The organism is Thermogemmatispora carboxidivorans (genome assembly GCF_000702505.1).
GTDB classification, from domain to species: Bacteria; Chloroflexota; Ktedonobacteria; order Ktedonobacterales; family Ktedonobacteraceae; genus Thermogemmatispora; species Thermogemmatispora carboxidivorans.
Genome location: NZ_JNIM01000001.1, coordinates 4,955,798 through 5,013,468 on the forward strand (window position 1 = coordinate 4,955,798; position 57,671 = coordinate 5,013,468).

At 61.2% G+C, this 57,671-nt stretch carries 39 protein-coding genes, 2 rRNA genes and 1 riboswitch (2 of these 42 running past the window's edge); of the genes, 20 read left to right on the top strand and 21 right to left on the bottom strand.

What is annotated here, in order from left to right:
• The 3 genes in view from N688_RS19575 to N688_RS19585 are tightly spaced (at most 2 nt apart) and all read right to left on the bottom strand, a layout consistent with a single transcriptional unit that may run on beyond the window.
• Positions 1–52: the beginning of an MFS transporter gene (locus N688_RS19575; RefSeq protein WP_052890853.1), read on the bottom strand. The gene continues 1,364 nt to the left of window position 1, outside the view; the window shows 52 of its 1,416 coding nt (coding positions 1–52); its start codon is at positions 50–52; its stop codon lies beyond the left edge, outside the window.
• Entirely contained in the window at positions 36–701 is a 666-nt protein-coding gene (locus N688_RS19580; protein ID WP_052890854.1) for a hypothetical protein, read from the bottom strand. The genes N688_RS19575 and N688_RS19580 overlap by 17 nt, the downstream gene beginning before the upstream one ends.
• Before the next feature lie 2 nt (positions 702–703).
• Positions 704–1,186 (bottom strand): hypothetical protein, encoded by a 483-nt coding sequence (locus N688_RS19585; protein ID WP_052890855.1) that lies wholly within the window; start codon positions 1,184–1,186, stop codon positions 704–706.
• A 354-nt stretch (positions 1,187–1,540) separates the two neighbouring features.
• Between N688_RS19585 and N688_RS19590 the strand changes: the two genes are divergently transcribed.
• From N688_RS19590 to N688_RS19600, 3 genes are all read left to right on the top strand, one after another.
• Entirely contained in the window at positions 1,541–1,924 is a 384-nt protein-coding gene (locus tag N688_RS19590; protein ID WP_202901974.1) for a GlsB/YeaQ/YmgE family stress response membrane protein, read from the top strand.
• 209 nt (positions 1,925–2,133) lie between these two features.
• Complete coding sequence (locus N688_RS19595) at positions 2,134–2,769, top strand: MarC family protein (RefSeq protein WP_052890856.1); 636 nt, start codon at positions 2,134–2,136, stop codon at positions 2,767–2,769.
• A 557-nt stretch (positions 2,770–3,326) separates the two neighbouring features.
• Positions 3,327–4,517: a rhomboid family protein gene (locus tag N688_RS19600; RefSeq protein WP_052890857.1), complete on the top strand. Its 1,191-nt coding sequence runs from the start codon at positions 3,327–3,329 to the stop codon at positions 4,515–4,517.
• Positions 4,518–5,042: 525 nt separating this feature from the next.
• Here the strand turns inward: N688_RS19600 and N688_RS19605 are convergent.
• A complete protein-coding gene (locus N688_RS19605) occupies positions 5,043–6,482 on the bottom strand; it encodes a hypothetical protein (RefSeq protein WP_156025536.1) in 1,440 nt (479 codons plus the stop codon).
• 88 nt (positions 6,483–6,570) lie between these two features.
• Complete coding sequence (locus tag N688_RS19610; RefSeq protein ID WP_162179592.1) at positions 6,571–7,584, bottom strand: alpha/beta hydrolase; 1,014 nt, start codon at positions 7,582–7,584, stop codon at positions 6,571–6,573.
• Between the two features lie 326 nt (positions 7,585–7,910).
• On the opposite strand from N688_RS19610, the gene N688_RS19615 reads away from it, so the two are divergent.
• The 7 genes from N688_RS19615 to N688_RS19645 all read left to right on the top strand — a co-directional run bounded on the left by N688_RS19615 (position 7,911) and on the right by N688_RS19645 (position 17,506).
• Entirely contained in the window at positions 7,911–9,050 is a 1,140-nt protein-coding gene (locus N688_RS19615; RefSeq protein ID WP_052890860.1) for a cystathionine gamma-synthase, read from the top strand.
• 440 nt (positions 9,051–9,490) lie between these two features.
• Positions 9,491–10,987, top strand: coding sequence for a L,D-transpeptidase (locus N688_RS19620; protein ID WP_162179593.1), 1,497 nt, complete (start codon positions 9,491–9,493; stop codon positions 10,985–10,987).
• A 668-nt stretch (positions 10,988–11,655) separates the two neighbouring features.
• Positions 11,656–11,931, top strand: a complete 276-nt coding sequence (gene rpsT / locus N688_RS19625) for a 30S ribosomal protein S20 (protein ID WP_052890862.1) — start codon at positions 11,656–11,658, stop codon at positions 11,929–11,931.
• A 419-nt stretch (positions 11,932–12,350) separates the two neighbouring features.
• Positions 12,351–12,803, top strand: a complete 453-nt coding sequence (gene rplS, locus N688_RS19630; RefSeq protein ID WP_052890863.1) for a 50S ribosomal protein L19 — start codon at positions 12,351–12,353, stop codon at positions 12,801–12,803.
• A gap of 137 nt (positions 12,804–12,940) precedes the next feature.
• Complete coding sequence (locus tag N688_RS19635; protein WP_081839039.1) at positions 12,941–13,765, top strand: ribonuclease HII; 825 nt, start codon at positions 12,941–12,943, stop codon at positions 13,763–13,765.
• A 169-nt stretch (positions 13,766–13,934) separates the two neighbouring features.
• Positions 13,935–14,690 carry a 23S rRNA (guanosine(2251)-2'-O)-methyltransferase RlmB gene (gene rlmB / locus N688_RS19640; RefSeq protein ID WP_052890864.1) on the top strand — a complete coding sequence of 252 codons (756 nt, stop codon included), beginning with the start codon at positions 13,935–13,937 and terminating at the stop codon, positions 14,688–14,690.
• A gap of 227 nt (positions 14,691–14,917) precedes the next feature.
• Complete coding sequence (locus tag N688_RS19645) at positions 14,918–17,506, top strand: ArnT family glycosyltransferase (protein ID WP_052890865.1); 2,589 nt, start codon at positions 14,918–14,920, stop codon at positions 17,504–17,506.
• 12 nt (positions 17,507–17,518) lie between these two features.
• On the opposite strand, the gene N688_RS19650 is transcribed toward N688_RS19645, so the two are convergent.
• Together N688_RS19650 and N688_RS19655 are read right to left on the bottom strand one after the other, a co-directional pair.
• The gene (locus N688_RS19650) at positions 17,519–18,256 is read right to left on the bottom strand and encodes an SDR family oxidoreductase (RefSeq protein WP_052891566.1); all 738 of its coding nucleotides are present in this window, start codon (positions 18,254–18,256) and stop codon (positions 17,519–17,521) included.
• Between the two features lie 8 nt (positions 18,257–18,264).
• The gene (locus N688_RS19655; RefSeq protein WP_052890866.1) at positions 18,265–19,626 is read right to left on the bottom strand and encodes an FAD-binding oxidoreductase; all 1,362 of its coding nucleotides are present in this window, start codon (positions 19,624–19,626) and stop codon (positions 18,265–18,267) included.
• Positions 19,627–19,983: 357 nt separating this feature from the next.
• Between N688_RS19655 and N688_RS19660 the strand changes: the two genes are divergently transcribed.
• Entirely contained in the window at positions 19,984–20,631 is a 648-nt protein-coding gene (locus N688_RS19660) for a thiamine diphosphokinase (RefSeq protein WP_052890867.1), read from the top strand.
• A 94-nt stretch (positions 20,632–20,725) separates the two neighbouring features.
• Here N688_RS19660 and N688_RS19665 read toward each other — a convergent pair whose 3' ends face one another.
• The 4 genes from N688_RS19665 to N688_RS19680 form a co-directional block, all read right to left on the bottom strand.
• Positions 20,726–22,966: a WD40 repeat domain-containing serine/threonine protein kinase gene (locus N688_RS19665; protein ID WP_052890868.1), complete on the bottom strand. Its 2,241-nt coding sequence runs from the start codon at positions 22,964–22,966 to the stop codon at positions 20,726–20,728.
• A 278-nt stretch (positions 22,967–23,244) separates the two neighbouring features.
• Entirely contained in the window at positions 23,245–24,318 is a 1,074-nt protein-coding gene (locus tag N688_RS19670) for an ABC transporter substrate-binding protein (RefSeq protein ID WP_052890869.1), read from the bottom strand.
• Between the two features lie 46 nt (positions 24,319–24,364).
• Complete coding sequence (locus tag N688_RS19675; protein ID WP_052890870.1) at positions 24,365–25,162, bottom strand: ABC transporter permease; 798 nt, start codon at positions 25,160–25,162, stop codon at positions 24,365–24,367.
• Positions 25,159–25,929: an ABC transporter ATP-binding protein gene (locus N688_RS19680; protein ID WP_052890871.1), complete on the bottom strand. Its 771-nt coding sequence runs from the start codon at positions 25,927–25,929 to the stop codon at positions 25,159–25,161. Before N688_RS19680 ends, N688_RS19675 begins: the two co-directional genes overlap by 4 nt.
• A 427-nt stretch (positions 25,930–26,356) precedes the next feature.
• Positions 26,357–26,471, bottom strand: a riboswitch (TPP riboswitch).
• A 509-nt stretch (positions 26,472–26,980) separates the two neighbouring features.
• Between N688_RS19680 and N688_RS19690 the strand changes: the two genes are divergently transcribed.
• Entirely contained in the window at positions 26,981–28,327 is a 1,347-nt protein-coding gene (locus N688_RS19690; protein ID WP_052890873.1) for a hemolysin family protein, read from the top strand.
• Positions 28,328–28,476: 149 nt separating this feature from the next.
• Here the strand turns inward: N688_RS19690 and N688_RS19695 are convergent, their stop codons facing one another.
• The gene (locus N688_RS19695; protein ID WP_052890874.1) at positions 28,477–29,454 is read right to left on the bottom strand and encodes an NAD(P)H-quinone oxidoreductase; all 978 of its coding nucleotides are present in this window, start codon (positions 29,452–29,454) and stop codon (positions 28,477–28,479) included.
• A 293-nt stretch (positions 29,455–29,747) separates the two neighbouring features.
• Between N688_RS19695 and N688_RS19700 the strand changes: the two genes are divergently transcribed.
• The 3 genes from N688_RS19700 to N688_RS19710 all read left to right on the top strand — a co-directional run bounded on the left by N688_RS19700 (position 29,748) and on the right by N688_RS19710 (position 33,603).
• On the top strand, positions 29,748–31,217 hold the full coding sequence (locus N688_RS19700; protein ID WP_052890875.1) for a UDP-N-acetylmuramoyl-tripeptide--D-alanyl-D-alanine ligase: 1,470 nt from the start codon (positions 29,748–29,750) through the stop codon (positions 31,215–31,217).
• A 31-nt stretch (positions 31,218–31,248) separates the two neighbouring features.
• The gene (locus N688_RS19705) at positions 31,249–32,406 is read left to right on the top strand and encodes a D-alanine--D-alanine ligase (protein ID WP_052890876.1); all 1,158 of its coding nucleotides are present in this window, start codon (positions 31,249–31,251) and stop codon (positions 32,404–32,406) included.
• Between the two features lie 81 nt (positions 32,407–32,487).
• Positions 32,488–33,603, top strand: a complete 1,116-nt coding sequence (locus tag N688_RS19710; protein ID WP_052890877.1) for a dipeptide epimerase — start codon at positions 32,488–32,490, stop codon at positions 33,601–33,603.
• Here N688_RS19710 and N688_RS19715 read toward each other — a convergent pair.
• The 3 genes from N688_RS19715 to N688_RS19725 all read right to left on the bottom strand — a co-directional run bounded on the left by N688_RS19715 (position 33,600) and on the right by N688_RS19725 (position 38,594).
• Entirely contained in the window at positions 33,600–35,402 is a 1,803-nt protein-coding gene (locus tag N688_RS19715) for an ABC transporter ATP-binding protein (protein WP_052890878.1), read from the bottom strand. The two genes, N688_RS19710 and N688_RS19715, sit on opposite strands and share 4 nt — an antisense overlap.
• 105 nt (positions 35,403–35,507) lie before the next feature.
• Positions 35,508–37,568 (bottom strand): GMC family oxidoreductase, encoded by a 2,061-nt coding sequence (locus tag N688_RS19720; protein WP_052890879.1) that lies wholly within the window; start codon positions 37,566–37,568, stop codon positions 35,508–35,510.
• A 453-nt stretch (positions 37,569–38,021) separates the two neighbouring features.
• Positions 38,022–38,594, bottom strand: coding sequence for a ribonuclease FAU-1 family protein (locus N688_RS19725; RefSeq protein ID WP_052890880.1), 573 nt, complete (start codon positions 38,592–38,594; stop codon positions 38,022–38,024).
• A gap of 297 nt (positions 38,595–38,891) precedes the next feature.
• On the opposite strand from N688_RS19725, the gene N688_RS19730 reads away from it, so the two are divergent.
• Positions 38,892–42,905: an adenylate/guanylate cyclase domain-containing protein gene (locus N688_RS19730; protein ID WP_052890881.1), complete on the top strand. Its 4,014-nt coding sequence runs from the start codon at positions 38,892–38,894 to the stop codon at positions 42,903–42,905.
• 28 nt (positions 42,906–42,933) lie between these two features.
• Here the strand turns inward: N688_RS19730 and N688_RS19735 are convergent, their stop codons facing one another.
• From N688_RS19735 to N688_RS19760, 6 genes are all read right to left on the bottom strand, one after another.
• Positions 42,934–43,914, bottom strand: coding sequence for an MBL fold metallo-hydrolase (locus N688_RS19735; protein ID WP_052890882.1), 981 nt, complete (start codon positions 43,912–43,914; stop codon positions 42,934–42,936).
• A 96-nt stretch (positions 43,915–44,010) separates the two neighbouring features.
• Positions 44,011–44,868 (bottom strand): amidohydrolase family protein, encoded by an 858-nt coding sequence (locus N688_RS19740; protein WP_052890883.1) that lies wholly within the window; start codon positions 44,866–44,868, stop codon positions 44,011–44,013.
• A 278-nt stretch (positions 44,869–45,146) separates the two neighbouring features.
• Positions 45,147–48,258, bottom strand: a 23S ribosomal RNA gene (locus N688_RS19745).
• Positions 48,259–48,758: 500 nt separating this feature from the next.
• Positions 48,759–50,277: ribosomal RNA gene (locus N688_RS19750) — 16S ribosomal RNA — on the bottom strand.
• Together the 16S and 23S rRNA genes form the textbook arrangement of a ribosomal RNA operon.
• A gap of 699 nt (positions 50,278–50,976) precedes the next feature.
• Complete coding sequence (locus N688_RS19755; RefSeq protein WP_052890884.1) at positions 50,977–52,476, bottom strand: hypothetical protein; 1,500 nt, start codon at positions 52,474–52,476, stop codon at positions 50,977–50,979.
• 276 nt (positions 52,477–52,752) lie between these two features.
• A complete protein-coding gene (locus N688_RS19760) occupies positions 52,753–53,934 on the bottom strand; it encodes a M24 family metallopeptidase (protein ID WP_052890885.1) in 1,182 nt (393 codons plus the stop codon).
• A 337-nt stretch (positions 53,935–54,271) separates the two neighbouring features.
• Between N688_RS19760 and N688_RS19765 the strand changes: the two genes are divergently transcribed.
• The 4 genes from N688_RS19765 to N688_RS19780 form a co-directional block, all read left to right on the top strand.
• Complete coding sequence (locus N688_RS19765) at positions 54,272–55,519, top strand: LCP family protein (protein WP_052890886.1); 1,248 nt, start codon at positions 54,272–54,274, stop codon at positions 55,517–55,519.
• Between the two features lie 153 nt (positions 55,520–55,672).
• Complete coding sequence (gene pgeF, locus N688_RS19770; protein ID WP_052890887.1) at positions 55,673–56,632, top strand: peptidoglycan editing factor PgeF; 960 nt, start codon at positions 55,673–55,675, stop codon at positions 56,630–56,632.
• A 134-nt stretch (positions 56,633–56,766) separates the two neighbouring features.
• The gene (locus N688_RS19775; protein ID WP_052890888.1) at positions 56,767–57,501 is read left to right on the top strand and encodes a YggS family pyridoxal phosphate-dependent enzyme; all 735 of its coding nucleotides are present in this window, start codon (positions 56,767–56,769) and stop codon (positions 57,499–57,501) included.
• An 11-nt stretch (positions 57,502–57,512) separates the two neighbouring features.
• On the top strand, positions 57,513–57,671 hold the beginning of the coding sequence (locus N688_RS19780; protein ID WP_052890889.1) for a DUF6391 domain-containing protein. Its footprint extends 339 nt past the window's final position; the window shows 159 of its 498 coding nt (coding positions 1–159); it begins with the start codon at positions 57,513–57,515; the stop codon falls past the right edge of the window.

Consider the following 57,671-nt stretch of genomic DNA (forward strand, 5'->3'; position numbering starts at 1 on the left):
CATTCCGCTGCAAGCGGGTAAACTGACGTAGGTAGTCAACGAGGAGAGACATGGCGCATGGATTGCACCGCCTGTTGAGCAGGCGCCTCCTCTCTGGTAGAAGCACGCTCTCCCCCCTTGCCGGCCCGGCCAGCACCCTGTTGGGCTTCGGTCGCAACAGGCAGGTCAGCAGAGAGGTCGCGGCCCGCTCTCGAGGGCCAGGCTTCGCGCGACGCTTCTCGCTGCTCCTCGCCGGCCACCGCAGCACGACGCAGCTCTCGTTCACGCGCCTCGCGTCGCACCAACCCCGGCAAGAAGAAGGCCCTGGCCACTTCCTTGACCATCACCGTCCGCGCTCGGAACTCGATCACCGCTTCCGCCACCCGGTCGCTTCCCTGCTCGACACGCCGGTCAACTGCCCGCACCCGCTCCGGCAGGCTGACCACACCCTGGACCAGCGGATGCTCTAAGGCACCTCCTTCAGCAGGTCGCTCGGCAGCGCTGACCTCCAGAGCCTGATTGAGCTGATCGACCGCCGGGCGTAAACGCTTAATCAGCTCGCTCTTCTCCTGGACCCAGGCAAAGGCGAAGAATAAGCCGATGGAGAGTCCCAGCGCCAGGACAATAAAGACAAACAACTCGATGGCCAGCACAATCGCCGCAATCTGGCCCCAGGTCTCCAGTGGATCAGCAGCGAGAGTAGCCAGAAGAGGGATGGACATCGTTACTTTCCTCCAACCTCTTGAGCACGGATGGCACGCATCTGCTGACGTCGGCGCTCTTCGCCGCGGCGCGCACGGCCCTTGCCCAGGAAGATGCGCAGCACCTGCTGCCCCGCCAGAACAGTGGCCACGGCGCGAATCCCCGGCGCCAGGGCGAAATCACGCGCCAACTGGGCCGCACTGCCCACCGTCGTCACCGTGTGACCGGCGGTGCGGGCCGTCTCTTTGACCACGCCAACCGTCTCCTGCATCGAGGCCAGGAGCGGACGCATCTCGTTGCGCACGGTCGTAATTGCTCGCAACAGGGCGAGAATAGTATAGATGAGAAGAGCAATAGCGATCAGCGTCGTTGCAGCCAGGATGATCAAAGCAATATAGAGCACTGCCAGCAAAACATGGAAGAGAGCAGCCAGGATAAAGCCTACAATAAGCAACACCAATACCCCAACCCCAATCACCAGCAAATAGCGCTTTGCGCTTTGCATAAGAAAGAGACCTCCCGGCAAAGATTTAGAGAAGCCTGTACTACCTGATTATAACGCATGGCCTTAAACAGCGACCACCAGCGCGGCAGTCGACTAGCTTCGGCCTCGCCAGTGACAAGGCTCTCATTACGTGTATACGCCGCTGAGGCCGCTCAGGCGACAGACCGCTCACGGCAGGCTATTTTCCCTTAGAAAGCTGAGCGTTAGCTGAGAAATTGCTGAATCTTTTATTGTTGACTTGCTCTCAGCTGCGTCCTGCGTGTATTGTCAAAGCAAGAGATCATGGATGAGGTGGCACAAGAGGGAACCGGCTCGGGCCATAAGGCCCGGTTCGAAGAGAAGGAGGGAACTTCTATGTTTGCTTCTGTGACGTCTGCAGCGATCGCTGCTCTTACCTCCGATTCACCGCTCTTTACAATCAATATCGGAGATTTTCATTGGACAGTGACCGTGGGAACCGTCATCTATGTGGTGATTGCCGCTATCGCCGGCCTCTTGGCCGAGTTTATTGTCGGCTGGCGGCTGCCAGGAGGCATCATCGGAGCGGTTATCGCAGGATTGATCGGCATTTGGCTTTTCACACACCTGTTTCCTTTCACCATTACCGGTGACCCCACGGTCTACGGCGTTCCCATTTTCCGGGCGCTCATCGGCGCGATCCTGCTGGTGTTTATCTGGCACCTGATCACTTTCGGCGCCTGGCGCCATCGCCGTCCATACTATCGTCGGGGTGACTAGCTCGCTCCTTTGTACGCTGACTCATTTGCCGCCGGGCCTGCTTTCTTCGCGGAGCCGACCGCTATCCGCAGCAGATCAGGCCCCGGCAACCCGCTCTCCCCCTCCCCCCCTCCCTCACTTGACCCAGGCAAACTACCACCCGACACATTGCCAGTGAGCGCTTTCTCCCGTATACTACAGCAAGCTAGTCGAGTGAGGGAGGCGTTGCAGTGGTCTTTACGACTCGTGCCTTTGTGACTTTTTTTACGATTATCGACCCCGTCGGGTTAGCACCCGTCTTCATCGCACTGACGGCCCATCTCAATGAGACCCAGCGCCGCACAGTGATCACCCGCGCCATCTTGATCAGCGCGGCCATCATTGCTGTCTTTGCCCTTATCGGTCGCTTTCTACTTGATAGATTAGGGATTACCCTCTACGCCTTCAATATGGCAGGAGGGGCTTTGCTCTTTCTCGTGGCAGTGGAGATGCTTTTTGGGCGATCGCCGGGGACGCGCCGCACCGCCGCTGAAGAGGAAGAGGCCATGACGCGCGAGGACATTAGTGTCTTTCCTCTCGCCATTCCGATGATTGCCGGCCCGGGGACGATCGCCACCACCATTCTCTACGTTGATCAGGCCCTGCCCGACCCTTTCAAGCTCTGCTCTGTGGCAGCCGCCATTGCCACCTCTCTGCTGGCAGCCTGGATTGTTATGCGCCACAGCTCCTGGATTATGGAGCACATTGGACGAACCGGGATTCTGGTCCTTTCGCGCATCCTTGGCATCCTGCTGGCAGCGCTCGCCATCCAGTTCATCCTGAATGGAACGTTGACCTTCATCCACACCAGCGGTCTGCTGCGCTGAGGCCAGTGGCAAGAGGAGAGCCTCCGCCCTAGAGTGGCACTGCAGGAGCTACCACAAAAAAAGAGGAGAGAGACGTCACCTTTTGCCAGGCCATTCGTAGTATCTTTTGAGTAGGGAGTGTGTCAATCGCCTCTGTAACCTCGGGGTTCAGGGCTATCTGGCGACAGCCTCCTGCTTCGCGAGGCAGGGCAGCCATCAGGTGCCCTCTGCTCCATCAGGAGCAACGGCTGCCATAGGCTTCTCTCTCCTGGCCAGACCATGAGCCTGGTCAGCAAAGAGAAAAGGACCGCTTTCTCCGGCTTCACCCGACAGCCCCTGGCAGCATGTCCCTATGATATCATGTAGGATGTGGTACCCAGGACACCAGCGAAGCAGTCAGACGCTCAGGACCTGGTAGCCCTTGCTTGCTGTCGTACGCCTTCCTGAAAGGAGTGGCTGAACGACCAGGAGTCCTTATTTTGTTACGACAGATGACACAGTCAGCTAGCCAGCCAGTCCAGCCAAGAGCAGGAGCTTTGACGGTATAGTGTGGCACTACGCCTGAGTGGAGGAGACATTTGGAAGCACAGACCGATATTCAATCTTACCTGGAACGTGGCAAACAGGCCCTCGCCGAGGGACAACCGCGAGAGGCAGCCATTGCTTTTGCCCACGCCGCCCAGATTGATCCAGAGAACCCCAAGGTACACCTGGGCCTGGCAGAGGCTAACCTGGGCCTGGGGGACTACCGGGTGGTGACCCTGGCTTGCAAGAAAGTCCAGGAGCTACAGCCAGAGGGCGGCCCGGAAAGCTTGTTAGCCCAAGCCTTGTTGGCACTGCTGGAGAAGCGCTACGATCAGGCACTGGCCCAGGTCGACCAGTATATCGCTCAGGAGCCGGCCAATGCCTACGCCCATGCTCTGCGCTCCTACCTGCTGCAGGCCCTGGGCCAGTACTACGATGCCGGCCTGGCACGGTCACGCGCTGCGCGCCTTTCCTACGGCGGGCGCTTCGAGCGGGCTTTCCCTCCCCTGGAGGATAGCTTCGGCTATCGGGGTGTTTCTTCTTCACCCTCACCCAGCGCACCCACCAGCCCAAGTCAGCCGCTGCCACAGGAGCAGGCTCCCTGGTCCCAGCGCAGCCAACTCCAACGCCAGATCACACGCGGACGCTTTATCTTGAGCCGCTACCCACGCCTGGTAACGAACGCCCTGATCGCTATCAACGTCGGCGTTTTTCTGGCCGAGGCTTTCTTGAGTCAGAGCCTCTTTATCGACGAGAATGTGCTCTACCAGCTGGGAGGAGAGGTCAGCCAGGTTGGGGACTACTGGCGTATCTTCACGGCGATGTTCTTGCACGCCAACATCCTCCATATCTTCTTAAACATGTTCTCACTGTTCTTGATCGGCAGTGCCACTGAGCTATTCTATGGCAAGATACGCTACCTGATCATCTACCTTGCCTCGGGGATCGTCGGCGGCCTGGCTACCTACTTTCTGATGCCCACAACGGTGCTGAGCGTGGGCGCCTCGGGAGCGATCTTCGGCGTTTTCGGTGCACTTGGCGCCTTCTATATCATGAACCGGCGAGCACTGGGACCTTTCGGCCAGGGGGCGATTATCAACTGGCTCTTCTGGCTGGGCCTCAACCTGGCCCTGGGTTTCGCTCCCGGCAGCAATATCGCCGTTTCTGACCACATCGGTGGCCTGATCACGGGCCTGGTGTTGGGCTTCCTGCTGGGTCGTCCGCTGGAGCGGCGCTTTCTCTAGCTCCTCCCGCCCCCAGCCCGAGCGAGCCTGCTCGAGCCGAACCAGGTTGCGGGGAGGAGAGAGACGACGATCAGATAAGCGTGACGGGTTGCCCGCTGGGAGTGCATCGCAGCCGATCGGAAGGAAGCGCCCCAGCAGTCCAGGCAGCCCGACTGTCTGGGCGCTCGGTCCGCGCCGGGGGAGATTGTTTCTCACTCAGGCGCTGGCTTTGAGGCGGGCCTTCTCGCTCGTCTGGCAGGCTGACCCCTTGCCTGTTTTGCCTGTTGCCGTGCTCTCCTTCCGCCCGCCTTACTTCTGCTCTTCCTCAGCCCGCACAGCGCGCCAGCAGAGGCTCACCCGCCGCCTGTTGGTAGACAGAGTAAACTAAATATAAGGAGCTGAGCCTGCAATCTCGCTGTGACCCGGCTGAGTCACATGATCCTATCCATGCCCTTTACCCCCCGCTCAGCTCCCTTTTTCTTGGTACATTGAGTAATAGAGAGGAGTCGTCGGCCCAGCAGGCGCCTGGACCAGTGGTCCAGGCGCTCAGACGCGGCCCGTGCCAACCACAGCAATGGCACGTACATAGGTTCCCGCCTGGACCAGCGTTGCAATGGCTCCGCTGGTGAGATCGAGGGCAAAGACGTTCCCATCGGCATAGAAAGTCAGCGTGTGCCCATTGAGCCAGGTTCCCAATTCAACCAAAGCCGCAGTGGAGGTTGCCAGGAGCACAGGCTTGGTCACGCGCAGATGGCCATTGCCATCGCTCACCTGCACCGTGTAGAGAGCACTGTGGCGGCCATAGGGCGGCTGGTCGTCGCTGGAAAACTCCACATAGACCAGGGAGCGCTCATCAGGAGTAAAAAGCGGCGTGGTCACCCAGTGATAATCAGCAATGCTACGCAGCGCCCGCTGCGCAGGAAGCACAACCTGGGCCTTTCCCAGCGCCGGCGGCGAGCCTCCCAGCGAAGCCAGACTCAAACTGTTCGCATAGGAGAGAGCCGCAATGTCCGCCGGAACACTATTATCGGTCGGATAGGGGACCTGCCCCTCGTTGGGCGAATAGAGGAGGAAGCGATCAGAGGGCGAGAGCAACAGCGGCCCCTGCTGCGGATCTTCGTCGAGAACCTCCTGCGGCTGCTGTTGCTCTTGTCCAACTGTGCTGGTAATCGGCAGCACCCACAGGCCATTTTGAATCGCTTCATGGCTGCCACGACTGTCCGTCAGTAGGAGATAGGCGAGCACCTGCTTGCTACTAGCCGGAAGAACAGCAAAAACCCGGAAACAGGGACAGTCTGCAGTCGATTGCTGATAGACGAGGTGGGTGCTGGCCAGCGGCCCGGCGTAAATCTTGATAGTGCCTCGCCCGTTGGAGGGTTCGCTACTCCAGGCGAGCCAATGCCCGTCACTGCTAAGGGCCATCGAGGTCACCACCTCGCCAGCATCGATAGTGGCGATCTGCGTGGCCTGCCCGCTAAAGATGTCGAGCAGCCAGAGGCCATCGCCGCTGTAAAGCAGCTGCCCGGAGGCCGTGAGCAAAGGCCGCACCGCCTGATTGTAGATGTAGCCAGGCGCGTTGAGAACCTCCGGCTGACCACCTAAAGGAGCCAGGAAGAGATTACCTTGCTGGCTGTTGGGGTTTTGACTGTTTTTGGGATTGCTGGGCAGATTCGGATTGTAGGGCTGCTCATAGAGCAGATAGCGACCTTCTGGTAACTGAAGTACAGCATTGGATGCACCGTTATTGGGCCAGAAAATCGGCGGATTGGGCGTCGGCGTCGCTGAGGGGTTCGGGGTCGGAGTTGGCGTTATGACAATCGGAGAAGCAACGCGGGTTTCAAGAGCGCTCACGGTCGCCGTTGCCGAGCGTGCAGCTGCCTGTTGAGCCTGGGGAGTCAGACCATAGATGAGCAGGCCATTGAAGCAGGCCAGGAGCAGCCCGACCAGGCTCAGCATAGCCAGCAGGCCGATTCTTGATAGGTGCATGTAGCGACTCTGCGGCCCGGAAGCAGAGTCAGCTGAGGCACGCGGTGGATCACTCACCTGATGAGCCAATGCTAGTTGTCGCCTCACATCATGGCTTCAATTTCTTCGCCGTCTGAGTATACACGAGAGCGGCCCAGGATGTGAAGCACTGGGCGAACTGGGCCGCGCGCATACTCGTGAGCTGCCACTGCTGTTGACACCAGCGCCAGCAGCGCGTCTGTAGTCCCAGCACTGGTGGCGGCGCAAAAGGTTTGCCGGCCTGCTGCCAGGCTTGTTGATGGTTCTCGCCCTGGACGATCACCCCACGCTTGTGCGCCTGTTCATCGATAAAGGCCGCCGTCTTCTCAAAGACCTCCTCGCGGTCGTAGTCTTTAGTAATCAGGTGATAGGAGCGATGAAAGGTAACCAGATATTTTTCGGACGAGCTGACCTGACGATAGATGGCCAGGCCATCGCGTGGGGGAACAACGTGATCGTGGCGCGCTACCATAATGAGAGCTGGGGCGGTCACCGCTGGTAGGGCCTGCCGCAGGTGGGGAAGAAACTCCAGCAGGTTCTCGATGGCCACCAGCACCCGCCACTGTTGGCTCTGCTCGAAGCGCTCACGACTGTAGGCATAGCGCGCCGCCGGATCGCGAATGTCTTCCCAGGCCCAGCGGATGCGCGGCACCAGCCGGCGCGCCAGCCGAATGAAGGGCAGAGTCCAGGAATAAAGGTGCAGCGGCGCACACATAGCCACGACTCCATCGACCGCCTCCTGTGCAGCCACGTAGAGCACCAGGGCCCCACCCAGCGAGTGGCCTACCAGAAATACCGCTGCACAGCGACGTTTGAGCGCCTGCAGCTCCGAACGCACCGCCTCTACCCAGTCTCTCCAGCTCACCTCAACCAGCCGAGCGATGTCTTCCTCTCCATGCCCGGGCAGGAGCAAATTCACAACCTGCAAACCCCGCGCTCTCAAATAGCTTTCCAGCTCCTGCATATCATATCGGCTGCCGTTGAGGCCATGCACTAGCACGACTCCCGCCTCTTCTTTGCGCCGCGTCACCTCCATTGCTCTTCCTTCGGACAAGCCAGCGCTGGTTGAGAACAGGGACGCCATCAGAGAGACCTCCTTACTATTACCTGAGCGTGTCGTGCAACATTCGCGGGAGCGGACCGTAGCGAATCGTGCCGAGCGCAGCATCAGGCCAGCTCTACTGGCGGAGAGCACCCGGCATGACAGGCAGGAACGCACACCACAGGCTGGCCGGCGCCCGCTGCCTTTCTCTCTTTCCTGTTGTATGGTAACGCGCCAGGGTCACACAGGTCAATGGCTGCGCTGCCCACGGCGAGAAGGGCTGGCCAAGCCCTTGGCGGAAAGAGTACTATGATGAGCAATCCTCGAACTCTCTGAGAAGGGGAATTCTCCAAACAAGGAGCGCTGCGATGAAGTTTGCAACACGGGCCATCCACGCTGGCCAGGAACCTGACCCCACCACTGGGGCGATCATGCCACCAATTTTTCAGACCTCTACCTACGCCCAGCAGGGATTGGGCGGCCACAAAGGCTTTGAGTATTCGCGTACCGGTAACCCAACACGGCAGGCCCTGGAGACCTGCCTGGCAGCCCTCGAAGAGGGAAGCTACGGCCTGGCTTTCGCCTCGGGCATGGCCGCCGAGAGCGCTGTGCTGAGCTTGCTGAGCGCAGGCGACCACCTGATCGCCTGCGATGACCTCTACGGCGGCACCTATCGCCTCTTCGAGCGAATCTTGCGCCGCTATCAGATGAGCTGCGATTATGTGCCGCTGGGAAGCACACCTGAGAGCTATGCCCACCTCATCCGCCCGACAACGCGGCTGATCTGGCTAGAGAGTCCTACCAATCCCTTGCTGCGCCTGGTCGACATCGCTGCTGTTGCCGAGGTGGCCCACGCCCACGGCTTGCTCCTGGTCGTTGACAATACTTTTGCCACACCCTACTTGCAGCAGCCGCTGAAGCTCGGAGCCGATATCGTGGTCCATAGCACCACCAAATACCTCAATGGACATAGCGATGTCATCGGCGGCGCTGTGATCACCAGCCACGAAGAGATCTATCAGCAGATCAAATTTTATCAGAATGCCGCCGGCGGCGTTCCTTCGCCGTTCGACTGCTGGCTGACCCTGCGCGGACTCAAAACCCTGGCCGTGCGCATGCAGCAGCACCAGGAGAATGCCCGACGCCTGGCCCGCTTCCTGGCAGAGCACCCGCGCGTCGAGCGCGTCTACTACCCCGGACTGAGTGAGCACCCCGATCACGCGCTGGCACAGCGCCAAATGCGCGGCCCCGGCGGCATGGTCTCCTTCCAGCTCCGGGGGACACGTGAGGACGTCGATCATCTGGTGCGCCGCTTCCAGGTCTTCACGCTGGCCGAAAGCCTGGGAGGCATCGAGTCCCTGGTCTGCCATCCCGCCAGCATGACTCATGGCTCCATTCCTCGCGAGGTGCGCGAGGCCCGCGGCATCACCGAGACACTGCTTCGCCTCTCGGTGGGAATCGAAGACAGCGACGACCTGCTCGCCGATTTGGAGCAGGCTCTAGCTTGAACAGGCCGCCCCTACCAGCACAGGCTATCTGTCAGGGGAAAAGAAGTACGAAGAGGAAATCTACGGGAGAAAGCGGCTACCCCAGGTAGGCGCCCGGTCCGGCCCCAGCCTGGCCTCGCCCTTTCTCCCCTGTTACTTTTTGGGATATTGAGGAGTCCGCTGGCCAAAAAGCGTTATCCTTAGTAAGGAAAATGATCTATTCCTATCGATCAATCTTCTTCTTTGCCTAAAAAGCAGGAGGCTGCTCTGAAATGAAGCCCTCAGAGAGGAAAGCGCGGCAGCGCTTCTGGAAAAGCTCGATAGTGCTTAGTCTCTTTCTTTTATTTTTTGCATTAAATGCATGTGTCGGAAATTCTGCGCAGCAGCAAACAGCGAACCAGGCCAAGGCCAGGCTTGACAGCCTTATCGCCCAGGCGCGCAGCGCGGGTGTTCCCCAAGCGTTGCTTAGCCCCATTGAGGATCAGGAGGCTCAGCTTGCCTCTAGCCACGCGCCCCTGAGCTTTTTCAACGATCAGCCCCTGGTCCAATACTATCAGAATCTGACTCAGCGTTATCAGCAACTGTGCACTCAAGTGGAAGGGCTGACTTCCCAGGTCACCGACGAGTTTGATTATCAGGCCTGGCAGGATCTGCAAGGCTATGCCAGTCTGCTTTCCGAGCGCCAGGCGCAAGGTTTTGCCGAGGCTCAACCTTTCCAGAATCGCCTGGCCAAGCTGCAGGCATCCTTTAGTCAGGCGAAATTGCCCCGCGACTACCAGCAGATCAGCAACCAGGCTCGCCAGGACACGCAGGCGTTGCGCCTGATGGCAACCGCCGCCAACCAAATGCGAACCTTTGATCAGGTCATTAGCCAGCTTCAGGCTTCGCACCTGGATACTACGCCTCTCAAGCAGCTGCTTCAGGCCGATCAGGAGCGCTTTCACACGGCCCGGAGCCCCGAGGACTTCCAGGGGCTGATCAGTACGATCAACGCCCAGTTCACGCAAGCCGTGGTTGTCTCCACGCAGGCCATTCCTTACGTGGGCGCGGCCAAGCTGAGACAGTTCAGCGACTATATCTCTCAGGCTCAGCAGTACGGCCAGGACGTGAGCACCTTCCAGCAGCGGCTGACGGCTGACCAGCACGCGCTTGACCAGGCCCAGACCATCGGCGACTATCTGCAGGTCTCTTCGCAGATCGATAACGATATCGGCGCCATCCAGCTCACGGTCTACCGCGGCAAGGCCAGTTACCTGCTCCAGCAGTTCCACACGGAGGTCAAAAACTGGGGCGCTGCTCACAAGTACCACGGCTACGAGCTGGATTTCGAATATATGGACCAGGGCATTGGCTCGGATGCCGATTACCTGGTGGAAACGGCTCAGACCATCGACGATTACCAGGCGGCTATCGACTTCATCGATCGCGGCATGACGCTGCTCCAGGCTATGGAGGCCGACTACAGCGATCAGACGCCCTATAACCAGGCGCACAACACCGACCTGCAGCTGATGGCACGCTACGGCTTCATGCAGGGCGAGGTCATGGTGGTTTCGCTAGTAGAACAGGTGCTGCGCCTCTACAATAATGGACAGCTCGTGCGCGCCTTCTATGTGACCACCGGGCAGTATATGCGGCCTTCGCCCCCGGGCATCTACCATATCTTCGATCGGGAGTCGCCGACAGTCTTTAAATCCAGCGAGCCAAAAGGCTCAGCCTTCTGGTATCCCGACACGAAGATCAATTACGCGATGGCCTACCGCCAGGATGGTTACTTTATTCACGATAGCTGGTGGCGCGCCGACTATGGACCAGGTACAGAGTTCCCGCATTACGATAGCGGCGGCGATGAGGACTTCGCTGGCAATGGGAGCCACGGGTGCATCAATATGCCGACAGATGCGGCTGGCTGGCTCTATAATCATACCGCCTATGGGACGCCGTTGATTATCTACTAGCAGCTCCGACGCGATCAGCTTAATCAGTGCGATCTCTCTTCCGGCAAGAGCGAGGGAGGTCTGGCCAGACCTCCCTCGCTCTGTTTCTCTTTCGCTCAGCTCTTCCTCCTCTTCGTTAGCTTCCCCTCACCCCCCTCGTGCTTCACCAGACAGAAGGAGACCAGGAGCAGAATGACAAGGGACAAAGAGCGTTTGACAACCAGCGCCGGCTATGTTACAATCCTTGAGCACTCACCCTATCCGGCGCCTACTGCGCCGGTCTTATCTTGCTTGCTTGCACGAATCAGACAATCAAGTTAGTAGCCAGCCAGTTGATCCATAGACAGCAAGCAGACACCAGAGAGGCGCCGCCTGGCAAGGAACGCAACACGGTAGAAGACCGCCGACCAGGCCGGGCGGGCAAGGCTCGACCTCTAGTGAGCCAGTTGACCAGGTCGCCGGCGCCTCCACAGGGCGGCTGCGCTGTAAGGTGACCGAACATGATGGGAGGCGCCGCCCGCGCTGGACCCCACCGCCGAGGAGCACGCCGCAAGGAGAGCAGAGCGTCAGGCTATCAGGGGCGAGCTGCTACGGCCAGCAGCCAGGCCCTCGTCGTGTGAGTGAAAGGCGCCAACGAGTAGCTGTCGTGTGATTATCGCTAAGGAAGCGGGGAGGTTCGATAAGCTTCTATGCCCAACACGAAGTCAGCGGAGAAACGCCTGCGCCAGGAGCGCAAGCGGCGTTTATATAACCGCAGCGTGAAGTCGTCGGTCAAGACGGCGATTAAGAAAGCTCGCCTGGCGATTGCAAGTGGCCTTGATGCTGAGGCGGCGGTGCGCCAAGCCATTAGCACGCTGGATCGCGCCGTGAAGAAAGGTGTGCTGCATCCCAACAATGCCGCGCGCCGCAAGTCGCGTTTGATGAAACTCTTCAATAGCGCGAAAGCCGCGAGTTCCCCTCAGTAGGCCCTGGTCGGTAGCTCGTCAGCCAGGTGGGAGTCGGGCCGGGGCCTTATCAGCAACCAGCAAGAGACAGGGTGCGAGCGTCGGCCCGCAGCAGGTGAAGAGAGCCTTTGGCCTCTCTTCAGTACAAGTGATCTTCTCTACGAGAAAGAGCAGCGCAAGAGGCCGCTTTATTGAGAAGCCGGCTTATTGCCGCCTGCGTTTATGTTGTCTCAATCCGTCTATCCAGGCGCTACCAGGATCAGAGCCAGCCGGACCGCACGGCCTGGCCGCTGCTTGCCCGGCTCCGGCACGACGGCAGTGAGCCAGTTGGTCAGTTAGAGAGCATACCCTTTGCTTTGACATTGACATTCAGAGAGCAGGCCCTTTCATGGTCGTCTGCCCTGGTGGCGTAACGGAGCGGAGTGGAGGTTTCTGGGAATATGGCCGAGAAACAGGAGATTCCAAAGCCCGCCGGGCGCGCCCTGCTGGAGGCAGTGGAGCGCTCGCAGATGCGCAAGGATGTGCCGGAGATTAAATCCGGCGATACGGTCCGCCTGCTTGTGCGCGTCGGTGAGGGCAAAGATGAGCGCGTTCAGCCCTTCGAGGGTGTGGTGATTCGCTTGCACGGCGGCGGCGTTAATCGGACCTTTACAGTGCGCCGCATCGCCGCGCATGGGATCGGTGTCGAGCGTACTTTTCTGCTCCATTCGCCCCGCCTTGAAAAGATTGAGGTGCTCCGTCATGCGCGGGTGCGCCGTAAGCAGCTGTATTATCTGCGTGAGCGTTCCGGCAAGTCGGCCCGCCTGAAGGAGGTCCGTCCGATGCGCAAGGCCGAGATCGCCGCCCGAGAGGCTGCCGCCGCAGCTCGCGAGGAGCGCAGGGGCGAGGCGTAGCTCCCCCGCGGGCAGCCTTCTCTATACTCTGGTGAGGCGCTCCGCTGTTTCTCCTTTGCTCGCTCTCTCTTCATCGCCCGTTCGTCTGCTCGTTCGTTCGCCTGTTCGCCCGCTTCGCGGCTGGGCCCTGACGGCTGGTGCGAGAAAGGAGGAGCACGGACGCGAAACCGAGGCAGCAGAGAGAGGACATGGAGCCGACCTTAGAGGAAGAGCTGGCACTGCTTGCCCAGGGGTATCGTTTCGTTGCCGGACTGGACGAAGCTGGCCGTGGTTGCCTGGCCGGCCCAGTGGTGGCCGCTGCCGTCATCCTTCCTGTCGAGCGCCTGGCCCGGCTGACGCCGGTGTCCGATACGCTCGCCAGCGGATCTGATCAGGATTCGGCGGCTCTGTCTCTACGTACGAAGCTGCGCGATTCAAAACAGATGACTCCCGCGCAGCGCGAGCGAATGTATGCGGTGATTCAACAGCTGGCGCTCGCCGTGGGCGTGGGCATAGCCTCGGTGGAGTTGATCGATCAACGCAATATTTTGCAGGCCACCCGCTGGGCGATGCGCGAGGCTCTGGCCCAGCTACAGATTCGGCCCGAGGCCCTGTTGCTGGACGCGCTGACGCTACCCGGGATTCCTCTGCCTCAGCGCCCCCTGATCAAGGGTGATGCACGCTGCCTCTCCATTGCTGCCGCCTCTGTGGTTGCAAAGGTGACACGCGATCGCCTGATGGAGCGCCTTCACGAGGAGTTTCCCGTCTATGGCTTCGATCGCCATAAGGGCTATGGGACGGAGGCCCATCTTGCCGCCCTGCGCCGCTATGGCGTGAGTCCGCATCACCGTCGAAGCTTTGCCCCAGTACGCGAGCTGGTCGCTGGCCTCTTCAGTGCCCTGCCCGAGTCTGAGGGTGCAGCCACCCCTCTTCCGGCCATGCCATTGGAGTCCCTGGAAGAGGTGGACGATGGCCGGTTCTAGCCAGAGGACAGCCTGGTTTTCCTTCTCTTCGACAGGCTGTCCTTTCTTTTCCGGCTCGATAGCCAGTCAGGCCAGATATCATCGGTCTGGCAGGTTGGAGGGGTCCTTTGCTTGCTCTGCTTTATCGACTAGGTCTGTTCCGTTGACTTTCGTCTGCTGAGGAAGTGCTATGCCCGATTATGTCTGGGGCCGCAATCCAGTGCTGGAGACTCTGCGCTCGCCGCGCCGGGTCAAGCGCTTGCTTCTGGCCGAGGGATTGCGCGAGGCGCCAGCTCTCCGGGCCATCGTCGAGGAGGCGCAACGACGCTCGATCCCCATCGAGAGTGTGCCTCGTCCCCGCCTCGATCAGTTAAGTAGCGGCTCTGTCCACCAGGGCTGTATTGCGGTGGTGGAGTCGCGACGTTATGTCAGCCTCGATGAGATCCTGGCTTACGCCGCCGAACGCCAGGAAGATCCTTTTGTGCTGATTCTGGATTCCTTACAGGACGTGACGAACCTGGGTTCTTTGCTGCGCACCGCTGAGGCCGCCGGCGTGCACGGGGTTGTTATTCCAGAGCACCGCGCCGCCGATATCACGCCCGCTGTGGTCAAGACTTCCGCCGGCGCGACCGAGCATCTGTTGATCGCTCGCGAGACAAACTTGACGCGCTGTATTGAGTTTTTGAAGCAACAGAATATATGGGTCATCGGCCTGGACGCCAGCGCTCGTCAGCGCTATACTGAGGCCGATCTGACAGGACCGCTGGCGCTGGTGGTGGGCAGCGAGGCTAAGGGACTGCACCGCCTCGTCCGCGAACATTGCGATCTGTTGGTAAGCATCCCTATGCGCGGGCGTATCCAGTCGCTGAATGCGGCGGTCGCCGGAAGTATCGTTCTCTATGAGGCTCTGCGCCAGCAGGAGCAGGGCAAGCGCCTCAAGTCGTGAGTGCTCCCCAGGTTCCCACACTCATGGAGGACTGGCCGGCTTCCTTCTTGTGGACCCCACAGCAGGCAGGAGCGCTATTTCGCCTTCCTGCACACGGGGCAGCATCTAGCAGAGAGAGGGCGATTGCTGGTGGTGGCTGGAACGAGTAAGGCTGCGAAGAGCAGGAATAGTCGATGTCGCTGCGGGATGCGCTCCTGGCGGGGCGCAGGTCAGGTGGAAGGATGAGCATGAGAGGCAGGGCACAGGCCCTACCTTCGACCAGGCTGACGCGAGAGCAAGGCCGAGAGGTTCCCTGGCTCCGGCGCTGCTTGCTGCTGGTTGGCTTGCTGCTGCTCTTGCTGGGGGCCGATGCTTGCTGCTATCGGGTCGCTTTGCCAGTAGAGGTGGTGAGCCAAGCGGGAACGACGACGCTGCTCGTGGGGAGCCAGCGTCTTTCTCTAGGCCACCTGGCGCCTCTGATAGGGCTGCGTTTGCCATCCCAGGACCCTGCGCTGCATGAGTACCAGATCGACGGTAGCGATAGTACCAATAACTTCACGCTCGACTCCTCGTATATTCATAGTATTTCCTCTTCATGGTACTATCGCTTTCAAAGCTGGATGCGCGACTTAGAGGGGAGTAGTCGCTGGCGCAATTTGGAGGTCTGGAGCGGTCAACATCTGATACGGGCCGTGGCCTGGCCTGCCTCCTCGACGACGGTGAGTCTGCCGGGGAGCACGACGCTGCGCCTGCATCTTGAGCTGCAACGACCGGAGACTCCACGCTCGCTGATTTTGATGACCGCCAGTGGCGGCATGCTGCAGATTACGCTAGATCGTAATAACCGCAGCCTCAGCCTGATCTGGCTGACCTCTGAACTGTCCTCTCAAGAGGAAACAGGGTCAGCGCAGCCTATGAGGGCCGTCTTTTTTCCGCTCGATGCCGCGCCCTTCGGGGCCGAGGTCATTGATACCCTGGTGCGCTCGCTGCTCTGGGCCACGGCTCTGCTGCTCCTGCTGACACTGGTCAGCGGCGCCTTGACGAGTATCAGCTTCTTCGGGTGCCAGTGGCTGGTTATCGCTCGGCGCCCACTTATCTCGCCACCCATGAGCCAGGAGCGCTCTGGCGGTGCTCACAGTCGGAAGCGGCCCTGGTTTACCTTCCGCGGAGCCAGCCGTAGCCACGTTCTGCCTGACGTTCTCACGGGCTGGTGGCGGCGCCTGACAACGGCGCTGCATCCATTGGCTCTGCTCGCCCTGATCGGCTCTTTGGGCTACACGCTCTGGATTGCGCGCGTCGAATACAATGGTCAGCCCCATATCTATGACGCCGCCGCCTACGTCTTCGCCGCCAAGATGTATGCTCAGGGACGGCTAGCGGTACCCCAGCCACCCACACCAGACCTTTTCCCTGGTCCCTTCATGGTCCAGTTCGCAGGTCGCTGGTTTGCCCAGTATCCTCCCGGCACCGCCCTCACGCTGGTGCCCGGCTTCTGGCTGGGCCTGCCTTACGCCGTCGAGCCGGTCCTGGGGACGTTCGCCCTGCTGGGGATCGGCCTCATCGCCGCGCGCCTCTACAACCGCACAGTCGCTACGCTAACCGTGGTGCTCGGGGTCTCTTCGCCGTTTTACAGTTATCTGGCGGCTTCCTATCTCAGTCACACCATCACGCTCTTCTATCTTGTCTGGGGTTTCTGGTCGCTGTTGCGCTTCCAGCAGGAGCACAAGCTCTGGGGGTTGCCTCTGGCGGCGCTCTGCTTCGGGCTGGCTTATCTGACGCGCGAGCAGGTGGCGCTGCTCTATATCGCTATGCTGGGTGGCGCCACCCTTTTTGTCGCCTGGCGGCGCTGGCGTCCCTGGCCGAGCTCCTGGCTGCGGGCCTTGCTCGCTTCCAGCCTGATCCTGTTGCTCTTCTTCACCCTTGATCTGCTGTTTAACCTGGCCCTGACGGGTGATCCGCTGATCACACCGCGCGAGTTGTTTTTCGCCGGTGACCGCTGGGGCTTTGGCCAGGGGATCGGCTTCTACGGCGTCCACACCCTGGCCACCGGCCTGGTCAATCTCGACGAGCAGCTGACCATTCTGGCTATCGACCTCTTCGGCTGGCCCTTCTATCTCACGCTGGCCTTGCCTCTGCTGCCTTTCGTCAGTGGCCGGAGTCATGCCACAGATTGGCTGCTGCTAGCCGGGACGGCGGCCATCGCCCTGGCCTTCGTGGGCTACTTTTACCACGGCATCTATCTGGGGCCACGCTATCTGTACGAGACGCTTCCTTTTCTGCTCATGCTGAGCGCCCGCGGCCTGGTAGCGCTGGCCCAGAGCGAGCAGGCCGTCGCCCGGCGTGTGAGGCAGGTTTTGCGGGGCCATTCAGCCAGCCGGGCCGCTCAGCCTCAGCATGAGACAGCTGTCTCCGCACCAACGACGATGGAGCAAAAGCCAACCGCCGGGTCATCCCTGGTCGGTCTGTCTGGCCAGGGCAGCCGGCTGACAGCCCTGCTCTTCGTCGCGCTGCTGGCCTGCAACGTGCTGTATTACACTCCGCGACAGATCAGCCTCTATCAGAACTACAGCGGGCTGCCAGCTGGAACGCAGATCGATCTGCAGGCCATTTACCAGCCCCCGGTGCATCACGCCATTGTCGTCACCAGCGACCTGGCACTCTACGACTTCGTCCTCTTCGCCCTCAACGATCCCCTTTTACAGCAGGGAGACATCATTTACGCCCGGGCCAGCGAGCCAGAGGAGTTCGCGCGTCTGCGGCGGGCCTTTCCGGGGCGTCCTCTCTACTTTCTGGAGATCGGCCCGCATGGCCAGGTCAACTACCTGCCTCTGTCTTGAGCCGCAAGCAGGCTAGAGCGAGAGACGCTGAAAGACCCGTTCCGGAATCAGGCGAATGATCAGCATCACCAGGCGCCAGTAGCCGGGCAAATAGGCCACCGGACGGCCCTGCTGCATGGCGCGGTAGACGCCGCGCCCAACGCGACGCGCGCTAGAGAAGAGGAGTCCTTTGCGCAAGTGAGCCGTCATCGGCGTATCGACCAGTCCTGGCTTAATGGTCACGACGGCCACGCCGTGCTTGGCCAGGCGAGCGCGCAGGCCCTGCAAGAAGATCGAGACCGCCCCTTTGGTAGCGCCATAGACATAGTTGCTGGGGCGCCCACGATCTCCTGCCACCGAAGAGAGCACCGCAATGCAGCCGCGCCCGCGCTGCTCAAAATAATTCGCGACCAGCGTCAGCAGAGCGATCACACTGAGGGCATTGGTTTGGAACTCGCGCAGCGTCTCCTCAACGCTCAGCTCGCACTTGCGCTGATCGCCAAGGGTGCCATGAGCGATGAGCAGGCCATCCAACCAGCCGAAGGCCGCCACGGCGGCGTCGAACATCTCCTGATGACGCGCCACATCGTTGACATCCAGAACGAAGGTTTCGACCCGCTGAGCCCCACGTACCTGCAGATCGGCGGCCACCGTCTCCAGTTTTGCCGGGTTGCGCCCGACCAGAAACAACTCGGCGCCCCGGGCCGCCATGCACTTCGCTGCCTCGTAGGCGATGGCCGAGGTCGCTCCAACAATCACAACTTTCTGCAACACCATAGTCAAACCTCTACCGTGGCAGACTGCTCCCGCGAAGGAACAAGGGCCATCCGTCGCCAGAAGCTGGATGAGAACTTTGGATCAATAGAGCGCATAAACTCCTCCCAGCGAGGGAAGAAGCGCTTGAAATCCTCACCGTGCATACGCGCATCTTTGGCCGGATAGAGTGCCCCGCCGCTCTCGCGTACCAGCGCATCCAGTTCATCAAAGAGGCGCAGCGTCTTCGGCCCCTGGTTGGCAAAATCCAGAGCCAGGGTCAGGCCCGGACGCGGGAAAGAGAGCAGGCCAGGCGAGCGCACGTCTCCAAACTTCTTCAGGACCGCCAGGAAGGAACCCTGACCGGAGCGGCTGATGCGCTGCAGGATCTCCTTCATGACATCGTAGCCCTGATCGTAAGGCACCACACACTGATATTGGAAGAAGCCGCGCGGTCCATACATGCGATTCCAGTCATGGATAGAATCCAGAGGATAAAAGAAGGGTTCATAGGGGACAACTTTAAAGACGCGCTTCTGCAGCTGCGAGTGATCATAGAGCGTATTGAAGGCTTTCAGCGTCAGCGTATTCAAGGTAAAAGAGGGCAGATCAACGGGCACAGCCAGTGGTAGCTTGCGCGGTAATGACTTGCGGGCATATTCGGGCGACTGATTATGATTGCCGCGCATAAAGATCCCCCGTCCGAGCTTGCTACCGCTCGCCAGGCAATCGACCCAGGCCACCGTATACTCATACTGCTCGTCGGATTCGGCACACAGCTCCATAAACTCTTCGAGCGAATCGTAGCGGATTCGCTCCATATCAATATAAGGATTGTGAATGCGCTTCAGGCGAAACTCGGCCCAGAGGATCAGGCCCGTCAGGCCGAGGCCGCCAATGGTCGCCTCAAACAGCTCACGATTCTCGGTCGGCGAGCAGATCAGACGCTCGCCATTCGAGCGCAGCAACTCGAAGCGCGTAATGTGGCAGCCGAAGGTTCCAGCCTTGTGATGGTTCTTACCGTGAATATCATTAGCGATGGCGCCACCCACTGATACAAATTTCGTGCCCGGAGAGACCGGCAGAAACCAGCCCCGAGGCACAATCAGGTCCAGAATCTCGGCCAGCGAGACCCCGGCCTCGCAGCGCAACAGGCCCTGTTCCTCATCAAAGGCCAGAAAACGCCGCAGGTGACTGACCGCCAGCACTGTTCCATTTTCGTTGAGGCAGCTATCGCCATAGCTACGGCCATAGCCGTAGGCCAGCAGCGGCCCGGGCAGGGTCCGCAGATCGGGTAGTTGATCACGCCAGTAGATCGGTATGACGCGCGCAGGCTTGACGCGCGGATAGCGCCCCCATGATTGCGGTATCGCTTGCGTGGAAAGCATCGCTTGTTTCCCCCACGTGGCGAAGTGAAGACTTCCACCTGTAGAACGGACAACGCTCCAAGAGAGCTACACGTTGGCTCGTTGGCAGGCTGACAGGCCGACAGCAAGAGGGAGCACACTCACTCACTGCACCGATGGGTAGCGAGGGAGAATGCAGCGGACAGCCAGAAGCCTTCCAGCCAATCAGGGCCATTGTACGTCATTATTCGCCGCTTTGCACGTCTCTGCCCCTTTCTGGCCCTCGTTTGCTATGCCGACGAGATGGTACAATGCTCTCCAGTCAAGAGCAGTCCGCCGTCCTGACCGGACCAGGCCGGGCGGCGACAAGAATTGGCCGAAAGGAGTCCACATGCAGAGATGCAGGCGGTAATCTTCGCCGGTGGAACGCTGCGCCCGAGCGTCCTGGTTGAGGAGGTCCTGCGCCAGGCGGATCTGGTTCTGGCGGCAGACGGCGGCGCTGAGAGCGCTCTTCGCCTGGGCCGGCAGCCAGCAGTTGTGCTGGGCGACCTGGATTCGCTCGCGCCTGCCCTGGCAGCTCAACTTGAGGCCGCCGGCTGCCGTTTTGTGCAAACGCCCACTGAGAAGAATGAGACCGATAGCGAGCTGGCGCTCCAGTACGCCCTTGAGCAAGGGGCGACGGCTGTGACCATTCTGGGCGCCTTGGGCGGGACACGCTGCGATCACGCCCTGGCAAACGTGCTGCTGCTGGCAGCCTATGATCAGGTGACAGTGCGTCTCGTCGATGGACCCTCCATCTGCTGGCTCCTGCGCGGCCCTGGGACCACGCAGGTCCGTGGTCAGACCGGCGACCTGGTCTCGCTGCTGCCGCTGGCAGGTGATGCGCAGGGCGTCTCTACCCAGGGACTGTACTATCCGCTGCACGGCGAGACGCTCGTCTTTGGCCGGCCCCGCGGCGTCAGCAACCAGCTAATCCAGCCGGAGGCCAGCATCGCCCTGGTCAGCGGCCAGCTATTGATCATCCACACGAGCAGCAGCCTCCTCTGATCCGGTCCAGGCCGCCGTCGGCAGCCAGCGGCCTGGAGACGCCCGCGCTCGCTCGCCTTACCGCCTGCTCAGCCATCTCCAGCTCCCGCGAGTATTAGCCGCTGCTGCTTACACTCCAGACACGCACGCTCTTCCCGCCCGCGGAAGCGAGCAGCCCGCCATCCAGTGACCAATCCACTGCCGCCACGCTCCCGTCCTGCTCTTGATGGGTGTAGAGTGGACTGTAAGCGGTTGCACTGGCCAGCCAGATGGTGGCCTGATTGCCGCTGCCAATCAGCAGCAGGCGACTATCCGGCGACCAGGCCAGGGCAGTGCAGGGGGACGCTGAGACGACCTGACCGCCCAGAAAGGCGCTGCCCTGGAGGCTGATCAAGACAACCTGGCCGTCGGCGCCGGCTCCCGCTAGCTGCGAGCCATCGGGCGACCAGGCCAGCGCCAGGAGAGCCACAGGCTGCCCGCTCACAACATCGAGTATGGTCTGACGCCCGTTCAGCGCCGCACTGCTCGTGTCCCACAGCAGTACATTGCCTTGCTCATCGGCAGAGGCCAGGGTGGTAGTCGCCGGCGACCAGCTCAGAGCGTTGATCGGCACACGGCTCCTGTCCAGGAGCAGCAAGCTGCGCGCGCCAGTGCTGGCATCCCACACCTGCACGCTGCCATCGACTCCCCCCGAGGCGAATACACCTATTGCGCTCCCCTTGACTGCCCGCACGGCGCCCCGATGGCCCCGATACACGAGCAGACGCCGCTGTCGTGCTACATCCCAGACCTGCACTGTGCCATCCTCGCTGCTCGAGGCCAGCACGCCGGTGCCAGGGAGCCAGGCGAGGGAGGTAATGGCCGCGCGATGATCATCATAGCGCAGCAGCAGCTCACCAGAGAGCGGTTCCCAGACGTGAACGGCATGTGCCAGATCACCGGAAGCCAGATACTGCCCGTCGCTGGAGAAGGCCAGGGCGCGAACGGGGGCCTGATGGCCGCTATAGCTCAGGGCCAGGTGCACGCTCACACGTGGGGATGCGAGCATACTGGCCGCTGGCAGGCGCGCAAAGACAGTCGGCGTCTGGAGGTTGGCTGAGGCCGGTATCAGGGGCAGGTCCAGCTCGCGCGCCCCAAAGATGCCTACCACAGCCCCCAGGACGAAAGGTCCGGCCATGAGCAACAGACGGCGTGGCAGCGTCGGAGCCGAAGGAGCGGCGGCGGCTGACGGCGCTGCAGATGAGAGCTGTGTTCGTGGCCGCCGGCGTTTCCCCTGGGCTGGAGATGGTTGCTGGCCTTGTCCGCGGCTGCGGGCTCGCTGGGTACGAGGAAGACGGCGGTGGATCAACTCAAGCTGGCGGCGTACTTCTGCCGCGCTGGCTGGCCGTTTTTGGGGGGAGATCTCTACCATCTGTGCCACCAGCTCATCGAGTTCAGGAGGGAGGGCCAGATCAAAGGAGCGCAGAGAGGCAAAGTGCAAAGGGGCCTCTGAGGGATCAACGCCCGTCAGCATCTGGTGAAGCGTGGCTCCCAGCCCATAGATATCGGCCTGGGGCGTGCTCTGGGCCCTGCCATACTGCTCGGGGGCCGCATAGCCAGGTGAACCCAGGGCGAGCGTATCGCGGCTCCGGCCCGGCTTGAAGCGGCGCGCAATGCCAAAGTCAATCAGACAGACTCGTCCGGAGACGCTATCCAGCATGATATTGGCCGGCTTCAGGTCGCGGAAGATAATAGGTACAGGGCGCGAATGCAAATATTCAAGAACCGTGCAGAGCTGAATGGCAATCTCCAGGGCCTCATCGAGAGGGAGGCGACCACCCCGACTGCGCTGCAGACGCTCCTCCAGCGTCTCGCCCTGGATGAATTCCATGACTAGATAGCAGCAATCCTGCTCGGTAAAATACTCGTAGACTTCCGGCAGGCTGGGATGGCGCAAGGTTGCCAGCAGCGAGGCCTCGCTGTAGAAGGCCGTGATCGTCTCAGCTGCCACCCGCGGCTCTAGATGGAAGGCGACGATCTCTTTGATGGCTACACGGCGCTCACCTTCATGCAGATCGCTGGCCTCATAGACCGCCCCCGAGCCGCCACGCCCCAAGATACGCAAAATGTGATAACGCTCCCGCAAGACCATCCCGGGCCAGAGCGGCACGAGCGAATGGCTGTCTACCGGCTGCGCTTCGGCATCAGACTCGATCTTGATGATAGCCGGCGCTTCCTGGGCCGACGAAGCGTCGACAGTGGCTGCTGGATCGGCAGCAGACGCGAGAGAGGCTTGACAGTGCCGGCAGACCTGGGTTCCCGAACTGTTGGCGGCCCCACAGGTCGGGCAAAAGGTGTAGTGGTCGGATGTTTGCATAACGGTGGTTCTTGACACCAAGGCTAGAGCAGCTTATCGAGCAGATAGATCCAGCATGGCAGGATATCCATCTATTTGATGAAACGAAGAGAGTGCGCTGAAGTATCGGCCTACGCCTGCCTTGCCTGCTCAGCCGCTCTGGCCGGTTGAGGAGAGCAGCACTGCAGTCCAGCCTCCACCCAAAAGCTCAACGGCCAACGGAGGAGCCGACCGGGCACGCTCTTCCGTTGGCCGCCACCTATCCCACTCGGGCCGGACTGGTAGCGCCAGGCGCTCAATCACTGAGACTGAGGCAGGTAGGCATTCGTATAGAGTGAGTCGAAGTTAAGCGAGCGTACGACCTGGCCGGCGCTATTCTTGATCTGGCCCGTATTCAAGATAAACTGAGGATACCCATGCCAGGGAGCGGAGTCCTGCCAGCCCCAGCGACGGCCTGAGTCAGCATAACGCGGACTCAAGAACTCCTGGCTGGCGTAGACGAGGCCGGGATCAGGAAAGGTGCCTTTGGGGGCCATAGTGAGCAACATCTGCGCCGCCTCGCGCGGGTGCTGACGAGCATACTCGTAGCCGCGCGCGGTCGCCGCCATGAAGCGGCGCAGCAGATCTGGCTCCGCCTTGATCTGGCTTGGCCCCGTAATCAACGTGGGGGTATAGTAATCGGGAATGCCATAGCTGGTCACCGGGAAGACATTCAGCTGCACCCCCTGGCGCTGAGCCTGAATGACCTCCCAGCCTTCAAAGACCCAGACAAAGTCGACGCGCCCCGTCTCCAGCGCCTGCATACTATCGACATCCAGTGTCACACTGCGAAACACCCCTTTGCCGCCGTCATGCTTGATAATGGCGCTCACCACCGCCGTCTCGTAAGGTGCCCCGAAGGCAGCGTAGACCTTGCCATCGAGATCGCGCGGACGCTTCAAACCAGATTTGGCCAGCGTCACCAGCGCCGAAGTATTGTGCTGGATAATAGCGGCAATTGAGACGACCGGCTGGCCGAGGGCTGCATCTGTGACCACACCCTCAGTCGAGCTAATGCCAACATCAGCCTTGCCGGTACTGACGAGCACATCGGGCGAGACGTTCGAAGAATACGGCAGGACCTCCAATCTGATCCCTTCCTGGGCATACCAGCCCTGGGCCAGGGCCACATAGATCCCCGTGTGATTGGTATTAGGCGTCCAGTCGAGGGCCAGCTTAACCGTCGTCAGGGGCCGGGCCGTGCCGGTGCCAGCGGGGCCAGTGCTGGTGCCAGAACCGGCGCCATGCTGCTGCCAGAGAAAGGCCCCTACGACCACCACAATGACCAGCAGCGGGATTACGATGCTTGCTGTCAAGCGCGTTCGGTTGCTCATGGGCGAGGCTTCCTTTCACGTCAAGTAAAGGCGACAACACAGCGTCTCAGCGCCGCGTGCGCGCCTGCGTAAAATACCAGGGAAGGGCCAGGCGCTCGCAGAGGGCCACCAGGCCAAAGAGGAGAATAGTCAGGACGACGGTAATCAGGACCGCCGCCAGGACATTGGCCATAGCAAAGGAGTTGGCCGAGGTCTCCATATAGAGACCCAGGCCCTTCTCGGCCCCAACGTACTCGCCGACAATGGCTCCTGTGACGCTGTAGGTGACGGCGATGCGCAGGCCCGAAAAGAAGGCTGGCAAGGCTCCCGGCAGGCGCACTAACCAGAGGATCTGCCAGCGCGAGGCGTGCATGCTCCGCAACACTTTGATCAGCTCCGGCTCGGCGCTCAGCAGCCCATCGGCGCAGGCCACGGCGATAGGGAAAAAGCAGTAGAGAATCACCAGCAAGACCTTGGGCAGCAGGCCGTAGCCGAACCAGACCAGCAGCAGCGGCGCCAGCGCCACCATTGGAATGGTCTGCGAGGTCAGCAGCAGCGGGTAGAGCGCGCGCCGTACCCAGGGAGAGAGGTCGAGCAGTACAGCAATGAGCAGGCCCAGGACCACTGAGATCGCCAGGCCGATCAGGGTCTCGACCAGCGTCTGTAAGGTATGCTCGTAGAGGAGGTCCCAATTGGTGACCAGCGCCTGCAGCATAGCCGTGGGCGCTGGCAGAATGAACGGACTCACCCGAGCAAGGCGTACATAGCTTTCCCAGAGCACGAGGAGCAGCGTGGCGAGAATAATGGCCGGTCCATAGCTGGCCAGCTTGCGCAGCGTATTCGTATTGAAGGCACCGCCGTTCATACTGTCTGCTCCTTCAGCAGCAAGCTGATCAATTCCTGTTCGAGGCTGGCCGCCGCGGGTGTGGCCAGCTGCTCTGGACGCCGCGGGCGCGGCAGCACCACCTCGACGACGCGCAGCACACGGGCCGGGCGAGCGCTGAAAACGTAGATACGGTCGGAGAGCAGGATGGCCTCCCGGACATCGTGGGTAATAAAGAGAATGCTGGCCTGGAGACTCTGCCACAGCTCCTGCAGCCACATCTGTAAAGAGAGGCGTGTCAGGGCATCAAGAGCGCCAAAAGGCTCGTCCAACAGAAGAAACGAGGGATGAAAAAGGACGGTACGCAGCAAAGCCACGCGCTGGCTCATCCCGCCGGAGAGCGAGGCCGGGTAGTGGTCGGCGAACTCGCTCAGGCCAAAGCGCTTGAGCAGCTCGCGGGCCTGTTCTCGCGCCAGCTTGCGCGGGACCCGGCGAATGTCCAGGCCCAGCATGACATTCTCTTCGACGGTTCGCCAGGGCAGGAGCAGCGGCTGCTGCGGCATATAGCCCGTCTTGCCGGCGCGCTCGCCATTGACCTCGCCATCCAGAAGAATGGTGCCGCCGGTCGGTTCCTCGACTCCGGCAATGATATTAAACAGGGTACTTTTGCCACAGCCGCTGGGGCCAATGATGGTCACAAACTCGCCCACGTCTACCGTCAGATCGATGCCAGCCAGTGCCTCCACGCTCTGTCTCCCGGCCCGGTAGCCGTGCGTGACCCCCTTAAGCTGCAATTTGGGCGAAGGCATCGCTGTTGCTCCACGATCGGTCACTAACAAGATCAGATCTGCGCGTCTGGGTAGATAGCCGCGCAGAGCAGAATGGTATGCTGAAAGGGGCCGATACAGCCACTCTCGGGAGAGGAACCCAAAGCAGAGGGAGGAAGCGCAAAGTAGAGCAGAGCGGGTCTGGCAGGAATGGCTCGCCCCTTTGCCCTCGGCTCAGCTCAGAGCTGGCAGCGAGCAATCTCTTCAGCGGGGAAAGAGGCCGCCACGCGCTACCAACTCATCTCGTAGTGACGCTCAGCAGATGCCGTGGTAGCTTTTGCTTGCGTATCGACAATCGGCGATCATGGGCCTCTGGTGCGTGGCGATGAGGCAGAGCTGCTGCTCATACGCATCCCCCTCGCTGGGCTGGCTCGCTCAGGACTGCTGCACTTCTTGCGAGCGCCGAGGGCGGATGCGCTCGCCGCTTCCCTCCGCTGGTATTACCCAGATCAGGTTTTCAGGGTCGGCAAACCATCCATCGATGGCCGCCCTCTCAGCCTGGAACGGCTCCCCTAGCAGCGCCATTAGATAGAGTGACAGTACAGGACAGACAACGCTGTACTTGACGATTCCTGAGATCAAAACTGTGCAGGCGCCGCGCCGCGCTCCCGATTTGACCGCTTGCTCGCCAGCCCCTGCACCGCTATTATAGCCCATAAGCGCGACCGCTGTGAAGTGAGTGCGCTCCAGGCCAGCGAGGTAGAGTGCAGTCGGAAGCAGAGCAGGCCGGCCCGACCTGGCCCTGACCGGGTCAATGCTCTCTCCCCCTTGCCACCAGGCAGCTTCTGCCAGATACTCACTCCAGCGGCGATGGACGTGTTAGAATAAGACTACCTACCCCTGCCGGGCACTAGCCGAGCGTGCGAGCCTGACACAGCAGCGTGGTGCCACGCGAGCAGATACCCTGGCCGAGACAAGGAAGGAAGGCGTCGGCCATGATCACGCTCCACTCACCACCCAGTCAGGCTGCTGGTACAGTGCCCGAGAGAGATCAGAGTGCAGAGAAGAGGACAGAAGAGAGGAGAGCGGAGGCATGTCCGGCAGACTCGGCCTTGAATTGCTTATTATTTTCCTGTTAATGGTCGCCAACGGCTTCTTTGCGGCTTCAGAGATTGCCACCGTTTCGGCGCGGCGTGGCAGGCTTCAGCAGCAGGCGCAGGCTGGGAAGCAACGGGCCCGACAGGCGCTGGAGCTGGCCGAGGAACCGGATCGCTTTCTCGCGACCGTCCAGGTAGGCATTACACTCATCAGCACCCTGGCAGCAGCCTTCAGCGGCGCCAGCCTGAGCGGTCCCCTGGCAGACTGGCTGCGCACGCTGCCGGTTGTCGGCGCCTACGCTGACAGCCTGGCGCTGGCCATCGATGTCCTGCTGATCACCTACTTCACACTGGTCATCGGCGAGCTGGCCCCCAAGCGCCTGGCTTTGCAGCACGCCGAAAGCGTGGCCAGCGCCGCCGCTCCCATCATGACCCTGCTGTCACGTCTCGCCCGCCCCATTGTCGGTCTGCTCACCCTCTCCACCAACCTCCTGCTGCGCCTGCTCGGCCAACGCACCGAGGCCCAGCCAGAGGTCACAGAAGAAGATATTGTCTACCTGACCCATGAAGGCTTCACCAGTGGAGCAGTCGAGCGCGAAGAGGAGGAGTTTATTCGCCGTGTCCTCCACTTTGCGGATCGCACCGTGCGCGAGGTGATGCGCCCGCGCAGCGAAGTTGTGGCCATTGAAGCCAGCGCTTCTCTCGAAGAGGTAGCACGTGTCTTCCGCGAGAGCGGCTACAGCCGCCTACCGGTCTACCGCGACACGATCGATAACGTTCTCGGTATCCTGCACGCCAAAGATCTGCTCTACATGCTGACTGGCAGCACCAGCCGCGACTATCTACGCCTGTTGCGCACACCGATCTTTGCTCTGGAGCAGCAGCACCTGGATGATTTGCTGCGCCGCTTCAAGCGCGAGCGGGCCCAGATTGCCATAGTCATCGACGAATACAGCCAGATGAGCGGCCTGGTCACGATGGAGGACCTGCTAGAGGAGTTGGTGGGCGAGATTCAGGACGAGTACGATGTGGACGAGGAGCGCAGCGTTGTGCAGCGAGAAGATGGCTCATGGCTGGTCGATGGCCTGGAGAGCTACGAGACCGTTCGCGAACAGATCGGACTGCCGCCCATCCCCGAGGAAGAGCGGGGCCTGTACAGCAGCATCGCCGGTCTGGTGCAGGCTCACCTCGATCGCATTCCCCACGAAGGAGACCGGCTGACGCTGGGCAATTTTGAGCTGGAAGTGATTGATATGGATGGCCGGCGCGTCGATAAGGTGCTGATCCACCAGCGACAGCCAGACGAGCAGGCCCACCCAGACGAGCAAGAGACCTCCGCCTGAAGCAGGCTCCTGATCCCACCCACCAGCGCCCTCCGCGCCGGCGAGTAGCTGCTCTCGAACTGGCGAGCACAGCCAGCCAGAGAGCGCCAGTCGTCACTGGCTCGCCGGCGCTTGCGAGAGCTGGTCAGCGTCCAAAAATACGAGAGCAACTAGCTGAGGGAGAGCACCAGTTTCCCAAAGTTACGATTCTCTCCCATCTGGCGATGGGCCTCGGCAATCTCCTCCAGCGGATAGACACGCTCAATGACTGGTCTGACCTTACCGTTTGCCAACAAAGGCAGGACCGAGGTGGCAAAGCGGCGCGTGACCGTCAGCTTCTCCTCCAGGCTGCGCGCGCGCAAGGTTGAGCCGCGAATCTGCAAGCGTTTGGCCATCAGCAGCCCGAGATTGATCTCGGCCTGAGCCCCGCCCATCGTGGCCAGAATGACCATGCGGCCCCAGGGAGCGAGGGCCTCCATATTCTGGGCCAGGTAAGCGGAGCCAACGAAGTCCAGCACCACCTGCACGCCCTGCCCTCCCGTCAAACGCTGCACCTCAGCAGCGAAATTCTGAGCAGAGAGGGCGTGGTCCAGCCCCAGCTCACGAGCCTGCTCCAGCTTGGCCGCCGTGCGCGCAGTGCCGAAAGTCACAGCTCCAGCAGCATGGGCCAACTGAATGGCCGCTGTGCCCACACCGCTGCCGGCGGCATGGATCAGGACGCGCTCGCCCATTTGCAGGCCCGCCTGCGTAAAGAGGGCATCGTGAGCGGTCATGAAGACCTCGGGAACACCCGCCGCCTGTACAAAGTCGAGATTGTCGGGGATTTCTACCAGCAATCCTTCATGGACAACGATGTACTCGGCCTGGGCCCCTCCTCCGGCCAGACCCATCACGCGCTGCCCCAGGCGCCAACGGCGGGCCAGCGGCCCCAGGGCATCCACGGTTCCCGCAAACTCCAGCCCGGGAATATCGGGAGGCACATCAGGAGGCGCCGGATAGCCACCCGCCCGCTGTAGCAAATCGGCCCGATTGAGGCCAGCGGCATGAACACGCACACGCACCTGATCGCCCTGGGGCTCCGGCGTCGGCACCTCGCGAACGGCCAGGACCTCGGGTCCTCCTGGACGAGTGATCACAACTGCTCGCATCGAAACTGTTCCTCCATTCCATCAGCAGATTCCATTTCAGACTCGGGCCGCAGGCTGCTTGCTTGCAGCCCGTGCTCTCTTCCTTCCTTTAACCTTATCACATTTCTCCCCAGGCCGCGGCAGTGGGGTAGGTCCCGATCCAGGAGCCGGGAGCGTAGGCGCGCTGTAGAGGCTATGATATAATGGCCCCAAGAATCGGTAGTCCGCCCAGTCCACCAATCGGTCGAGACGAGAGAGCAAGAGATCACCCACTAGCGGTAGGAGATATAGGCAGAGGAGAGGACGCAGCTTCTATGTTCACCCTTAGCGACATTCGTCAGGCTTGTGGCGACAGCGCTCGCTTCTACGGTCTGGCCTCCGAGGAAACGGAGCGCCACTTCCCAGCAGCCCATCACGATAGCCGTCAGATCGCTCCCGGGGACCTGTTCATTGCCCTCAAGGGCCAGCATGTCGACGGCCATCGCTTCATTCCCGATGTCGCGAGTCAAGGGGCCGGCGGTGCCCTCTGCAGCCAACCCGCCGAGGACGTCCCCTCGTCCTTCTTGCAGATCGTCGTCCCCGACGTCCTTCAGGCCCTGCACGCCATCGCCCGCCAGCGTGCCCACCGCCAGCCAGGCACAACCTTCATCGGTATCACCGGTAGTAACGGCAAAACCAGCACAAAGGAAGCTATCGCCGCCGTTCTTAGCAGGCAGGCGCCGACCCACAAAACCTTCGCCTCCTATAATAACGAGATCGGCTATCCTCTGACGCTACTGCGGCTGGAGCCGCAGCACCGCTACGCCGTACTCGAAATGGGGGCCCAGTGGGTAGGAGAGCTGGCCTGGCTCTGCAGGACCATCGCCCGCCCACAGTGGTCGGTCATTACCAACGTTGGCAGCGCGCACCTCGAATTCTTCAAATCGGTCGAGGGTATTGTCCAGGCCAAAGGGGAACTTGTCGAGGCCCTGCCTCCCGATGGCATCGCCTTCCTCAACTACGACGATCCCCGCGTACGCGGCATGGCTGCCCGCACCCAGGCGCGCGTCGTCTACTACGGCACCGCCGAGCAGGCCGAGGTACGAGCCATTCCTGATGGCGGTGACCCACTGCGCGGGCGGCACTTTCTCCTGAGCTATCACGGCGAACAGTGTCCGGTTCAGCTACACATTCCTGGGGACCACGGCATCTACATCGCCCTCGCAGCGGCGGCGGTTGGCTGCGCCGCGGGCTTGCCCCTGACCGAAATTCGCGCCGCTCTGGAGTCGCTGGCGCCGGTTAAAGGACGCGGCGAAATCAAGCCAGGGCCAAACGGCAGCACCCTCATTGACGACAGCTACAATGCCAGCGCAGAATCGATCATCGCCATCGCGCGCGCCATGCAGGCCACGCCAGTCGAGGAAGGAGGCCGGCGCTGGGCCGTGCTGGGCGATATCTTCGAGCTAGGCCCCTATGCCGAGCGCGAGCATCGGCGGGCCGGCGAGGCCCTTGGCAGCCTTGTGGACTACGTCGTGGCCATTGGTGATCAGGCCCGCCACTACGCTGAGGGAGCCAGAGCCGCCGGTCTACCGCCGGAGCGCACCCACTATTTCCCGGCTGACCCGTACGACCGTGGCGCCCTGGAAGAGGCCAAGCGCGCCGCAGCAGCTCTGCTGGTGGCGGAGGTCCAACCTGCCGACCTGGTTCTGCTCAAAGGCTCTCGCGGCATGGCGATGGAAACCATGCTCAACCTGTGGCCAGCTGAGCCAGAGGCCTCTGCCGGGCAGGCAGGCGGCCCACAATAAGAGGGAAGAGAGGAAGGAGAGATCAACAAAAATGCAGAGCGAGCAGCATCCCCAACAAGAGGCACGCAAACTGCGCGTCGGGGTCATCTTCGGTGGTCGCTCGGGCGAACACGAAGTCTCCATCGCCTCCGCCACCTCCATCATCGGGCACCTCGATCCCAACAAATATGAGGTCGTACCCATTGCCATCACCCAGGAAGGGCGCTGGCTGCTCGGAGCCGATCCGCAGCGTCTGCTTGCTGCCGAAAGAGGGCAAGGGGAGCAGGTCCTCAGCGAGAGCCTGGCAGTGACCTTGCCTGGTGATCCGACTGTGGGACACCTGGTGCCGCTGAACCAGCCCGAGAACGTCGGGCAGTCCCTGGAAGCAGGCCGGGTAGACGTCATCTTTCCGGTGTTGCACGGCACCTATGGCGAAGACGGCACCCTGCAGGGCCTGCTCGACATGGCCGGTGTGCCCTACGTTGGGTGCGGCGTTCTTGGCTCCGCCCTGGGCATGGACAAAGAAAAAATGAAGATGATCTTCCAGGCCCGCGGCCTCCCCAGCGCCGACTACCTGGTCTACCGTCGCCACGACTGGGAGCGTGACCCCGCTCCTATCCTCGCAGCCGTGGAGGCCCAGCTTGGCTATCCCTGCTTCGTCAAGCCGGTTAACCTCGGCTCCAGCGTTGGCATCAGCAAAGCCCACAACCGCGAGGAGCTGGAGCAGGCCATTGCCTTCGCCGCTGAATACGATCGCAAGATCATCGTCGAGCGCGGCATTGACTGCCGCGAGTTGGAATGCGCCGTTCTGGGGAATGACGAGCCGCTGGCCTCAGTTGTAGGCGAAATCATCCCCAGCAACGAATTCTACGACTATCGCGCCAAGTACATCGACAACCGCTCGCAGATTGTCATACCCGCAGACCTACCACAGGAGACCGCCGAGCAGGTACGGCGCCAGGCCGTTCAGGCTTTTCTGGCCCTTGACCTGAGCGGTCTGGCGCGCGTCGACTTCTTTCTGGAGAAGGCCAGCGGGCAGCTTTACATTAACGAAGTCAACACCATGCCCGGCTTCACCACCATCAGCATGTACCCGAAGCTCTGGCAGGCCAGCGGCCTTCCCTACGAGCAGCTCCTCGACCGCCTGATCGAGCTAGCCCTGGAGCGCCACACCGATCGGCAGCGCAACCGTACCCGGCTCCAGCTCTAGCCAGGAAGGCAGACGGCCCAGAGGTCAGCATCATCACATCAGCAAGCAGAGCAGAGAAAAGCAGGAGACAGAGAAAGCATCATGGCCCACATCCATCACCGACGCACCACTCGCACCACCATCGCCGCCGTCAGCGTTGAGCCGCTCAACATTCCCTTGCTGGAGCCATTCACCATTGCCACTGGTAGCACCAGCGAGGCGCGCAACGTTCTGATTACTGTCACGCTGGAAGACGGCAGTGTCGGCTACGGCGAGGCCGCGCCCTTCCTGCCGAGTCTGGGCGAAGACCAGAATACGGCGCTGGCCGCCGCTCAGAGCTGCGCCGCCCTGCTGCAGGGCAAAGACGCCGCTCACTGGCGCAGCCTGGCCCGCCTCTTACGCAGCCTCTATTTCAGCCAGTCTTCCGTCTGCGCCGGCTTCGAAATGGCCCTCCTTGACGCCCTGACACACTCCTACGGCCTACCGCTCTACGCCTTCTTTGGCGGAGCCAGCAATGCCGTCGAGACCGACCTCAGCATTCCCCTGGTCGAGCCTGAGCACGCCTACGAGCTGGCGCGGTCCGCTGTCGAACGCGGCATTCGCATCATCAAGATCAAGGTCGGCAGCGACGTCCGCGAAGATGTTGCGCGAGTCGAGGCGGTGCGCGAGGCCGCACCCAACGTAGGTCTGACCCTGGACGCCAACCAGGGCTACACACCAGCCGAAGCCCTGCTCTGTCTGGAAGCCCTCGACGAGCGCGACATCCGCCCGCTGCTGCTCGAACAGCCGGTCCCCAAAGACGACTACGAGGGCCTGCGCTACGTCACCCAGCATAGCCGCGTCCCGGTCGCCGCGGACGAGAGCGCCTATAGCGCCGCCAACGTCGCCCACCTCATTGCAATGGGGGCAGTCAACGTTGTCAACATCAAGCTCATGAAAAGCGGCATCGTCGAAGCCCTCGACATCGCCGCCGTCTGTCGGGCCACCCACACGCAGCTCATGATTGGCGCCATGATGGAGTCGCGCCTGGCCATCAGCGCTGCCGCCCATTTCGTTGCTGGCCTGGGCGGTTTCCGCTTCATCGACCTCGACACCCCCATGTTACTGGCAGCCGACCCCTTCAGCGGTGGCTATGAGCAGCGGGGAGGCCTTTACGATCTCTCGGGTGTCGAGAGCGGCCTGGGCATCAGCCGGCAGCAGAGCGACGGGCACAGCTAGCGATAGGCAGCCGCCTGCAGATTGAACAGCTCCGCATAGCGCCCCTCACGCGCCATCAGCTCCTCGTGGCTGCCCTGTTCAATGACCTCGCCCTGTTCCAGGACCAGAATATGGTCGGCGACACGTACCGTCGAGAAGCGGTGCGAGATAAAGATGGCCATGCGCCCGCGGGTCAATTCGCGCATGCGCGCAAACAGATCATGCTCGGCCTGGGCATCCAGCGCCGAGGTCGGCTCATCGAGAATGAGAATCTGGGCCTCGCGCATGAAGCCGCGGGCCAGGGCCATTTTCTGCCACTCGCCGCCCGAGAGATGGTGGCCCTCCTCGAACCAGCGTCCCAGCATCGTCTCGTAGCCCTGCGGCAGACGGGCGATCACCTCGTCGGCCCCACTCTTCTGGGCCGCCGTCGTGATCCGTGCTCGATCCTCAATGAGGTCAACCTGGCTGATGCCGATATTCTCGCGAGCCAGCAGCTGGTACTGTACAAAATCCTGGAAAATGATGCCGATCTCGCGGCGCAGCTCGTCGGGATCGTATTCGCGAATATCGTGACCATTGACCAGGATCTGGCCCTCCTGGGGATCGTAGAGACGCGCCAGCAACTTGACCAGGGTGGTCTTGCCAGCCCCATTGCGCCCGACGATGGCCAGGGTCTGGCCAGCCTCCAGCTTAAAGTTCACGTTGTGCAGCGCCGGCTCCTGCCGTCCCTCATAGCAGAACGTCACGTTGCGGAACTCGATGCCGTGCGTAAATGGGCGCTCCAGTGGTATAGGATTGGCCGGGCGCGGCATCTCGGGGCGCAGGGCCAGCACCTCAAAGAGCGTGCCCAGATACAAATTATGCTCATACATCGATGAGAAGCCACCCAGAATACTTTGAAAGTTATTCTGCACTGAGTTAGCGGCCTGGGTATAGAGCGTCAAGTCGCCGATCGAGACACGTCCATAGATGGCCTGGATGGCCACATAGAGAAAGGTGCCGCTGCTCACCAGGGTCGTCAGTGTTCCCCAGCCGAAACCGGCAAGATAGCGTCGTACCACCAGGCGGCGCTCTTCGCTGAGGAAGCGCTCGGCGAACTGCTTAAAGCGTTCGATAAAGAAAGGTCCCAGGTTGAAGATCTTAATCTCCTTCTGATAGGAGTCGGTGGTCAGCAGGTTGACCAGATAGACTTGCATGCGTCGCTCCTGGGACTGGCGCCGTCTGAGCCGAAAGCCGCGCCAGCCGTAGCGCGCGTCGGCGATAAAGGCAGGTATCGGAGCCACGAGGGCGATGACGGCCAGCCACCACTCCAGCCGCACCAGCAAGACGATCATCGAGCCAAAGGTGAGAGCGTTGCGCAGCAGGGAAAAGGTGCCAGAGATCATCATCACCGGGCGCAGCATGGCCTCTTGCTGCACCTGCTGCAGCTTATCGTAGAATTCGGAGCGCTCGAAAAAGGCCATATCGAGCGTATGAGCATGCGCGATCAGCAGGTACTGGACGCGGCTGGCCGTTTCATCCTGGAGAATCTGCTGAAACGTATTGCTCAGCGTACTTAGCAGGCTCATCAGGAGGTTGAGCAGCAGCTGCAGCCCGGCCAGGATAGCGATCAGGCGCAGATAGTAGTTAGCGCGCGCGCTCTCCCTGATGGCCATGACGACAGCATCCAGCAGGAGCTTGTTGAGATAGATAGTCGAAGCTGGCACGAAGGCCAGCAGCAGCGTGGTTAGGCCCAGGCCCAGAGTCAGCCAGGGGTTGGTCTCCCAGACCAGGCGCAGAGAGCGTGCCAGGCCGGTCAAGGCCCCTGGCACGCTCCGCACAAAGCGGACGAGACGTTCTTTCCATGAGAGATTTTCTTCGCTCTCGTTCTGCCGCCTGAAAGGTGATGGTCTACTCCGTGTATTCGACTGATAGAGCATATTCCCCTACAGCGTTGATTTAATGTATTGCGCTGCCCTATGGGCCAGCGCCATGATCGAGAGCATCGGATTGACGCCGGAGGGCGAGGGGAAGACGCTACCATCGCAGACAAAGAGGCCGCGCACACCATGCACCTCATGATTGCCATCGACCACAGCCTGTCGTGGGTCGCTGCCCAGACGACAGGTGCCCATCTGGTGGGCCGTGAAGACCATGAGGCGATTGGGGGCCAGACCGTGGCGCTCAAGCTGGCGCTCGAACTCATGGAACTGTCGTTCATCGAGCGTGCCATCGGCGGCGCGATCGATGCGCGTGCGCCGCGTATGCAGCGAGAGCACAGAGCGAGCGCCGGCGGCGAAATGCACGCGCGCGGCCTGGGCTATGCCGTGCAGCAAGTGGCGGCGATCGTAGACCGAGACCACATAATCGATGACTGGCTCGCCATCTTTGCCGACAGTGACGCGGCCCTCTCCGCGATCGCGGGTCAGGACGATGAAGGCCGCCACGTAGGGAGCCTGCAGCAGCTCGCGGCGGTAGTCGCGTGCCGACCACCAGGGCAGGGCCACGCCGAGCATCCCCGGATGCACGGGAGCGGTCTCCAGCTTGTAGCCGTAGGTGCCGTCCAGATGGCCGAACTGGTTACTGTAGGCCGACTGCAGGACCCCTTTCCAGGGGTAAATCTTGTCAGGATAGAGGCCAGCCACCACCGCCGTCGGGTGCAGATAGAGATGGCGCCCAATGTGGGGATTGCTCAAGCCCGAGCGCAGCAAGAGAGCCGGCGAGTGAATGGAGCCCGCGGCCACAATCACCGCCCGCGCTCGCACGGTCAGGCGGCTGAGACGCCCACTCAGGGGATCACGCACGTTCGCCACGACGCCGACGGCGCGCCCCTGCTCGATCAGCACGCGATCGGCGCTGCAGTTCACAATAATGCGGGCACCAGCCTCAAAAGCATCTTGCAAATAGGTGGCGAGCGTCGATCGCTTGCAGCCATAGCGGCAGCCGAAACAACAGGTGCCACAGCGTTGGTTACAGCCGACAGCATTGCGGCGCAGCACGCCTGTATGGTAGCCCAGGGCAGCGCAGCCATCGGCCAGGACCTGATTCTGCCGATTGTGAGCGCTGTTCTCCAGGTTGACGCCGATGCGCTCCTCGACGGCAGCGAAACTGTCCTGCAGGCTCTTGCCCGTCAGCTCGGTCACGCCTGATTGCCTTGCCCACTCATCCAGAATGTCCTCGGGGGTTCTGAAGGAGGTCATCCAGTTGACAACCGTGCCCCCTCCAAGCGTACTCCCTGCGAGGACGGTGATGCCGAGGTCGCGCGAGGTCAGGAGGCCACGCTGCAGGTAGAGTTCGGTCATCCCTCGCCCTTCCTCAACGGGAAAGGTCTCTTCATTATAACATCCCCCTTTTTCAAGGACCACCACGCTCTTGCCTGCGCGAGCCAGCTCCCCGGCTACCACGCCTCCACCGGCCCCGGAACCGATGACGACGGCGTCGGCCTCCAGAGTGGTGTCGCTTTCGATAGGGAAAGGCTGCAGGGCACGCGCCACGGTCGCCGGCGGGTCCTGGGGTGGCGTGTAATCCAGCACCTCCCAGTTGGGATTGCGACCTCGCTCATCGAGAGCTGCAAAGAAGATGAAGCCCGCCAGCCGCTTCATGGCCTGGAAGCCCTGGCGCAGCAGGCCAAGTGGACTGTTGGCCAGGGCCAGGAGATAGCGCTCGCGCAGCTCCTGGGGCAGGCGCGCGAATGGCTGCGGTCTGCCAACCAAGAGCAGGGAGGTGAGCGGACTGCCGAGAAGAGTGAGAAGCTGGTGAATCTGCCCTTTGCGCTCTTCTCCTTCCAGGGCCAGCATCTCGGCCATGCGCTGGGCCACCTGGAGGTCAGCGGCCCGCCGTCGGTAGTAGGCGGCTTCTTCGGCACTCACGCCGGGGGGCGGCTCCAGCGAGGGGAGCAGGGTATCACAGATGGCTTCCAGAATGGCGAACTCGGCAGGCGAGAGCCACGCCGCTCCCGGACTCTGACGCTGCACGATAGGTGATAGCACAGTGGAGGAGATGGTCATTGAGCTACCTCCTTCTTTTGCTCAATACACTGGATCATGCCAACGTCGCATGATTTTGGGCAAAGCAATGCAGCCACAGTGCAGAGCTGACATATTTCTATAGTGTAGGTAAGTATAGCATAATCCGACTTGCTCTTCAGGCATCTCTGTGACGCCTCGCACCGCTTCCCAAGCCCCTTCAGGGCCTCTTAGAAAAGCTGACTGACAGTCAGTCAAAATTGTCTTGATCAGAGAAGAGGAAGGTGGGCAGAGCCGTGAGGCCGGCAGTAGTGAGCATCTGACGGCTGGCAGGGAGGGGCGTGCGGCGTCTGAGGGAGGCAGGTCAGGCAGGCTGTGGGGTAAGGTAAGGATGGCCATGATAGCGGCCTGGCTGGTGCTGAGCGGAGCCTCCCGCCCTGGCTACGCTGGCACGGCGGGAGAGCAGCGGTCGGTAGTGGGTGACTGGCCACTCACTCAGCTCAGGCCATGCTGTGATAGGCAGTCATGGCGATGAAAATCGGTTTGGAGGAGGCGCTGAGGGATCAGGCGAAAGAGGCCCGTTCCGATCTGGGCCGCATTCGTCAGGGTGCGCAGGGCCAGCAAGGCCCCAATGCGCGTCTCCTCGCTATAGTCGAGCAGCTCAACCATGTGATCGAACTCGGCCTGCGTCAGTACCTCGTAGGAGAGATCGGGGCGCACCAGCATCGTCAAGTCGAGATCGACGTAGCGCACGCCTGCCACCTCGATCGTTGGTGGCAAGATGATGGTCGCATAAGTATAGAGCAGGTCGCAACCATTGTAGAAGGCGCTCAACATATACCAGCGCTCTGGCCAGAAGAACTGGAGACAATGATGACGCAGTGGACGTGTTCCGGTGGTCCACTCCATCAATGTTCCGGCGGGCAGCCAGAGACGCAGGCAGTCGGCACCGGGCGAAGCGGTTGGAGGATCGCTCAGCTGCACCTCTGGGGAGAGGCGACAGGCGCGCCAGGTGCCGCGCAGCACTCCATCATAACTGCGACTCTCGACACGGAAATCCGCTTGCATACGTATACTTCTCCCTTCCATCCGCCTCATAGTACGCAAATCTGCCCGGTTCGTCAAGCTGGGCGGGAGGAGTATGCGGGTCCAGGTTTGCCTTCTACTGTTGGTGGTGAGCAACGCTTTCTTTGCTGGCTGGTCCCAGTGCTCACTCAACAGCTGCTATCTCTCAACCAGCGAAATATAGTAGAATAACAGCTAGAGATTTGCCTTATGGCGTCGTCAGAGCAAGCTTGAGAGCGAGAAAGAGTCTCCTGTGCTAGCAAGAGCAACGGGCAGGAGTTTAGAAAGAGTAGAGAGATCATGCTGCGCTGTCCGCGCTGCCAGACGCAGAATCCGTCGCATGCCAAATTCTGCTTTGCCTGCGGCCTTCGCTTCTTGATCTGCCCATACTGTGGTACAGCCAACCCGCCGGTGGCTCGCTTCTGCATTGAATGCGGACGGCTCCAGAGCCAGAAGGGGGATGAGGAGAAGCCGGCGGAGATCTCGCCCTGGCCGGTATCGGCCTTCCGCAGTGGAGAGGAAGGAGGGTCGTCGGGGCCAGAAGTGGTACCTCAGTTGCCCGCGCCGACGCCTGCGCTGGAGTCGACTTTGAGGACGCCCGAAGAGCGGCGAGTGGTGACGGTGATGTTCGCTGACATTACCGGTTCGACGCCCTTGGCCGACCGCCTTGATCCAGAGGATCTGCGGGCCATCCTGGCCAGCTATTTCACCTTGATGACAGAGCAGATTCGTCGCCACGGCGGTACTGTTGAGAAATACATCGGGGATGCCGTCATGGCTGTCTTTGGTCTGCCGCTGGCGCACGAAGATGATCCTGATCGGGCCATTCGGGCCGCACTCGACATGCAAGCGGCGCTGGCGCGCTTCAACCAGGAACGCCGCCGGCGCGACCCGGAGGCTGCGCTGCTCCAGATGCGCATTGGGATCAATACCGGCGAGGTAGCCACGCCCGGGCCTGATGGTAGCCTCAACAGCCGCCGTGATTTTCTGGTGACAGGCGAGGCGGTCAATCTCGCCGCGCGCCTGCAGCAGGTGGCCAGTCCCGATACGATCCTGGTGGGGGAGCGCACCTATCTGGCCACGCGTGAGGTCTTCCGCTTTCGCCCGCTAGCCCCCTTGCAGCTCAAGGGGAAGGCAGAGCCTAGCCGGGCCTGGGTGGTGCTGGGTCTGGCGGACGAGCAGCCTTCCAGCTCACTGGTAGCGCGCTCCCGCCGCGGTCTGCTGGCCCCGTTGATTGGGCGCTCGTTGGAAATGACCTTGATGCATGCGACTTATGCTCGTGTGTTGGCCGAGCGTCAGCCTCATTTGATCACTTTGCTGGGTCCTTCGGGCATTGGCAAGTCGCGCCTGGTACACGAGTTCATTGAACGCGAGCAGGAGAAAGCTCGCTATACGACAGGCCCGGAACAGTTACCGGCGCCGCTGGTGATGCGTGGGCGCTGCCCCCCTTATGGAGAGGGTATCACCTACTGGCCGCTGATCGAGATTCTTCGGGCCTTGCTCCAGGTGCAATATAACGAGAGCGATGAGGATATCCATCGGCGTTTCACGGCCTTCGTCAGCGAAGTATTGGAGAGGGCTGGGAACAAAGAAGATGCTGCGGATGTGACTGAGGCCATCCTGCTGAGCGTTGGGCGTCACCTCGGGCGGTCGATACCGTTGCCGGGGGGCGAACGTCGCGAGCGGCAGCGCATGGCCTACGCACGCAATCTGGAGCAGAGTGGCACCCAGATGACCTTACTACGTTCCTGGCGCGTCTTCCTGGCCGCGCTGGCTCAACAGCAGCCGCTCATTCTCGTGATCGACGATCTTCAATGGGCTGATGAGGCCCTGCTCGATCTGCTGGAGCACCTGATGGAGCGGCTGAACAATGTTCCGCTTCTCTTGCTCTGCCCCGCGCGGCCCGAGTTTCTGGAGCGGCGCCAGGACTGGGGTGGGGGACAGCGCAATTTTACGACGATTGTGCTGGAGGCCCTCTCTGCCGAGGAAAGCAAGGAGCTGGTGCGCGCTTTGCTGAAAAACGCTGAGCTGCCGGAGGCGCTCTGTCACACGATCCTGTCCCGGGCTGAGGGGAATCCTTTCTTTGTGGAGGAGCTGATCCGCATGTTCATCGACCAGGGGATTCTGGTCTATGAGCAGGATAGCTGGCGTGTGGCCCGCGAGAAGGAGCATCTTCTCAGCGAATTGGCCAGCCCGGCAGGGCCTCCCGGTGATGTCTTGCTGGACCTCCATTATACCCTGCCCTTGCCGCGGGTCCCCGATACGATCCAGGGGGTGCTGGCGGCGCGCGTCGACTTGCTCAGTCCGGTCGAGAAGCATGTCTTACAAAAGGCGGCGATCATCGGACGCACGTTCTGGCTCGCGGGCTTGCGCGAGCTGACCGCTGAGCTGGAGGAGGAGACGCTCCTGCAGACGCTGGAGTCGCTGATCACGCGCGACTTCATTTCTGAGACAGAGCGGCGCGATCGTAGCCCTGTTGAGAACGATCGGGTCTTTAGCTTCAAGCATATTCTGACGCGCGATGTGGTCTATCACACGCTTTCGCGGGCGCATCGCGCTCTGAGCCATGCCCGTCTGGCGCGCTGGCTGGAAGAGCAGGTCAGCGGGCGCACTGAACGTTTTGTTGAGCTGCTGGCTTATCATTACCAGCAGGCAGCCGCTAACTGGACGCCCAGTCTGCTGGACAGTCTGGCCGAGGAGGATATCGAGCTAGAGCTGACGCTGCAGGAGCTGCGTCAGCGAGCTACGGTCTATTTGACGAGCGCAGGCGATCAGGCGCTGCGCAGCTACTATACGATTCGGGCCATCCAGGCTTACAGCGATGCATTGGAGCTGTTGAGCGAGAGTGGAGCAGACCGCCGTGCACTGGCGCGCATGCACGAGAAGCTAGGTGACGCCTTCACGCAGCGTGCTAACCTCAAGGAAGCCTGGCAGGCTTACCGGCAGGCGCTCCAGCTGCTGGAAGCGGAAGCTGAGCCGCCTTCGGCTGATCTCCTTTATCTTTACGATAGTCTGGCCGAGCTGGCAACGCGCTGGGGGCCGTGGCACGAGGCTCTCCCCGATATGGATGAGGTGCGTGCCTACATCGATGCCGGGCTGGCTCTGGCAGAAGATCAGGGTGATCGCTCCGTCTTTCTGACGTATCTGGCTCTGTGGTACATGCACCAGCGGGAGGATGATCCCAACAACGTCGATGAGCGAGCCAGGCAAGCGGAGCAAGCCCTCAAGAGTGCCCGCGAGGCGCGGCGCCTGGCCGAGGAGGCCCAGGATGTGGAAGCGCTCTGGCTGGCTCTCGACGCGCTCGGGGGGATCTATATGAAGCTCTGCGACTATGCAGAGGCCCATCGTACTCAGCACCAGCGTCAGCAGCTTCAGGCCCAGATTACTCGCCAGCAGGGGCGTCAGGATCGGCAGGAGCTGCACGATCTTTACTATTCCCTGGGATGGGTGCACTTCTTCATTTGCGATTATCCAACGGCAGCGCGCTGGTTCGGTGAGTCGTGGCAGGTTGCTCAGACGATGGAAAGTCCGTCGTTGCTCCTGCTTAGTATGCTGGGGCGCATCCACGTCTGGTACGAATGGGAGCGCTGGGATGATGCGCGCGAGGCAGCGCAGAAGGCCCTGGGGCTGGTCGAGCAATACCAGCTTGAAGAGATGTGGGAGATCGACGCCTTGAAGCATTTGGTGATGATTGCTTACCAGACGGGTGACTATGAGAGTGGGGAGCGCTATCTGCGTTGCCTGAAGCTTCTCGGTGAGCAGGCAAGCTCTCGTCTGCTGCGCCTGGATCTGGAATTAGTTCTACAGCTCGCACGCGAAGATTGGAACGGGGCTGCTGAGACGCTCAGGGAGGAGATTCGACGTCACGAGCCATTCGTTCGACCGGAGCAGCAGGCGCTGCTGGCCGAGCTTCTCGTTCAGATTGGCGCCTCGGCTGAGGAGCAGGCTACGTGGTGTCAGCGCGCGCTGGCGGCGGCTCGCCGGTCGCAGGCGGTGAAGGCCGAGGGCCGAGCCTGGCGCGCGCAGGGCCGCATGGCCCTGGCTCTGCAGCGCTGGGAGGAGGCTCGGACCGCTCTGCAGCAAGCCTTAGCGCTTTTTGAGCGTCTCGACCTCCCCTGGGAACGTGGCCAGACCCTCTACTACCTGGGCGAGCTGCATTGGAGACAGGCGACCAGCGCTCAGCTTCCTGACGCTGCGAGACGGTGGCGTGAGCTGGCTCGTCGCTACTATACGCAGGCGCTGGGCTTCTTTACGGCCTTGCATGCCGTACGTGATAGCGAGCGCGTCAACAATGCTCTGCAAGAGCTGCGATAGCGAATCGCGCATGATGGTAGAAGATTGCTTATCGCTCAACCAGGGGTTCACAGCGCCACCAGTATTCATCGTGCCAGAGGCGGGTCGAATCCCAGGCTGCTCCCATTGCGCGGGGCAACGTCGCCAGGTGGACCTGCTCTAAGGTGGCGCCGGCCTCTGCCAGGTAGCGCTGGACGCTACGTAAAGCCAGTTGCGGTGTATTGTTGATCTGGCTCAGATGAGCCAGCCAGATCCAGCGTAGGCCATCGGCGCGCCAGGTCTGCAGGATCGCCTGGGCTGCTTGTTCGTTAGAGAGATGACCAGTAGGGCTGAGAATACGCATCTTGAGGGGATAGGAGTAGGGGCCCTGTAGGAGCCGTTCGCGATCGTGATTGGCCTCCAGGACCAGCAGATCGGCTTGACGCATGGCCTCTAGCATGATCGGGGTGACGGAGCCGCTATCTATCACCACACAGACGCGACATCCTCCAGCAGAGAGCAAGTAGCCACAGGGAGCCGCGGCATCGTGAGGGACCGGGAAGGAAACGATCTCGATATCGCCAAGCAGGCAGGAGCTGCCAGCAGGCAACGCCAGCGTTCGTCGCAGGGGTTGTGGTGAGGCTTTCCCCCGCTCTCTACGAGCACTCTGTTGGCCACCCTGTCTGACGACAGGCTGTTCCTCTCTTGGGCGGTGAGAGCGAGGCTGCTCTGTGCCGGGTCGGCTGCTAGCTGTTGTGTTCGGTTCCTGCTGCGGGTTGTCCGCCAGGGCTGCCAGGGTGGCAGGGTCAGCGATTACGAGCGGATCGTAGCGTCTCAGCAGCGTGGGAAGGGCCAGTGTGTGGTCATCATGTTCGTGCGTGAGGAGAACAGCAAGTATCTGGGCGGGGGAGACGCCAGCCAGATGGAGGCGGTTGATCAATGTACGGCAGGGCAAGCCAGCATCGATTAGGAGCCTGGTCCGTCCGTTAGGGCCAGCCTCGATGAGCAAGGCGTTGCCGCTGCTGCCACTCCCCAGAGAAACGACGCGCATAGACTCTCTACCGGGCCCGTTCTGATATCTCGTGCTGCTGTATCTTTCCTGGCTCTTGCTGTCGACTGACAGGCAGTTCGGCCTTCCTTTGAGGCATCAGCGAGCAGGTTGCCCAGGCAGGCCGAGCAGGAGGCGAGCGTTTTCGCCCAGGATTTTCGTCAGCTCATCAGCGTTGAGGCCGGCCTGCTGAATATGCTCGATGACGCGGCGCTGGCGCAGCAGGGCATAATCGCTGGCAAAGAGAATACGCTCGGCCCCTACCAGCCTTGCCACCGTTGAGAAGATGGCTGGACGGTAGAGGAAGACCGTTGCAGCAGTATCATACCACACCAGGGAACAGGCTTGCTGCACCTCTGGCATCAAAGTATAAAAAGGCAGACCCCCACCCCAATGGGCTGCGACAAAGCGCACGTCGGGAAAAGCCGTTAGAAAGGCGACCACGTCGGCCACGGAGACATCGCCTTTACCAGGATAGAGGTGGCCCACCGGCTCGCTGCAGTGGGAGAGTACAAGCAAGTGATAGTGGCGCACTACCTCAATGAGAGGGCCCAGCAATTGAGTGTCGCTCAGGCGGTAGCCCTGGCCGTGGGGCATGAGTTCGCCCATGCCGATCATGCCAGCCTGGGCACAGCGTTCCAGCTCGTGCACTGCCCTCCTGCCTGCTGTAGGTAAGATGACCGCCATGCCATAGATGCGGCCAGGATAGCGGCGCATGGCATCGAGAACATAGCTGTTTCCTTCTTCGATCAGGCCCGGGTCGGTCCAGCCAAAGGAGAAGGCTACTGAAGCATCCACGCCCGCAGCATCCATTTCCGCGATCAGGTCCTCGGCAGTGGCCAGCTTGCTGCGGGGATTGGCATAGAGGGTTCGAAACCAGGGGTCGCGCTCGCAGTAGCGCTCGCGTTGCTGACAAATATGAGGAGGGAAGAGGTGAGTATGGAAATCAATGATCATGCTCTGCTGCGCTTCTCGAAGGGTGCCCCAGGCTACAAAAAAAGGGCACTGCCTGCTTGGCACGCCCCTCTTCCCGCTTGCTTACTTTGCTTCTTTGACGCGCTTTCTCACTGGCTTGTACAGAAAGCAACAGCGAAACAGGGAGAACCTTACCACTGAGTGGTGTCTTGCCTCAATTTTGCTGAGTGAGAACCGCCGTCGCGACAGCGGGGATGCGTCGCGCGTTCCATCCTTGACTATAGCAGGCGATCAGCGATCTTTTGCAGTATCGTAAGGGAAGGCACAAGCCGTTCGGTCATTAGGGCCGGTCAGCTGCACCTGTTACCAGGTGTCCACCTCCGGTCTATCGACCAGGTGATCTGCCTGGGACCTTATCTCCGGCTGGGGGTCCAGCCTGGAGGGGGAAGCGGCTCTTGGGGTCGGCTTCGCGCTTAGATGCTTTCAGCGCTTCTCCTCGCCTGACGTAGCTACCCGGCTCTGGCCTGGGCAGGCCAACCGGCTCACCAGCGGTCAAGCCCTCTCGGTCCTCTCGTACTAGAGCGGACTCCCCTCACGCTTCCTTTCGCCCACGACGGATAGAGACCGAACTGTCTCACGACGTTCTGAACCCAGCTCACGTGGCGCTTTCATGGGCGAACAGCCCAACCCTTGGGACCTACTCCAGCCCCAGGATGCGCCGAGCCGACATCGAGGTGCCAAACCCTGCCGTCGATGGGAACTCTTGGGCAGGATCAGCCTGTTATCCCCGGGGTAGCTTTTGTCCGTTGCGCCACACGCCTTCCACTCGGACATGTGGGATCACTCAGCCCGACTTTCGTCCCTGCTCGGCTTGTTGGCCTCGCAGTCAAGCTCCCTTTTGCCTGTACACGCCTCAGGTGATGTCCATCCACCTTGAGGGAACCTTTGGGCGCCTCCGTTACCCTTTAGGAGGCGACCGCCCCAGTCAAACTCCCCACCTAGCCCTGTCTGCTGGCGGGTTCTACCGCCTCAGCATGAGTCCCGACAACACACCAGAGTGGTATTTCACCGGCGCCTCCACCGCCCCCACGAGGGCGGCTTCTTCGGCTCCCACCTATCCTCCGCAGGTGTGCCCTCGGCACCAGGCCAGGCTAGAGTCAAGCTCCACGGGGTCTTTTTGTCCTGTCGTGGGTAACCCGCATCTTCACGGGTACTGCAATTTCGCCGAGCCCTCTGTCGAGACAGCGCCCAGGTCGTTCCTCCTTTCGTGCGGGTCGGAACTTACCCGACAAGGAATTTCGCTACCTTAGGACCGTTAGAGTTACGGCCGCCGTTCACCGGGGCTTCCCTGGCGAGCTTCGTGCACCCGCCAGCTTCACCTTCCGGCACTGGGCAGGAGTCAGCCCCTATATCTCCGCTTCCGCGTTCGCAGGGACCTGTGTTTTTGGTAAACAGTCGCCTGGGCCTATTCCTGCGGCCTCCTCACCAACCCTGACCTGCTTCGGATGCCCTTGCGGGCACCCCTCCGGTCAGCGCCAGCTACGAAGGCGCCCCTTCTTCCGAAGGTACGGGGCCAAGTTGCCGAGTTCCTTGACAGAGGCTCACTCGTTCACCTGGGGAGATTGCCCCCCTGCCTACCGGTGTCGGGTTGCGGTACGGGCAGAGGTACGTCTGGCTAGAGGCTTTTCTTGGCGGCCTGGGGGTCGATGACTTGTCGCCTCCTCGCGGAGGCTCGTGCCTGGGGTCACGTCTGGTGGCATCGGGCTTTTCCTCGATGCCTCGCTTCCACCAGGCAGCCCATCCTGTCCACTCGATGGGTTCACCTTCCCTACCGCGTCCCCCCTTCGCTCCTGACGACGTCCTCTGGGGCAGGATTGTCCACCTGCTCTCCATCGCCTACGACCTACCGTCCTCGGCTTAGGGCCCGCCTAACCCTGGGTCGATCAACGGTGCCCAGGAACCCTGAGGCTTTCGGTGGGAGGGATTCTCACCCTCCTTGGCGCTACTCATTCCGGCATTCGCACTTCCGTCCGCTCCACCGGTCCTTGCGGTCCGGCTTCTCAGCTGACGGAACGCTCCCCTACCAGCCTCTCATCTCTTGCGAGAGGCTCCACGGCTTCGGTCGGCTGCTTCAGCCTCCTGGTGTTCTCGGCGCCAGCTCGCTCGACCAGTGAGCTATTACGCACTCTTTCAATGATGGCTGCTTCTAAGCCAACATCCTGGCTGTCTGGGCCAGCTGACCTCCTTTGCCACTCAGCAGCCCCTTGGAGACCTTAGCCGGTGGTCTGGGTTGTTTCCCTCTCGTCTGACAAGGTTATCCCCGCCAGACTCACTCCGCCGCCCCGCTACTCGCGCTGGGCATTCGCAGTTTGCATGAGCTTGGTAACCAGCTCCTGGCCCCGCACCCACACAGCGCTCTACCTCCCAACGCTGCCGCGGCGGGCTGCACCTCCATGCATTTCGGGGAGAACCAGCTATCTCCGTGTTCGCTTGGCATTTCACCCCTACCCACAGCTCCTCCCCTGGTTTTGCAACACCAGTGGGTGCGAGCCTCGACGGATTGTCACATCCGCTTCACTCTGGCCATGGGTAGCTCACACGGTTTCGGGTCCCATCGCCGCTACCTGCCACCAGAGAGCTGGTGGCTGCGCCCTGTTCAGACTCGGTTTCCCTCCGGCTCCCCTCCTCTGTGGGGAGGTTAACCTGCGGCAACGACGATGCACTCGCCGGATCATTCTACAAAAGGCACGCCATCAACCCGCACATGGCGCCTGCTCGGGCCGGCCCCAGTTGCCTGGGACCCGCTCGCCGGCCTGCCACGGCATGGGTCTCTGACTGCTGCTCGCGTCCGCGGTTTCAGGCACTCTTTCATCCCCCTCTCGGGGTGCTTTTCACCTTTCCCTCACGGTACTCTGTCCGCTATCGGTCGCTGAAGGTCTTTAGCCTTGGAGGGTGGTCCCCCCTGCTTCCCACCGGGTTCCTCGTGCCCTGTGGTACTCAGGGTCCGACGTCAAGCCCTGGAGTTGCTGTCCCCCTACGGGACTCTCACCCCCTCTGGTGTGGCGTTCCAGCCACTTCGGGTCCAGCATCCCAGCGCTCGGGCCTGGCCCCACGCCGGCCCTACAACCCCGCCTCGGACCTGTTGCCAGGTCGCGTGACGGTTTAGGCTCTTCCCCGTTCGCTCGCCACTACTGAGGGAATCTCGGTTGATTTCTCTTCGTCGGGCTACTAAGATGTTTCAGTTCGCCCGCTGCCCCTCGTGCGGTCCTGTCAGACCGCCGATCTCCGGCCATCACGCCGGAGGGGTTGCCCCATTCGGAGACTCAGGGTTCATCGCTTGCCAGCAGCTCCCCCTGAACGTTTCGCCGCTCGCCGCGTCCTTCTTCGGCCTTCAGCGCCTAGGCATCCCCCGCGTACGCTTCTCGCTTGTGCGCTTCTCGCGACACCTGCAAGAGATCTCTTTGCGCCTTTACTATCTGTCTTGGATGTCTCGGCTTCGCTTTTGCCCCGCCGTCCACGACGGTTCATTTCGCTCAGCAAAATTGAAGCAAGACACACACTCAGTTGTTAAGGTGCTGGTGCCAGTGCCATGCGGCTCGCGCTGCTCTTCCCCTTACTGCACAGCAACCACGCAAGCCACCGCCCCCGACACCTGAAAAGTGGAAAACCTGCAGAGGTGAGGGCTGTGCTCATCCCTCATCGGCTATCCAGCGCCTCGCTCTCCCGCCAGCCGCTTGCTCGCCACTGGCGTCTCAGCTCGCATTTCAGCGCTGTGACCTAGAGTCACTTAGAAAGCTCGCTTCATCCGGGAGCGAAACCGCATTCAGGCAGCTTCAAACTACCCTTGATGAAACGGATCGACCTGGAAGGGAGCGGGTTCATCAGGAAGCAAGGTCTCCCTTACCGTGAGCCACCACGCTCCGACTCCCTAGAAAGGAGGTGATCCAGCCGCACCTTCCGGTACGGCTACCTTGTTACGACTTCACCCCAATCACCGACCCCACCCTCGACGCCTGCCTCCCCTCTCTTGAGGGGTTCGCCCAGCGGCTTCAGGTGTTGCCGGCTTTCGTGGTGTGACGGGCGGTGTGTACAAGACCCGAGAACGTATTCACCGCCGTGTGCTGACCGGCGGTTACTAGCAACTCCTCCTTCATGCAGGCGGGTTGCAGCCTGCAATCTGCACTGAGATCGGGTTTAAGGGATTGGCTCCCCGTCGCCGGGTCGCTGCCCGCTGTCCCGACCATTGTAGCGTGTGTGTCGCCCAGGATGTCAGGGCCATGCTGACTTGACGTCATCCCCACCTTCCTCCGCGTTGTGCGCGGCAGTCCCCTCGGAGAATTCCAACCGAGAGCGGGGGTTGCGCTCGTTGCGGGACTTAACCCAACACCTCACGGCACGAGCTGACGACAGCCATGCAGCACCTGAGCACGCCTCCCTTGCGGGCCGGCCCATCTCTGGACCCTCAGCGCGCTTGTCCAACCCTGGTAAGGTTCTTCGCGTTGCATCGAATTAAACCACACGCTCCGCTGCTTGTGCGGGTCCCCGTCAATTCCTTTGAGTTTTAGCCTTGCGGCCGTACTCCCCAGGCGGACCACTTCATGCGTTCGCTTCGGCGCGCAGGGGGTCGATCTCCCCACACACCTAGTGGTCAGCGTTTACGGCTAGGACTACCGGGGTATCTAATCCCGTTCGCTCCCCTAGCTTTCGCCTCTCAGCGTCAGGTACCACCTAGGACAGTGCCTTCGCCTTCGGTGTTCTTCCCGATCTCTACGCATTTCACCGCTCCACCGGGAATTCCCTGTCCCTCTGTGGCCCTCAAGTCGGACCGTCTTCCTGCCTCTCCCGCAGTGAAGCCGCGGGCTGTCAGCCGGAACCTGCCCGACCGCCTACAGGCCCTTTACGCCCAGTAACTCCGGACAACGCTCGCCCCCTACGTCTTACCGCGGCTGCTGGCACGTAGTTTGCCGGGGCTTCTTCCTGGGGTACCGTCCTCTCTCTTCCCCCAGAAAAGCAGTTTACAACCCGAAGGCCTTCTTCCTGCACGCGGCGTCGCTCGGTCAGGCTTTCGCCCATTGCCGAAGATCCCTCACTGCTGCCCCCCGTAGGAGTCTGGGCCGTCTCTCAATCCCAGTGTGGCTGGTCGTCCTCTCAGACCAGCGACCGATCGTCGCCTTGGTAGGCCGTTACCCTACCAACCAGCTAATCGGGCGCAGGCCCCTCCTGCAGCGCCCCGCACCCTCCGGCGCGGAGCTTTCCTGGCGCCTCTTGCAAGACGCCACCGTATGCGGGATTGTCGGCACTTTCGCACCGGTATCCCCCACTGCAGGGCAGGTCACCCACGTGTTCCTCACCCGTCCGCCACGCCCTCCCCTCGCGGAAAGGACGTTCGACTTGCATGTGTTAGGCACGCCGCCAGCGTTCGTCCTGAGCCAGGATCAAACTCGCCATCCAGTTCTGCTTTTCCCCGATCACTCATCGAGATCGAGGTTCTATCTCCAGCGGCTGGCTCCTCAGCCTCTGCTGAGCGAACCACCCACCAAATTTTCAGCTCTGGATCAGCGAAGTCATCAGCGCTGCTCACCTAGATGACTGTCTGCGAACCAATGCTACCGGCACAGCATTACCTGTGCTGGGCACGAGACCTAACAGACAGCGCGACCACAGGCGAACACAGCACATCCGCCTCTGCTGTTTTCCACTCTTCAATTGTCAAGGTGCACTGTCGATCGCTTCTATCCCGTCGGAAAGACAGACAAAGATCAGCCGCGTCTCAAGTTGCACTCAGGATCGGTCGATCTGCATCCCGACAGAGCGGCTCTTCACCTGCGCTCTCTCAAGGGTGCTACACTGAGGACACCGTGCCGCGGTTCTGAAATCTCTGTGGAGAATTTCTGCGAGAGATTTGTCGACCGTCTTTCCGTCCGGCGCGGACATAATTATGCCATAGGGCTAGGATCTTGTCAAGGGGGGTGACCGGGAATTTTTCAAATTGGGGAAAAAATTGGCCAGATTGGAGGAGTCTCAGCTGGTTGTAGTGGAGACCAGGGTAGGGGAGTCAGGTTCGGTAGCGGTGGGGAAGCAGATGAGAGAGGAGGCCGACACCGGGTGGGGGAGTAACCCGCGTCGAGTGCCGGCCTCGGTCTCCTGTGTTCAGAGCGGCTCTTCCTCGTCGCTCTCGCTTATGGTATACGGTGGCTTCTCGACTGGCACACGATAGCCACGAGGCGTCTGCGAGTTCTCGCTAGTACCGAAGGGCTGTGGCAGTTGGGTTGGAGTGGCCAGGTCGCTGGTGATGGCGCGCACCAGGCGTTCAATGCGGTCCCAGCGTGGCGGGAAAGAGGCTGCGTAGAATTTCTCATGCCCCTCGCCGTCGTAGATGTAGAGGGTGTAGTCGCGATCAATGTAGCGGTAGTCCACCTTGATATAGGGGATACGGACCAGCTCCAAGACTTGCAACGTTGGTCGCAGGCTCGACTGGACCGCCTCAGCGCTGGCGCGTCCGGAGACCGCTGCTGCTGTACGTACTTCTTCTACGGCAGCCTGCCAGATGTCGAGTGGGACCGCGTCGGGTGGCGCTTCGGGATGGAGGTTTTCATCGACTTCGGCGCTGTAGACCAGTTCTCCCTCGGCCTTCAGTAGCTGCTGCTGGGGCAAAGCGTCGGTGCCCACAAAGCGGTACCGTGTGCGCAGTTCGAAGCTGCGCACAATCTCGCGATGGCGCACGATCTTGCCAGTGCCGTTGCAGGCAGGACAGAGCGTGAACTTGGCGCCCTGACAGGCAGGGCAGACGCGCTTGCCGGTGACGCAGTCGCAGTCAACTTCGCCGTTGATGCAGTCAGGGCAGGGAATGACGCGCCCCTTGTTGGCCGGGTCAGTGTCCAGGGGATTGGGGACCAGTAGCCCCTGCTGGCGAATGCCTTCAAAGACGGTAGAGACGCGCTCACCAAGGGCATTGGTCAGTTTCTCGACGCGCCGCTGCAGGAAAGGCCGCTTTTTCTGTTCGGCCCAATCAGCTACGTAGCCGCGCCCCCGGCAAGTCGTGCAGCGCTTGCGGGTCCGTCCACGGCAGTCAGGGCACGTAATCCAGCCCCGTCCACTGCATTCGGTACAGAGCGCCCGCCCGGTACCATTACAGGTCGTACAAGCAAGCAGCTCATCCAGGCCCTCCAGGCGCGTGCGTGTCGCAGGAGGGCGCAGATCGCTAACCGCCGGCAGCTCGTAGTCCCAGACAGGTAGCAGAGGCTGGGGCTTGCCAGGTACCTGACCGCTATATGGCTCGCTCACAATCTCCAGAGCCCGGTGTTCCCAGCGCGTTTGCACGGTGATTTCCCAGACCTCGTCTCGGCTCATGGCAACTATGTCCATGTAGGTGCCCAGGTCCCGCGCTACACGCCAGTTACCAGCAGACCAGCTGTTGACAAGCTGACGAATCCTTTGCTCCTCGATGTCACTGGACGGCGCTGGCCGCGGCACTGTCTGCGACTGCTGCCAGTAGGTGCTGGCGCGATCCACTACCTTTTTGAGCTGCTGCTGAACTTCGCTGACTCCTTGGGTCAAAGCCCGCCCTAGCTCTTCGAGGCGCTTATCTATGTCGTTCGGGCCGAGCGGATTGCCCGGCGTGTTAGTACTCTGTTCCCATTCGTTGCTCATGTCTTTTGCCTCCCGGCTCTGGGCACAGCTCACCGACCAGCCTCTTGCTCAGGCCGGTCAGCTTGGCTGGCTGTTCACTCACTTGCAAGCTGGCTGGGCTGCGCCCTCGCTCTCATCGCGCTATCTCTGATTACCAGTTATACGCTTTAGCCCGCTGCTACGTTGTAGCTGAATCGCTCGTCAGTGGCCCGGCCTCGGCCTGGCACACTGGCTGCCGGGATGGCCTGGCTGGCTCACGATGAACTGCCGAGGCTCTTCTGACTCAGCCAGGACCTGCTAGAGCAGAGGAACAATCTCGTGCTGCATGGGCACGCCGGTGACTTCTACTTCTCGCTCGTGGATTAAGAGATTGATCTCGCTGCGTACGCCGAAGTCGGGCAGGTAGATGCCCGGTTCCAGCGAGCAGCAGGTCCCTGGCAGAAGACGACGTTCGTCATGGGTTTCAAGATTGTCAAGATGCGCTCCTTCACCGTGTTCCGCCGTGGTGATGCTGTGGCCGGTGCGATGGACAAAGGCTTCACCATAGCCGGCACGCGCGATGACGGCGCGCACAACGTCGTCAACTTCATAGGCTTGCAGGAGCTGACCCGCCGCCAGCCGCTGACGGATGAAGTCGAGTCCCGCGTCGCGCGCCTGACAGACCAGGGCAAAGATTTCTCGCTGCCGCGGAGGGATTTCGTCTTGTCGACCGACGAAGGCCATCCAGGTATAGTCGGCATAGATGGCCTCCGGCTCGGGCAGACGGGCCCAGAAGTCGATGAGCAGGAGGTCACCGCGCTGAATAGGACTGTAGTGGTCGGCTGTGGGCGCGTAGTGAGGATTGCCAGCGTTGCTGTTGACGGCAATGAGTGGCGGCTCCTCGACAAGCAGCCCCTGGGCACGCATGAGCGCCAGGAAACGCTGCTGAACAGTATATTCGTCGAGGCTCCTTCCCGCCTGGAGATCGCTCGTTAGCTCTTCCAAAAGCTGGTCTTTGGCCACGATGAGACGCCTCCCCGCTTCACGATGGCTGGCGAGCTGCTGGGGCGTCAGACGCGCAACGAAGTGCTGGGCCAGGTCAGCTGAGCTGACAACTTCGACGCCATAGCTGCGCACCAGCTCAACTGTCCCGGCATCAACGAGGGATAGATAAGGAATGGCGTTGTGAGGCGAGTACTCCATTGCGATCCGCCAGCCCGGTTGGAAAAGGTCACGCAGTTGGGCATGGAGTTCTTGCCAGGAACGGAAAATACGCTGCTCCCCCGGCAGGCTGCGCAGCACATGCGGCTCAACCGCACTGACCAGGGCCAGTGGCTTCCCCTGGGCTGGTACCCAGTAAAACCAGCGCCGGGTAAACATTTGCTCGCGCGGCAGGTCCAGTATCCGGTGAGCAATGGGATTGGAACGGCGGAAATCGTAGAAGAGCCAGCCCTGTAGTCCTTCTTCTCGTAGGGCCTGCTGAATGTGCTCCAGGTTCATGCTAGCCTGTTCCTTCCTTCCTTCCTTCTTTGTCTCTTGCTTTGGTTTTCGCCCTCGGGTGAGGCGCGATTTCAGGCTCTATTCTACCACTCTCCGTGCTCGTAGCTTTCCTGCCAGATGAGTGACCCTGCTCCTCCCCCGCCACCCGCCAGCAGCCAAAGACTCATTCAGCTCAGCCTGCGCTTCTCCAAGATGCACAGCGTGAATTCCTCTCACCCTGCGAGTATTCTGAGGTCGACACATCGTTATATATGAATGTTACGAAGGTTAGGAGCGGGGGACCTTCGCAGGGGGACACATCGTTGAGAGTTCTCTAGTGTGTCGGCAGGATTCCGCTATGACAAGCCAGGAGCAGTCAGATTGGAAATTCGAGACTGATCAGCCGTCTGCCCAGGTCCAACCGCCCTTGGAGGAACAGGCCACCCCACAATTAGAGGCCGGACCGGGGAGGCCAGCCTCCGCCTTTGAGCAGCTACCGACGCGCAGACTACAAGCCCCCAGGAAACGACGCCCTCTAGGGCGTGTGCTGCTGGTAGCGTTGCTGCTGGTCGTCCTTCTGCTGGGAGGTGGGGTCGCCTATGGCTACTACTACTTTCAGACAGCAATCCAGGAGCCTGTTTCGCACTTTGTCCACCCAGTGAGCCGCAGCAGCGAGGAGCCAACCAATGTGCAGCCAACCACGGGAACCGATATTACCGGCCACCCCTGGAATATCCTCTTGCTAGGCAGCGATAACGACGGCAAATACACGTTTCCTGCTGTCCTCACCCAGGTCATGATGGTCGTCCACATTGATCCGCAGCAGAACCAGGTCTTTCTGGTCTCAATCCCGCGCGATTCCTGGGTCTCTATCCCCCAGGTGGGAGGCATGCATAAGATCGATCAGGCTTTCTTTCTGGGAGCTATCCAACACAATAGCTTCGATGATGGGGTGCGCCTGGCACGCCTGACGATTGAGAAGGATTACGGCATTACGATCGATCGCTATGCCTGGGTAGGTCTGGAGGGCTTCGCCAAGGTGATCGATACGCTGGGCGGCGTTGATATCGATCTTGCTCATCCTCTTGTTGACGATACGTATCCCGATGATGTCGGAGCCAACGCCTCTAATCCCTATGGCTATCGACGGGTCTATCTGTCTGCCGGGCCTCAGCACCTGACGGGCGAGCAGGCTCTGGCTTATGTCCGCTCACGCCACGCCGACCTGGTCGGCGATATCGGGCGAACCCAGCGCCAGCAGCAGGTCTTGGAGGCGCTGAAGAAGAAGCTGGATGTGGCCAATGTGATCGAGCATCTTCCGTCGCTCATCGCTGATCTGCAGGGCAAGGTCTATACGGACCTCAGCGAGGGGGAAATGATCGGCTTCGCGAACTATGGCCGCACGCTCTCCTCCAGCGCTATTCACCAGGTCACGCTCGGCCCCGGTCCTGGCGACCAGAACTATGGAACGCTGACCACCGTCTACGATCCCTCTGTCGGCGCTGATCAGTCGGTGGTCCTGCCCAACTGCTCAAATATTCAGCCGCTCATCAACCGCATTTTCGGCCTCGGCGATGTCGAGAGCTGCCACGTCGCCGGCACCTGAGCTGCACCCAGTGCCTGACTGGCGGCCACTCCCCGAGCAGGCCAGGAGCGAGCAGGAGCGAGCGCGTGGTCCCGCTACGGCGCTCGCTCGCTGCTAGTGGCAATGTGCTACAATAGGCTCCAGAGAAACTCACTCTCAGCGCGAGGAGCCTTTGTGATTGAGCAGCAAGCCGTACCCACACACGGCGCCCCATCTGGTCCCGTCCGCTATTTGCAGTTTGAGCATCTGCTCCAGTTCCCAACTCTCGTACATGCAATCTTTACTCGCCACGGTGGCTACAGTCAGTCTCCCTGCGCCAGTTTCAATGTCTCTTTTAAGGAAGATCAGCCGGAGGCAGCAGCGGCCAACCGCCTGCTCGCGCTGCAGGCCCTTGGTCTGGAGGGCTGGCCCTGCGCGACGGTATGGCAGATCCACAGTGCCGAGGTGGCCCTTTTTGAGGGCGCTCGCTGGGAAGACTGGCTTCCGGACTGGCCCTATCGGGCTGTGGAGGTGGCTGGCCGCCCGGTGATCTGGACCCCCCGTCCCCGCCGCAAGGCCGACGCTATTATGACAGCAGAGCGCAATGTGGTCCTGGCGATGTCCTTCGCCGACTGTCTGCCGCTGCTCTTTTATGATCCCCAGCACCAGGTCATCGCCCTGGCGCATGCCGGCTGGCGCGGTACAGCGCGCGGGATCGCTCTGACAACTGTCGAGGCCCTGTATCAGCATTTTGGCAGCGCTCCTGAGAGTCTGCTGGTCGGCATCGGGCCAGGCATCGGTGCCTGTTGCTACGTGGTCGATGAGCTGGTGCGCGATCTGTTCTATGGCCGACGCGAGTTTGCGGAGCTGCCTGTCCGCCCAGATCTGCGTAACCTGGTAGCCGAGTCTGCCGTATTCTCTCTGGTACCTGCCTCCCAGGATTCACCGGCTCCTTCTGATGAGTCACAGCTCCGTCTGGATCTGTGGGAGACGAACCGCCGGCAGCTCTTGCTGGCCGGGGTGAAGGCTGAGCATATTGCGCTCGCTGGTCTCTGTACGGCCTGCCACCAGGCGGACTTCTTTTCGTATCGCGCTGAGCGGGGACGTACAGGCCGCTTCCCGGTACTGATGGCCCTGCGCGCCGAAGGGGCCTGAGTGCACTCTCTAGGAGCGAGATAAGCAAGATGGCCAGGCAACGAGCAGAGAGGCTGAGAGCGTCCATCTGGCCTGTGATTCTGGCTGCGACAAGGACGGCCTGACCTGGAGCAGAGGGCAGGAGGGTAGAGGCAATGAGAGAGTCGTATGTCTATGGCACGGAAGAGCAGTTACAAGAGCGGTTGGCAATCAACCTGGCGCGAGTACGCAACAGGATGGCTGAGGCCGCTGCGCGAGTAGGCCGCCGCCCGGAGGAGATTACGCTCGTGGCGGTCTCCAAGACGTTTCCAGTCGAATTTGTGAAGATAGCGTATAATCTTGGCGTGACTGATTTCGGCGAGAACCGGGTGCAGGAGGCCTTGCCGAAAATCGCCGCTTTCCACCCCCCTTCGCTACACTGGCATATGATTGGTCGCCTGCAAAGTAATAAGGCGAAGAAGGTAGCCGAGGCTTTCGATTGGGTGGAAAGCATCGAGAGCTGGCATAGCGCTCAAACCCTCAATCGCCACGCCGCCAGCCTGGGGCGGCGCATCCCCATCTTGCTGGAGGTAAATGTGGCCGGCGAGAGCAGTAAGGGCGGCGTCAATCCAGATGAGCTGCCCGAGTTCGCCCGCCAGGTGGCCGCTCTCCCCCAGCTGGAAGTCCAGGGCCTGATGACAGTGGCTCCCCTGGTGAGCGATGCCGAAGAGGTTCGCCCTGTTTTTCGAACCTTGCGTCAGCTAGGCGAACGTCTGCGCACTCTGCTGCCGCAGTGCCCCTGGCAGCATCTTTCTATGGGCATGACCGATGACTACTGGGTCGCGATCGAGGAAGGCGCTACTATCGTGCGCATCGGGCGGGCGATTTTCGGCGAGCGCCCGCGACAGTGAAGGATTGAACGATGAAACCTGGCGATTTTCTTTTCAGCCGCCGCATGCGGCAGAACCACGCGCTGGAGCACGCTACGGTCACCATCCTGAGCCGCATGGTGCCCGATCTGCGCGTCTCTGCGCGCGCGACAACCGATGGCTTTTTGATGTTTGGCAGCGATGTTGATGTA

What these genes read in the sequence shown, in the direction of transcription:
- N688_RS19580 (WP_052890854.1), bottom strand. Translation starts at nt 701, where the DNA reads ATGTCCATCCCTCTTCTGGCTACTCTCGCTGCTGATCCACTGGAGACC.
- N688_RS19585 (WP_052890855.1), bottom strand. Translation starts at nt 1,186, where the DNA reads ATGCAAAGCGCAAAGCGCTATTTGCTGGTGATTGGGGTTGGGGTATTG.
- N688_RS19590 (WP_202901974.1), top strand. Translation starts at nt 1,541, where the DNA reads ATGTTTGCTTCTGTGACGTCTGCAGCGATCGCTGCTCTTACCTCCGAT.
- N688_RS19605 (WP_156025536.1), bottom strand. Translation starts at nt 6,482, where the DNA reads ATGCACCTATCAAGAATCGGCCTGCTGGCTATGCTGAGCCTGGTCGGG.
- N688_RS19610 (WP_162179592.1), bottom strand. Translation starts at nt 7,584, where the DNA reads ATGGCGTCCCTGTTCTCAACCAGCGCTGGCTTGTCCGAAGGAAGAGCA.
- N688_RS19615 (WP_052890860.1), top strand. Translation starts at nt 7,911, where the DNA reads ATGAAGTTTGCAACACGGGCCATCCACGCTGGCCAGGAACCTGACCCC.
- rpsT (WP_052890862.1), top strand. Translation starts at nt 11,656, where the DNA reads ATGCCCAACACGAAGTCAGCGGAGAAACGCCTGCGCCAGGAGCGCAAG.
- rplS (WP_052890863.1), top strand. Translation starts at nt 12,351, where the DNA reads ATGGCCGAGAAACAGGAGATTCCAAAGCCCGCCGGGCGCGCCCTGCTG.
- rlmB (WP_052890864.1), top strand. Translation starts at nt 13,935, where the DNA reads ATGCCCGATTATGTCTGGGGCCGCAATCCAGTGCTGGAGACTCTGCGC.
- N688_RS19645 (WP_052890865.1), top strand. Translation starts at nt 14,918, where the DNA reads ATGAGAGGCAGGGCACAGGCCCTACCTTCGACCAGGCTGACGCGAGAG.
- N688_RS19655 (WP_052890866.1), bottom strand. Translation starts at nt 19,626, where the DNA reads ATGCTTTCCACGCAAGCGATACCGCAATCATGGGGGCGCTATCCGCGC.
- N688_RS19660 (WP_052890867.1), top strand. Translation starts at nt 19,984, where the DNA reads ATGCAGGCGGTAATCTTCGCCGGTGGAACGCTGCGCCCGAGCGTCCTG.
- N688_RS19665 (WP_052890868.1), bottom strand. Translation starts at nt 22,966, where the DNA reads ATGCAAACATCCGACCACTACACCTTTTGCCCGACCTGTGGGGCCGCC.
- N688_RS19670 (WP_052890869.1), bottom strand. Translation starts at nt 24,318, where the DNA reads ATGAGCAACCGAACGCGCTTGACAGCAAGCATCGTAATCCCGCTGCTG.
- N688_RS19675 (WP_052890870.1), bottom strand. Translation starts at nt 25,162, where the DNA reads ATGAACGGCGGTGCCTTCAATACGAATACGCTGCGCAAGCTGGCCAGC.
- N688_RS19680 (WP_052890871.1), bottom strand. Translation starts at nt 25,929, where the DNA reads ATGCCTTCGCCCAAATTGCAGCTTAAGGGGGTCACGCACGGCTACCGG.
- N688_RS19690 (WP_052890873.1), top strand. Translation starts at nt 26,981, where the DNA reads ATGTCCGGCAGACTCGGCCTTGAATTGCTTATTATTTTCCTGTTAATG.
- N688_RS19695 (WP_052890874.1), bottom strand. Translation starts at nt 29,454, where the DNA reads ATGCGAGCAGTTGTGATCACTCGTCCAGGAGGACCCGAGGTCCTGGCC.
- N688_RS19700 (WP_052890875.1), top strand. Translation starts at nt 29,748, where the DNA reads ATGTTCACCCTTAGCGACATTCGTCAGGCTTGTGGCGACAGCGCTCGC.
- N688_RS19705 (WP_052890876.1), top strand. Translation starts at nt 31,249, where the DNA reads ATGCAGAGCGAGCAGCATCCCCAACAAGAGGCACGCAAACTGCGCGTC.
- N688_RS19710 (WP_052890877.1), top strand. Translation starts at nt 32,488, where the DNA reads ATGGCCCACATCCATCACCGACGCACCACTCGCACCACCATCGCCGCC.
- N688_RS19720 (WP_052890879.1), bottom strand. Translation starts at nt 37,568, where the DNA reads ATGACCATCTCCTCCACTGTGCTATCACCTATCGTGCAGCGTCAGAGT.
- N688_RS19725 (WP_052890880.1), bottom strand. Translation starts at nt 38,594, where the DNA reads ATGCAAGCGGATTTCCGTGTCGAGAGTCGCAGTTATGATGGAGTGCTG.
- N688_RS19730 (WP_052890881.1), top strand. Translation starts at nt 38,892, where the DNA reads ATGCTGCGCTGTCCGCGCTGCCAGACGCAGAATCCGTCGCATGCCAAA.
- N688_RS19735 (WP_052890882.1), bottom strand. Translation starts at nt 43,914, where the DNA reads ATGCGCGTCGTTTCTCTGGGGAGTGGCAGCAGCGGCAACGCCTTGCTC.
- N688_RS19740 (WP_052890883.1), bottom strand. Translation starts at nt 44,868, where the DNA reads ATGATCATTGATTTCCATACTCACCTCTTCCCTCCTCATATTTGTCAG.
- N688_RS19755 (WP_052890884.1), bottom strand. Translation starts at nt 52,476, where the DNA reads ATGAGCAACGAATGGGAACAGAGTACTAACACGCCGGGCAATCCGCTC.
- N688_RS19760 (WP_052890885.1), bottom strand. Translation starts at nt 53,934, where the DNA reads ATGAACCTGGAGCACATTCAGCAGGCCCTACGAGAAGAAGGACTACAG.
- N688_RS19765 (WP_052890886.1), top strand. Translation starts at nt 54,272, where the DNA reads ATGACAAGCCAGGAGCAGTCAGATTGGAAATTCGAGACTGATCAGCCG.
- N688_RS19775 (WP_052890888.1), top strand. Translation starts at nt 56,767, where the DNA reads ATGAGAGAGTCGTATGTCTATGGCACGGAAGAGCAGTTACAAGAGCGG.